Genomic DNA, 57671 nt, shown 5'->3' with positions numbered 1-57671 from the left:
GACCGCGGTGCCGACCGCGTCGGCCAGGGGTACGGGGCCCGCCTCCGCCAGCCGCGGACGGCCGGCGGCGCTGTCCTCCCAGTACGCGCGCTCGTGCAGGAGGAGTTGCTCCTCGACCCGCAGGCCGGTGTCGTCCGGGCGGGTCGCGGGGTGCGTGGCGAGGAGGTCGGTGAGCGCGGTCATGTGCAGGGTGAGGGCGGAGCCGTACTCGGGGGCGCTCACATCGCGCGGGGCGACGAGGGCGACGCGTCCCGTCCAGTCACCCGTGACGTCCCTGAGCACCCGGGGCAGTGCCTCGGGGAGGCGCCGGGCGAGATCGGCGAGTGCGTCACGGTAGTGCGCCTCGCGGTCCGGTAACTCCGTCAGCGGGGGCAGTTCGTGGTGCAGGGCGTCGTAGGTCAGGTTCCTCGTCTCGCGCGTGCGGGTCCTGAGCTGGTCCCACCAGCCGCCCGTGGTCTCGCCCTTCGCCCGCGCCGTGAGCAGCAGCCGTACCGGGGGGCGGCCGTCGGGCCGGCGGTCCAGCACGGTGAGCAGGGCGGTCAGCTGGGCGATCCGCAGCTCGGCGTAGTCGGCGACCAGGATCAGTGGGCGGTCCACCTCGGCGAGCACGTCGAGCTGCTCGGCCGGGCCGCGCTCGTCCAGCCAGCCGGGGACCCAGCCGTGCCGGTCACGCAGTCGGGTGCACAGTTCTCGGGCGAGCCGCGATTTGCCGGCCCCGCCGGGCCCGGTGAGGACGGCGAGCCGTACGCCGTCACCGTCGCACCAGTCGTCGATCAGCTCCGTGAGCAGGTGCTCGCGGCCGTGGAAGCGGACCACCTCCGCGCGCTGGTCCAGCAGGGTCGCCGGGGAGCGGACCCGCCAGTCCGCGGCGGGCGCGACAAGGCTCTGGAGGTCTACCGGCTCCCACACGGGCGCGGCGGCGGTGTGCCGGGTGACCAGGTCCGTGAACCGCGCGTCGGCCAGAAGCGCGTACACCGGTACGGCCTCCCAGCGCGGCAGCCCCCAGCCGCTGACGTCGGTCACGACGACACCGGTCAGCAGCCCGCCGCTGAAGAGGGCCGCGCCGGACTGGCCGCTCCACGGCGAGGGTGCGCGCCGGGCGGGATCGGCGGGCGGCGCGCTGGCGAGTTCCACGGTGTAGCGGTGGGACAGGGCTCCGGTGCCGGGGACGAGGGTGGCACGCGGCTGCTGGAGGTCGAGGCCGCCGTCGGCCCGGCGCCCGGCCTGGGGATAGCCGGCGACGTCGCAGGGCTGGTGCCGGGCGGTGACGAGCCGACCCCAGCGGACCGGTGCGACCTGCTCCTGGACGTCCGTCTCGGCGAGGAGCAGGGCCGCGTCGACGTGAGCGGCGCCGCGCCACAGGACGGTGCAGGGCACGGCGCGGCCGCCGGGCACCTGCACGTCGCAGGTGGTCCGTCCGTCGAGGACGTGGCGAGCCGTCAGTACCAGTCGCCTGCCGAGGAGATAGCCGGTCCCGTTGCCGCCGTATCCCTGCTCCGCACCCGGCAGCAGGACCGCGACAATCCGACTGAGTTCCAACTGTGCCCCCGTTCAGCTTCGTACGCCCGCCGCGGGTCTGCCGCGCACCCCCGGCGAGTTACCGGACCAGCCCGCCCCCGCCGGCCAGACCGCCCGTCGGAGCCGCGCTGTTGCCGATGCGGATGCCCTCGCCGTCCTGGTCCACGGCGCGCAAGGTGAACGCCAGCTTGTGGACGGCGGTCTCGGACCTCGCGGCCCCCAGCTCCCCGGACACGACCCACGCCTTGATCGAACCCTTCCCGCTCCGCTCCCGGCGCAGCTCGACCGTGAACTCCAGGGAGATGTCACCGAGTTCGAAGCGGACACCGGAGTTCGCGGCGCGCTCGCGGGCGGCGGTCAGTTCGGCGCGAAGGTGGTCGATGGCTTCGCCGACGGTGATGTCGTTCATGGGGCCACCGTAGCGACGTACCGGGGCCGCTGTCCCCGCGACGGCGGAAGCGGTCAGTCGGAAGGACCGACCAGCGTGGGAACCAGGTGCCGCTGCACATGACGGACGTACTCCCGCACGCGTTCCCACCCGTCCTCCTCCCCCGGCAGCCGGGTGCGCAGCCCCCAGGCCTCGGGCAGTCCGTGCTCCTTGACCCACAGCATGTAGCGGCACACCGTCTCGCGCCGGTCGCCGACCGCCTCCAGGCGGCGGGCGAGGGCGCCGTCGCGGCGGGCGCGGGCGAGCGCGGCGAACATGTCCACGACGGCGTAGTAGCTGAGCACGGCCTCGGTCGTGCGGTTCATGCAGGCCAGCACCACTTCCGCCTCGTACCGTGCCTGCTCCTCCAGCCTTCGTGTCCGGCCGAACCGGCTCGGCCGCCCGTGGTGGAAGTGGCGCCGGATGTTGTCGAAGTCGGGTACGAAGGGGCCGTCCTCGCCGGCCCCCAGGATCAGCGCGTTCATCGTGTGGACGTACGCCGCGCAGTCCGCCTGGGTCTCCAGGCGCACCTCCCGGGGCAGCCCCGCGGTGAACGGCACCAGGGGCGGCTCGGCGGCCCCGGGGCCGAGCCTGCCCGTGAGGATCGGGGTGAGTTCACGGGCGATGAGGAAGAGCGCGCACGCGTCGAAGACCACGTAGGGGTCGCCGGAGCCGTAGGGCCTCTCGCCCTCCGGCATGGCCATCGGGATGAGCGGCCGGGGCGGGAGCAGCACGGCGGCGCGCGGGGGTCGCCAGGAGCGAAGGTACGAGGCGACGGTGGTGTCGACGTCGGCCCACGTGCGATCGCGGTCGGCCGTGGAGGGGCCGGGGTCGGCAGTGCCGGACGCCGCTGCCCCCGGGCGGGCGAAGAGGGTGGGCAGGGCCCAGGAGAGGTTGGCCATCAACTCACTGGCCTGCGGCGGCAGTCCGATGACGAAGCCCTGCCGGCCGTCGGCGAGGGGGCGGGTCAGCACCCGGGACTGCGGGTCGGTGGACGGCTGGACGAAGACCTCGACGGTGGAGGCTATCCGTCGGACCTCGTCCATGCCGGGTACGCGCAGGTCGCGCACGCGGTGATCGCCGTCGTCGGTACGGGCGAAGGCGTGGGCGAGCAGCAGCAGGTCGAGCAGTCTGCGGGGCCTGCGGGACACGTCGGCCAGCTTCTCCGGGTTGTCGAGCAGTCCGCCGGTGGGGTCGGCGCCGATGACGAAGTCCGGGTCGGTGAAGACACGGGCGAGCCGGGTGGCCTCGGCGGCGAGCTCGGCGCTCTGGTGGCCGCGGAACATGATGCTGGACGGGTAGGGGAAGGGATCCGGGTCCGGTGCTTCTTGGGCGAGCAGGCCGTTGAGGGCGGAGCACAGGGCTCCGGCGTCCCGTACGGGCACGTCGCGGCGCGGTTTGCGGATCACGATCCGCCCCTGCTCGACACGGGGGTCCGACCGCACGACGACATCGGACGGCCCGGCGACGCGTACGGCGATGCCGTACCGGAAGCGGTGACGGAGTGCGGCGACGACGTCCGTGAGGGCGGCGGAGGTCGCGGTACCGGTGAGGACGTCGTCGCCGGGGGCGTGGGCGCCCGGCGGGCGTAATTCCGCGTACGGGACACCGGCCCGGCCGAGCACATCCCTCGCGGCATCCGTCTCCTCGCGGTCCGACGCGGCGAAGAGATGGAAGACCACCCGTACCCCGGTGTCGGCGCCGACGGGCGCCGGTGTCGTCTCCCCCATGCCTCGACAGCATGGCGGCAGACGGAGGGGTGAATCAACCGATCGGAGAAACACGGGGGCGTCGGGGGCGAAATCGGCCGGGTGCCGGGGGGCGCGCCGATCCGTGCGCGCGCCGTGGGCGGGTCAGACACGGAAGAGCGACCCGATGAACTCCGTCAGCATCCGCTCCTTCAGCCGGGACGGCAGGGCGTCCAACAGGGCCAGCACCGGTGCCGTCCGCGACGGCAGGCCCTGTTCGCCGTCCAGCCCGGCAAGGGCGAGGAACCCCGCCACGTCCTCGGGTGTGAGGGTGTCGGGGTCGAGCGTGGCGGCCAGTGCGGTCAGCGCCGGGTCCACGGTCACCGGCTCGCACGCCCGCGCCGCCGCCACCGACTCGGCCAGGTCCGCCAGCAGGGGTCCGACGCGGTCGCTGGTCGCCGGGGTCAGCGTCAGGTGCAGGTTCGGCGGGAGGCCGCCGCAGGACAGCTGCGGCTGGAGGTACCAGCCGCGCTCCCGCATCTCGTCCGCCACGTGCAGCACCAGCCCCGGATCGGGCGTGCCGGCGGGGCCGTGCACGGTGAACGCGACCAGGCTGCCCGCCGGGTCGCCGAGCACCCGGACGCCGTCGAGCGCCCGCAGGCCGGGCAGCAGCCGGTCGGCGGCCAGCGCCACGCGGCGGGCGAGGGCGGTGTACCCGTCGTGGCCGAGGTGGTGCAGCACCGCCCACGCCTGCGCCAGCAGCCCCCCGGACTTGGTGCCCTGCGCCGTGGGGTTGACCACCGGGTAGCCGGGCCAGCCCGCATGCGCGAAGTACTGGTGGCGCCGCAGCTCGGCGTCCCGGTACAGGACGACCGAGGCACCCTTGTCGGCGTAGCCGTACTTGTGCAGGTCCACCGAGATCGAGGTGACGCCCGGAACCGAGAGGCCGAACGGTTCGACCGGGCGGCCCGTCAGGGCGAGGAACGGCAGGAACCAGCCGCCGACGCACGCGTCGACGTGACACAGCACATCCCGCTGCGCGGCGGCCGCGGCGATCTCGGCCACGGGATCCAGCACCCCGTGCGCGTACGACGGGGCCGACGCGACCACCAGGGCGGTCCGGTCGGTGACCGACTCCGCCACGGCCGGCGCGTCGGCCCGGAACGTCAGCGGGTCGACCGGGACCACCACCGTCTCCACGCCCAGGTAGTGGGCCGCCTTGTGGAAGGCCGCGTGTGCCGTCGACGGCAGCACCATCTGCGGCCGGGTCACCCCGCGCACGGCTCGGGCGTGATCCCGGGCGGTCTTGACGGCCAGCAGGATCGACTCGGTGCCGCCGCTGGTGAAACTGCCCTGCGCGCCGGGCACTCCCAGGACCGAGGACACCGCGCCCACCACGTCGTTCTCCAGCCGGGCCACGCTCGGGAAGACCGTCGGGTCCAGGCCGTTGACCGTGGCGAACACGCCGTAGGCGGCGGCGGTCAGCTCGTCCACGCCGGGCAGGCCGGCGTCGTAGACGTAGGCGAAAGTCCGGCCGCCCCGGGTCGGTGCGTCCGCGGCCCGCAGGCCCCGCAGCTCGGCCAGCAGTTGGTCGGCGGGGCGGCCCGCGGGCAGCACGGACGCGGGGCGCCGGGCGGAGGCGGTCGGCTCGGCCGCGGACTCACTTGGCACGGTCAGTTCCTCTCTGTCTCGGTGCACGGTTTCCGTCTCCGCGCACGAAGGGCATCGGGACCGGCGCCGGGGACGGCTGCGCCGGCCTCGGACTCCCGGCGGTGGCGGCGGAGCAACCGGAGGGCGACGCGGGAAAGCAGGGCCGGCAGCAGGCTCGTCCCGGCGGTGATCCCGGCGCGGGCCACCGGCGGCTGCGCCACCTCCTCGCCGGCGTCGGGGGAACGACGGCTGCGGTCCTCGGCGGCGCCCACCAGCGGGTTGATCACCACGTCCCACGCCCTGGGCACGAAGACCGCGGCGCCGGCCACCACCGCCGGAACGGCGAGTACGTCGGTCAGGCAGTACAGCAGGGTCAGCCCCGGAACGGTGCCGAAGGTGCCGGTGGCCGGTGGCCGGTGAGCCCGTAGCCGATCCGTACCGTGCGGGGCAGCCCGGACCCGGCACCTGCCGTGTCCCCGCTTCCGGCGCCGCGCGCCGCTCCCGGGGCGCGGGGGCGGCGCGGTTTCGGGCGGACCCGGGGCGGTGGTCTGATCCATGCGTGTCCCGTGGTGGAAGAGGAGCAGACGGGGAACCGTACGGGTTCGGGGATGGCGTGGAGCATGCGCAGCGTCAGGGTTACCGGCAATTCCCTCTCCGCACAAGGTGACCGGCAGGGTGACGTCCGTCGGCGCGGGCAGTCCGTCCGTGGTGCGCCCGGTCACCGGCTCGCCGGGACGGCAGGCCGCAAAGGGGCGACGGCCGCGCCGCGGTCACTTTCCGCCGAGGTCCCGCGACACCTCCCGGGCCGCCCGCGCGCCGGAGGCGAGGGCGCCTTGGACGGAACCCGTTCCCCGGTGATCCCCGCAGACGTAGTGGCCCGGCCCGGTGCGGGAGGTCCGGGTGAGCGGCCAGGGCGGCGGCATGGCGGGCAGCGCGCCCTCGACGGTGCGCGCGACCAGCAGGTCCCAGGCGGTGGCGTCGGTGGCGTACATCTCGCACAGGGCCGCGACCACGGCCGACCGCTCGGGCTCGGTGTCGTCGCCCAGCACCGAGGTGGCGACGAGGGCACTGCCGCGCGGGGCGTACTCGGGCGCGACATCGCTGAGCACGCAGGTGTTCAGCACGCGGCGGCGGCTGTCGACCAGCAGGACCGGCTGCCCGAGGGGGGAGCGAGGGGCGACGTGGTAGTAGGTGGTGACCGTGCGGTGGGCGGGCACGTCCAGGCCGGGCAGCATCCGTGCGGCGGCACCGGCACCGGTCGCCACCACGACGGCGCGCGCCGGCAGCTCCGTACCGTCCGCCGTGAGCACGCCCCGGTCGGCGAGCCGTGACACCGGTGTGCCGAGCCGGACGGTGCCCTCGGGCAGGGCCGCGGCCAGGGCGCGCGGGACGGACTGCACACCGAAGGCAGGCAGGCACAGGGCACCGCGCAGCATGCTGCGCCACACGAGGTGGAACACCCGGCTGGACGTCTCCAGCGAGTCCTCCAGGAAGACCCCGGAGAGAAACGGCCGGAAGAAGTCCTCCACGAACGCGTCGCAGAAGCCCGCGTCGGCCAGGGCGGCACGGGTGGTGCGCTCGGCCGCGCGCTTGAGGGTCCGGGCCGGGGCGAGCGCGTCGCGGGCGCCGAGCGCGGCCAGCGCCGCCAGGTCGCGCGGCCGGGCGAGCCGGCCGGACAGCGGCGAAGCCACCGCGTCGGGGCGGCGGCGCGGGTCGGCCAGCAGGACGCGCCGGTCACCGGTGTGCACCAGGACGCCCGGCAGGAAGGGGCGCGGGTCGACGAAGCGCGCGGGCAGACGGCGGCGCAGCTGCGGGTAGGCGGGGTTGACGACCTGGAAACCGCAGTCCACCGTGAAGCCGTCCAGGCGGTCGGTCCGCATCCGCCCGCCCACCGCGTCGTCCGCCTCCAGCACCGTGACGCCGAGCCCGGCGACGGCCAGGTCGTGGGCACACGCCAGCCCGGCGACACCGGCGCCCACCACGACGACGTCCGCGACCACGGATCCGTCCGCCACGGCCACCACCTCTCCTCGCTCCTCATCGCGCCTGTCGCGGAGCGGGTCGGCCCCGCCGACCCGCTCCCCCGGTGCCTCCGAGGCGGTGGACGTTCCCGCCGCGAGCACTCGCTCGGGCGCCGGCGCCGCCTTGGCGACGGACACCGGGTGCCCGCACGGGCACCCGACGTCCTCCTCGGGTACTTCCCCGCCGGACGCCGCCGCGGATGCGCGTGCACCAGAACGGGGGACCACCGGCGGCCGCCGCATCCGCCACCGGCCGTCGGGGCGAAACCATCGGAGAGTCACCCCACCGAAAGCGGAAGTGAGCCCCATGCAGACCTCGGTCGTCGTGTTCACCTGCGATCTGCGCCTGTCGGACCATCCACCGCTGCGCGCGGCCCTGCACGGAGGAGGCCGGGTGGTCCCGCTGTTCGTGCGTGACCCGGCCGTGGACGGAGCGGGTTTCGCCGCGCCGAACCGGCTCGCGTTCCTCGCCGACTGCCTGCGGGACCTGGACGCCCGGCTGCGGGAGCGGGGCGGCCGGCTGGTGCTGCGCGAGGGCGACACGGTCGCGCAGGTGTGCCGGGTGGCCGCCGAGGCGGACGCCGACGAGGTGCACATGGCGGGCGATGTGAGCGCCTTCGCGTGCGCGCGCGAACGGCGGTTGCGCCGGGCGCTGGAGGCCGACGGGCGGCGTCTGTACGTCCACGACACGGTGAGCACCGCCGTGGCACCGGGCGCGGTGACGCCGGCCGCCTCCGACCACTTCGCGGTGTTCACGCCGTACTACCGACGCTGGTCCGGGCAGGGCCTGCGGGACGTGCTGGAGGCGCCACGCGCCCTCACCGTGCCGCAGGAGGTGGCGTCCGCCCCACTGCCGGAGCGCGGCGGGGTGAACGGCGTGTCGCCGGGGCTGTGCGCGGGCGGCGAGACGGAGGGGCGGCGCAGGTTCACCGCGTGGCTGCGCTCCGGTGTGGACGCTTACGAGGAGCGGCACGACGACCTGGCGGGCGACGCCACCTCCCGGCTCTCCCCCTGTCTGCACTTCGGCACGCTGTCGCCGGTCGAGGTGGTGCGCCGGGCCCGCGGGGCCGGCGGCGCCGGGGCGGAGGCGTTCGTACGGCAGGTCGCCTGGCGCGACTTCAACCGCCAGGTGCTCGCCGCGCGCCCCGACGCCGCCGTACGCGATTACCGCACGCACGGCGACCGGTGGCGCGACGGGAAGGAGGCGGAGGCGGATGCCGAGGCGTGGCGGGAGGGCCGCACCGGCTACCCGCTGGTGGACGCGGCGATGCGGCAGCTGCGCCACGAGGGCTGGATCCACAACCGGGGCCGGCTGCTGGCGGCGAGCTTCCTCACCAAGACGCTCTACCTCGACTGGCGGGTGGGCGCCCGGCACTTCCTGGAGCTGCTGGTCGACGGCGACGTGGCGAACAACCAGCTCAACTGGCAGTGGATGGCGGGCACGGGCACCGACACCCGGCCCAACCGGGTCCTCAACCCCGTCGCGCAGGGCAGGCGTTACGACCCGGACGGAGCTTACGTGCGGCGCTGGGTGCCGGAACTGGCGGGCGTCGAGGGGGCAGCCGTGCACGAGCCGTGGAGGCTTCCGGCGCGGGAGCGTTCGAGGACCGGCTATCCCGAGCCGGTGGTGTCCCTGGCGGAGGGCCTGGACCGCTTCAGGCGGGCCCGGGGCCGCTCCCGAGGTCCGGCGGGAGACCACCGATGACCACCCCGCACTGGATCTTCGGGGACCAGCTCGGCCCGCACTTCCTCACACCGGCCGGCGACGACGGACCCGGGCGCGGCACTCCCGTGGTGATGATCGAGGCCAGGTCGGTCTTCCGACGACGCCGCTTCCACCGCGCCAAGGCGCACCTGGTGCTCTCCGCGATGCGGCACCGCGCGGCGGAACTGGGCGGGCGGGTGACGTACGTGCGGGCCGAGACCTACCGTGAGGGCCTGCGCCGCGCGGTGGGCGGCGCGCCGGTCACGGTGTGCCATCCGACCTCGTACGCGGCGCTCCGGCTGGTGCGGTCCCTGTCCGGGGTGCGGGTGCTGCCCGCCCGGGGCTTCCTCGTGGCACGCGAGGAGTTCGCCGGCTGGGCCGGGGAACGCGGTGGGCGGCTGCTCCACGAGGACTTCTACCGCTGGGTGCGCAGGGAGCACGACCTGCTGATGGAGGGCGACCACCCGGCGGGCGGCCGGTTCGACCACGACCACGCCAACCGCGAGCCGCCGCCGGGCGGCGCCCGCCGGCTCGACGTACCGGGCCCCTACCGGCCGCGGGAGGACGACATCGACGCGGAGGTGCGCGACGACCTCGACCGGTGGGAACGCGAGGAGGGCGTGCGCTTCGTCGGCCGGGACGGGCCGCGCCGCTTCCCCGCCACCCGGCGGGAGGCGCTGTCGGCCCTGCGGCGTTTCGTGCGGCACCGGCTGGCGTCCTTCGGACCGTACGAGGACGCGGTCCTCGCCGGTGATCCGGTGATGAGCCACAGCCTGCTGTCGTCCTCCCTGAACCTGGGGCTGCTGCACCCGGCGGAGTGCGTGGAGGGAGCCGAGCGGGCCTGGCGGCAGGGCGCGATCCCGGTGAACAGCGCGGAGGGCTTCGTCCGCCAGGTCGCGGGCTGGCGGGAGTACGTCTGGCAGTTGTACTGGCACTTCGGCGAGGACTACCGGCACGTGAACGCGCTCGGGCACACCGAGGAGCTGCCGGACTACTTCGCCGAGCTGGACGCGGACGCGGTCACCGCGCGCTGCCTGGCCACCGTGCTCGCCCAGGTGCGCGACACCGGTTGGACGCATCACATCCCCCGGTTGATGGTGCTGGGCAGCCACGCTCTGCAGCGGGGCTGGGACCCGGTCGCGGTGACCGACTGGTTCCACCGCTGCTTCGTCGACGGCTACGACTGGGTGATGGTGCCGAACGTGGTGGGCATGTCCCAGTACGCGGACGGCGGCAGGATGACCACCAAGCCGTACACGTCGGGCGGCGCCTACCTCCACCGCATGAGCGACCTGTGCGGCGGCTGCGCCTACCGGCCCACCGAGCGCACCGGCCCGCGCGCGTGCCCCTACACCGCCGGGTACTGGGCCTTCCTGCACCGGCACCGGCGGCTGCTGTCCGGCAACGCCCGCATGCGGCGCGCGGTGCAGGGCCTGGACCGGCTGGGCGACCTCGACGAGGTGCTGCGGCAGGAGCGGCGGCGGGCGGGCGAGGTGCCGTGAGGTGGCGGACGCGTGGCCGTCCGGGCGTCACGGGGAGCACGGCAGCGGGAGGGACGGGGACGTGAGTGTCGGCTCACTCCGCGGCGCACAGCGAGCGCAGCGCCTCCACCGCCTGCGCCAGGCCGGCCGGTCTGAGGACACCGGCGGGCCGGGACCGGCTCCAGCCGGGGCCGCCCAGCAGCACCGCCGGACCGCGCCGCGTCCCCTTCATGCCCCAGCGCAGTGCGGCGACGTGCCGGGCCAGGGCCGGGACCGCCCGTGCGCTCTCCTGGGCCCACAGCACGACCGCGACCGGGCCCAGTCGGCGCACCGCCGCGTCCAGCGCCTCGACGGGCACCGCGGCCCCCAGCATGCGGACCGGCAGTCCCTCACGGGCGAGCGCGGCGTGGAGCGCCTCCAGGGGCAGGGTGTGCTGTTCGCCCGGGACGCAGGCCAGCAGGACGCAGCCGACCGCCGGGGCGGCCACGGGGGCGGCGGGCGGCGCGCTGCGGCGCAGCACGGTGGAGACGTGCCAGGCGAGCAGGTGCTCCACCTCCACGTACCGGTCGCCGGAGGAGGCCCAGCGACGGCCTACGGCGTGCAGGGTGGGAACCATCACCTCCTGCCAGGCTCCGACGACGCCGTGGCGCTCGACGGCTGCGGTGAGCTGCTTCTCCAGCGCGGGAGCGTCCAGTCGTACGGCGGCGCGGGCCAGGCCGCGGCACTCCTGACGCACATCACCGAGGGGCAGTGCGCCAGCGGCCCGTGATCGCCCCGCGGGTGGTGGGGGCGCCGGAGCAGCGGCGGCGTCCGCCGCGGCAGGCGGGCCGGCCGCGGCGGTACGGACGGCGCGGGCCGCGTCGGCCGGCGGGACGCCGGTCGCCGTCAGCCGGCACATCTCCTCGACCGCCGCCACGTCCGTCGCCGTCCAGCGACGGTGGCCGCCCTCGGTGCGTGCGATCGGTCCGATGCCGTAGCGGCGGTCCCACGAACGCAGGGTCATGGGCGACACGCCGAGGCGGCGGGCCAGCACGCCCGTGGTCAGACCGGCGTCGCCCGGTACGGCCGGTGGCGTCGGGGACGGCTGCGGGGCGGGGTCCACGGCGGTCAAGTGTCCCCCTCGTCCCGGTCTCCGGCGAGCCGAAGCGGGGCCCCGCCATCCTCGCCGTCTCCGCCCGGTGACCGGCCGTTCCGTCCACCGGACGGGTGCGCGAACCGGCCGGTCAGCGTGTGCGCTCGGCCTCGGCGTCCAGGCTGCGCGCCAGGCGCGACAGGCCGCGCCGGGCGTGGCTCTTGACCGTTCCCAGCGGCCATCCCGTGACGCGGGCGATCTGCGTCTGCGTCAGGTCATCGTAGAAGGCCATGCACAGCACCCGCCGCTGGACCTCGGGAAGGCGGCGCAGTTCGCGGGTGACGTCCACGTGGTCCAGGACGGCGTCCTGTGCGGACAACGGGTCCGGCGGGCGGTTCCAGCCGCGTGCCGCCGCGACCGCGACGTCCGTGCGCCGGGTGCGGGCGGACAACGCGTCGGCGATCTTGCGCCGTGCGATGCCCACGAGCCAGGCGGGCAGCGGCCCACGGGCCGGGCGGTAGCCGTGCCGGCCGCGCCAGGCGGCGAGGAACACCGTCTGGGTGACGTCCTCGGCCTCCGCGCCGTCGCCCAGCGACTGCCGCGCGAGCGACAGGACGAGGGGAGCCCAGCGGCGGTAGACCGCTTCCATACCGTCCTCGTCCCCGGCCGCGAAACGCGAGGCCAGGTCGTTCTCCGGGTCCGCGGTGGGCTCGGGCGGGGCTTCGGTCACAGCGAGTGCGGTCATGTGGCCTGCTCCTTGTCCGGGTGGCTCCTGCGTCACGGCCACGGTCCGTCCGGCGCCTTCGCTGCGGCAACTCGCATCGAGTCTGCATCGGATCGGCACCGCCGTGAGCCCGCCACGCCCGTGCGGACCGCGGCGCTCAGGCGCGGTCCTCCCCCGGCAGGAGCGTCCGGGGTCGCCGCCCCGGTGCCGGCGAGCGGCCGTCCGGCCCTCCTGCGGCCGGCCGGGTGGGCCACCACACGCGGTCCCCGGCGTCCCACACGAGCGCGGGCACCAGCAGGGAGCGCACCACCAGGGTGTCCAGCAGCACGCCGAAGGCGACGATGAAGGCGATCTGCACCAGGAACGCCAGCGGGATCACGCCGAGCGCGGCGAAGGTGGCGGCGAGCACGACCCCCGCGGAGGTGATGACCCCGCCGGTGGTCACGAGCCCGCGCCGGACGCCTTCTCGGGTGCCGTGCCGCAGGGTCTCCTCACGGACCCGGGACATCAGGAAGATGTTGTAGTCGACGCCCAGGGCGACCAGGAAGACGAACCCGTACAGCGGCACCGACGGATCGGTGCCGCTGAAGCCGAACAGGCGGAAGACCAGTGCCGCCACGCCGAGGGTCGCGGTGAAGTCGAGGGCGACGGTCAGCACCAGCAGGACAGCACGGCGAGGACCGCAGCAGCAGCTCGAGGATGGTCAGGATGACGGCGAGCACCACCGGGACGATGACGGTGCGGTCCCGTTCGGCCGCGCGCAGGGTGTCCACCCGGCGCACCCGCCCGGCGCGTTCGAGCCGGTCGATGCAGGCAGGGCACGCAGCCTGGTGGGGGTCATCGGCTCGGGGGCGTCGAGGATGGCGGCCAGCGCCTGGACGTCGGTGGCGTGCAGGTTCTGCCGGGCCGCGTACTGCTGGATGACCCGGCCGACCTCGCCGTGCATGCGGCGCAACTGCACGGCGAAGGCCGGCAGGTCGCCCGGGAAGGCGGGGAGGTCACCGGTGGAGGTCTCCCCGGTGGAGGGACCGGCGGCCGCGGTGCGCGGCGCGGCGGGGGACGCGCCATCGGCGGCTCCTCGACGCCGCCGCGCCGGGTGCCCTCCGCTCGTCTCCGTGTTCACCGGCGCGACCTACCGGGGTACTCGCGGATCACGGCCGGGCCGCATCCGTATCCGGTGCGACGGCCGAACACTCTGCACGGCCGGACATCCTGCCGGAAGGAGGAGCCATGGAGACGACGGCGGACCGGCCCCTGTGCCTGGTGACCGGGGCCAGTGGCTACATCGGCGGGCGGCTCGTACCCGAACTGCTGGCAGCCGGGTACCGGGTGCGCTGCCTGGCCCGCTCCCCCGGGAAACTGCGTGACCACCCCTGGGCCGGGGAGGTGGAGGTGGTCCGCGGGGACGTCACCGACCCCGCCTCGGTCGAGGCCGCGATGCGGGAGGTCTCCGTGGCCTACTACCTCGTGCACGCGCTGGGCACCGGACGCGGCTTCGAGGACGCCGACCGGGAGGGCGCTCGGGTCTTCGGCGCGCAGGCCGCCGCCGCCGGCGTGCGCCGCATCGTCTACCTCGGCGGCCTGACTCCCGCCGGGGTGCCCGAGCACGAGCTGTCCCCGCACCTGCGCTCCCGGTCCGAGGTCGGCCGCATCCTGCTGGCGAGCGGGGTACCGACGACGGTGCTGCGCGCCGCCGTGATCCTCGGCTCGGGCTCGGCGTCCTTCGAGATGCTGCGCTATCTGACCGAGCGGCTGCCGGTGATGGTCACACCGAGCTGGGTGCGCACCCGCATCCAGCCGATCGCCGTCCGGGACGTGCTGCGCCTGCTGGTCGAGAGCGCCCAGATGCCCGCCGACGTGAACCGCGCCTTCGACATCGGCGGGCCCGACGTGCTGACGTACCGGGACATGATGCTGCGCTACGCCGCGGTGGCCGGACTGCCCCGGCGCGTGATCCTGCCGGTGCCGGTGCTCACCCCCCGTCTGTCCAGCCACTGGGTCGGCCTGGTCACCCCGGTCCCCGCATCCATCGCCCGGCCGCTGACGGAGTCGTTGCGGCACGAGGTGGTGTGCCGGGAGAACGACATCACCCGCTACGTCCCCGACCCGCCCGGCCACCCCATCGGCTTCGACGAGTCGGTACGGCTGGCGCTCAAACGCGTCCGGGACGCCGAGGTCGCCACCCGCTGGTCCTCCGCCTCGGTGGCCGGTGCCCCCAGCGACCCTCTGCCCACCGACCCGGCCTGGGCGGGCGGCAGCCTCTACACCGACCTGCGGGAACGCCCGGTCGACGCCCCGCCCGAGGCCCTGTGGCGGGTGATCGAGGGCGTCGGCGGGGAGAACGGCTGGTACTCCCTGCCTCTGGCCTGGTCCGTCCGGGGTGTCGCCGACCGGCTCGTGGGAGGCGTGGGGCTGCGCCGCGGGCGCCGGGACGCGCACCGCCTGCGCGTGGGCGACTCGGTGGATTTCTGGCGGGTGGAGGAGATCGAGCCGGGCCGCCTGCTGCGGCTGCGCGCGGAAATGCGACTGCCCGGACTGGCCTGGCTGGAGATGGGCGTCGACAGCGACGAGACGGGCCGCACCCGCTACCGCCAGCGCGCCCTGTTCCACCCGCGCGGCCTGCTCGGTCACGCCTACTGGTGGAGCATCTCCCCCTTCCACGCCGTCGTCTTCGGCGGCATGGCCCGCAACATCGCCCGCACGGCCGAGCGGTCGTGCGGGCGGCGCCCGGCGAGCGGGTCGGCCTCCCCGGGCCGTACGACCGCGTCGACGGCCCGACCGGCCGGATGAGGTCCGGTCTGCGCCGGGCGTGGATCTCGCGGACACCGCGAGGCGGGCGGTTCTGGACACCTCGTCGTGGAGACGGCCGCCCGTGAGCCGCCCCGAGATTCTCCAGGTGGTGCTCGCGTCCCCCTCACCCGCCCCGGCCGGAAGTCACAAGAGCCGGCGAGTCCGGGCCGGGTTGCGGGGAAGGCGAAGGTGAACGGACCAGGGAGGTGGCTGTGGCCGGCGATGAGGGACTGGGCTTGGACGAGGTGCTGCGGGCGGCGGAGGACGCCGCCCCGGTGGAGTCGGTGGACGTGGTGGCCCGGAACCTGGAGAAGCGGTTCTCGGCGACAGAGGTCTCGTTCCTGTTCGTCGACATCCTCGGCCAGGAAGCCGTTCGGCTGCCCGGAGCCGGCCGGGCGGGGCAGGCGTGCGCCCAGGTGGAGAGAGTGGAGCTGGCGGGCAGCGTCTACGAACGGGTGCTGCGCCGCCAGAGCCTGCACCAGGAGGACGACGGGGAGGGTGGTTGCCGGCTCGTGGCACCGGTGACGAACCGCGGCGACTGCATCGGGGTGCTGGAGATGGCGGTACCGCACGCGGACGACTCGGTACGGGACGCGGTGGTGCAGGCGGCGCACGCGCTCGCGTACATCGTGGTGACCGACCGCCGCTTCACGGACCTCTACCACTGCGGCCGGCGCACCACCACGGTGAGCCTGGCGGCCGAGATCCAGCATCAGTTGCTGCCGTCGGCGCCCTGTTGCGAGGCGGCCCACTTCACTCTGGCGTGCGGCTTGGCGCCGGCCGACGACGTCGGCGGCGACAGCTACGACTACGCCCTCGACCAGAACACCCTGCATCTGTCGATCACGGACGCGATGGGGCACGACACCGCCTCCGCGCTGCTGGCCACACTCACCGTCAACGCCCTGCGCGGGGCCCGTCGTGCCGGCCACGGCCTGCTCGACCAGGCGTACGCCGCCCACCAGGCGATCAGCGGCAACTCCCCCGGCATGACCACCGGACAGTTGCTGCGCGTCGAGCTGGAGACGGGCGCCTGCGAACTGGTCAACGCCGGCCATCCCCGGCCGCTGCTGGTGCGCGGGGACCGCGTGGCAGAGCTGGCCCTCAAGGCCAACCTCCCGTTCGGGGCGCCCGCCCCGGTCACGTACGAGGTCCAGCGGCTCCACCTGCACCCGGGCGACCGGCTGGTGCTGATCACCGACGGTATGCAGGAACGCCGCGCCGCCGCGGTCGACCTCCCGTCCCTGCTGCGCGACACCCGCGACGCGCATCCCCGCGAAGTGGTCCGCGCACTCACCACGGCGGTCCACGAAGCCTGCGGGGACCGCCTGCCGGACGACGCCACCACCCTGGTGCTGAACTGGCACGGCAGCCGCTCGGGACAGCGCCGGACCAACGGCGGCTCCGACACCTGAGGAACGGTCACGCGCTTCCGGCAGGAGCGAGGGGGTGCCGGCCCGCCGTCCATGGACCATGACGAAGAGGTCGTGCCCGCCGTCCCGGGCGAGGAGTTCACCGCGGCGCTCGACCGCGGCCACGAGGCGGACCCGAAGCGCAGCGCGGAGGTCGACCTGACCCGGTGGGTACGCGGGGCAGCGCGTGCACCGCGCCGAGGAAGCCGCTGATCACCCCGATCCGGCGCTTCCCGTGAGCCGGCCGGCGTCGGGGAGCGGGTCCCGTCCATGGACGTGCTCCTCCGCGACGGTGGGACGCGGCGTACCCGGTGTCAGCCGGCCCGGCCGGCGCGGGCGTCGTACTCCTTGCGGGCGGCGAGGACCTCCTCCGTGTGCCGCAACGACCACGCCGTGAGTGCTTTCAGGGGTTCGCGGAGCGTCACGCCCAGCGGAGTCAGTTCGTACTCCACCCGCACCGGTACCTCCGGGTGGACCGTCCGCAGGACCAGGCCGTCGCGTTCGAGCCCGCGCAGCGTCTGGGTGAGCATCTTCTCGCTCACCCCCGACAGCCGCTTGCGCAGATGGGAGAACCGGGACGTCCCGTGCTCGGCGAGTTCGCCGAGCACGAGGATCGACCACTTGTCGCCGATCCGGTCGAGCAGGTCCCGCGATGGACAGCCGCGCTCGTACGGGTCCCATGCCGATGTCGCCCGAGTCACAGTCTTCGCTGTCGCCACAGCCTTCACCTCGTTCCTTCCCGACAGGTGGCAACCTTACCAAAAAGTGGCTCCTTCCTTTTGGAGAGTTACCACGTCAGGGTGGGTAGCGCCCGCCGCGGAAAGCAGCGGCCGAAAGGGGAGACCGCCCATGCCCTCGCCTGCCGCGGCCGAGGAGTGCGGGCACCGGGCTTCCCGAAACGGCGGGTCCGCGAACCCCGGTCCGGACAGCGTCCCGCCGGGTCCGCGCCCACGGCTTCGCCCACCAGGCCGCACGGACACATCACTTCGAGCCGACCGGAAAGGTCCACCACGATGTCCCCCAGCACCACCGCACACCCCACCTGGCGGCGCGCGCTCCTCACGCTCACCGCGACGTCCGCCGCACTGGCCGCCCTCACGGCCTCCGCCACCGCCGCGCCGGCTCGTGACCACCAGGACGGCGGCTCCACGATCACGGTCAACGGCGACGACGCCTTCCCCGAAAGCGTCGCGGCCGACCACCACTACGTCTACACCACCAGCATCGACGACGGCACGGTCTACCGCGGACGCCCCGGGGCGAAGACGCTCGACCCCTTCCTCCCCGGCGGCCGGGACGGCCGCACCCAGGCCACCGGGATCAAGATCGCCGGTAACCGCCTGCTGGTCGCCGGCGCCTTCACCGGACGCTTCTTCGTCTACACCGACACCGGGAAGCCCGTCGCCTCCTACACCGTGCCCGAGACGGGCGAGCCGACCCTCGTCAACGACGCGGCCGTCGCCCCCGACGGCGACGTCTACGTCACCGACTCCCTCCGTGCCGTGGTCTACCGGATACCGGCCGCCGAGGTGAACGCCCCCGCCACCGGCGCCCACCGGACCCTGAAGGCGGCCTACCACCTGCCGGACTACGTGACCGGCCAGTCCAACGGCAACGGCATCGTCGCCACCCCCGACGGCAGGTACCTGATCATCGGCTACTGGTACAGCGGCGCGCTCTACCGGCTCACCCTCGCGACCGGCGAGGTCCGCACGATCGACGCGCCGCCCCTGCCCAGTGCCGACGGCATGGTGCTGCGAGGAAGCACCCTGTACATCGCCCGCTCCGTGAACAACGAGATCGCCACGGTACGGCTCTCCGACGACGGAACCCGGGCCACCGTCGTCTCCGAACGCACCTACCCGGGGGCCGACACACTCACCGGCGTCGCCGTGAGCGGGGACCGGCTGCTGGTGACCAACTCCCAGATGGACACGTATCTGTACGGTGCTCCGCTGACCAGCCCGGTGTTCACCCTGGAAAGCCTGCCACTGCGCTGACTCCCCCACCCGGGCGAGGGCGACGCCCCCCTGCCGCTCGCCGTCGGCGCCGGTCTCCGGACGTTCCCGGAGGGCGCCCGGAGTCACCTACCGCCCGAGCACGGCGGGCCCTGCCGGGAGGGCGTCGCCACGGACGACGATCGGCCCTCCCGGCCCGACGGCCGGCCGGCTCCCGCAGGCTTGGGCAACGCCCTCGACCGTTGTGCTAGTTCACGGCGAGGACGGCTGTGTTGTTCGTCCCGTCCGGGTCGTGGGGGAACTCGCCGAAGGGGGGATGGACGCCGACCTCCCCCGTCGCTCCCGGCACCACCGTGTCGATCCGCAGCTCGAAGGCGAAGGAGCGCTCCGTGTTCTCCAGCACCCAGTACGGAAGCGCGCAGTCGTAGCGCGGGGCGCCCGCGCGGTTCGGGTAGGAGCCGCCGGACAGGGTCCGCGGGGCGCAGTCCGCCGGCGCGCCCGTGACCGTGGTGCCGGGCGGAACGGTCAGCCGGACCACGGCGACCGGGTCCCCGGAGCCCAGGTTGCCGAGCCAGCCGGGGCCGTCGTTCCTGAAGGTGAGCGGCGCGGTGACCGTCTCGCCCGCGGCGCCCGTGACCGCCGCGCCGGTCACCGAGAAGTCGGCGGTGTTGTCGGCACCGATTCCCAGCGCCGCATAGTCGTCGTAGCCCCGAGGTCGGTCGCGCCGAGCGGCTGCGCCGAGATGTCCAACCGCTCCCGGAGCGCCTGCCGGGTCAGCTCGACCTGTAGCGGCTCGGGGAGTCCGAAGGAGGCTCCCGGGGCGAGGTCCCGGTCGAAGGTGCAGGTCGCGTACGACATCGGAGCGTATTCGTCCCCGCTCGACGTCGTGTAGACGCAGGCGTCGTACCGGTTGGCGTACCGCAGCCCGTAGGAGGCCGTCATCGTGACGGTGAAGCCGTGCGCGGTCTCGTTGCCGTGATGGGTGAGCGTGAAGGGGAGCGTCTGCCTGCTGCCCGGCTGGGCGTGTTCGATGTCGCCGCCGGTCGTGAGCCCGAGGTCGGGCCCCGACGCGACCGTGACCGTGGTGTCGAAGCTGTCCTGGGGGGCGGTGAGCGTACCGTCCGGGCCGCCGGTGGCCGTCGCCTCGAAGGTCACCCGGCCCCGCGCCCCGACGACCGCCCCGTCGGCCGCGCGGACCTGGAGATGCACCTCGCCGCCGGTGGTCCCGGTCACCGGCACTTCGGGCACGTCGCACACCGCGGTCGCGCCGCTCGGTGCGCAGTTGTCCGGCCAGGTGATCTCGGCGACGCCGGCGAGACCGGAGGCGTCCACGACGAGCCGGCCGCCGGTGACCGTGAAGTGGGCGTTGTCGTGGTTGAGCCGGACGTCGAGCGTGCGGGTCAGCGGTGTCCCGCCGTCGATGCCGAGCGGCAGGGTCGGCTCGTAGGGGGCGGTGATCCAGAGTTGGTCCGTCTCCTGGGTCCCGGCGAACGCGGGAGCGGTGGTGAGCGCCAGGGTGACGAGTCCGGCGGCGAGCGTCGTACGGGCTCCGAGCCGCAGTGCGCGGCGCACGGAGTCGGCTCTCATGACATCTCCAGGTGAGAAGCGGTCAGGTCGGGTGGCCGGGCGGCCCGCTCATCAGCGGGCCGCCTGATCACAACTCCTCGACGATCAAGGGTGGTTGGTGGTTGTACGACATACCGGCCGGCGCGCGGACGGTCCCGGCCGCGCACCATGCCGCAGCACGTCCCGCGCCGTCGCATCGTGCGTGGCCGGCCCGTCTTTTGTTACGCTGTGGGCGACCTGGACCGTGTGATCGAGGAGTCGCAGACGTGGTGGGTGAAGACGACATCTCCGGGTGAGACCCGGACCTGACGGCCACCGGCCGGCGCTCGGGAGCGCTGCCGACGTGGTCCGTTTCGTCGTACCCCTTTTCCCACGTCTGCCCAAGGCAGAGGTTCGCACGACCCTGCCCTCATTCCCTTCGAGGTCTCCTTGATGTCCGACGCCGCCGTCGTCTGCTCTCATCTCTCCTTCGCCTGGCCGGACGACACGCCGGTCTTTCGCGACCTGTCCTTCACGCTGACCACCGGCCGCACGGGCCTGGTCGCACCCAACGGCTCCGGCAAGAGCACGCTGCTCAAGCTGATCGCCGGTGAACTGAGGCCCGCCACCGGCTCGTTGTCGGTCAGCGGGACGCTGGGGCATCTCCCGCAGAGCCTGCCCCTGACCGCCGGCCTCACCGTCGCCGAGGTGCTCGGCATCGCCGAGGTCGTCCGCGCCCTGGACGCCGTCGAGGCCGGGGACGTGAGCGAGGAGCATTTCACCACCATCGGCGACGACTGGGACATCGAGGAACGCACCCGCGCCCAGCTCGATCGCCTGGGGCTGGCCGATCTGTCCCTGGACCGCCGCCTGAGCACGCTCAGCGGCGGCCAGATCGTCTCCCTCGGCCTCGCCGCCCAGTTGCTCAGGCGCCCCGACGTGCTGCTGCTCGACGAGCCCACCAACAACCTCGATCTGGCGGCCCGCCACAGGCTCTACGACGTGCTCGACGACTTCACCGGCTGTCTGCTGCTGGTCAGCCACGACCGGGCGCTGCTCGACCGTATGGAGCGCATCGCCGAACTCGGCAGCGACGAACTGCGCCTGTACGGCGGCCGCTTCGGCGAGTACGAGGAGGCCGTACGCGCGGAGCGGGAGGCCGCCGAGAAGAACGTCCGCAACGCCGAGCAGGAACTCAAGCGCGAGAAGAGGGAGATGCAGCAGGCCCGTGAACGGGCCGAGCGCCGGGCGAGCAACGCGGCCCGCAACCTCAAGAACGCCGGACTGCCCCGCATCTTCGCCGGCAACATGAAGCGCGGCGCGCAGGAGTCCGCGGGCCGGGCGGGACAGATGCACGCGTCCCGCGTCAGCGAGGCCAAGGCCCGGCTCGACGAGGCCGGACGCGCGCTGCGCGACGAGCAGCGGCTCACCCTGGAACTGCCCGACACCCATGTGCCCGCCGGACGCGACCTCTTCCTCGGCGAAGGAATGCAGGTGCGCCTCGCCGACCGGGCCGTGTTCGCCGACGGAGGCGTCGACATGAGCGTTCGCGGCCCCGAGCGCATCGCGCTGACCGGGCCCAACGGCGCGGGCAAGACGACCCTGTTGCGACTGGTCACGGGCGACCTCACCCCGTGCGGCGGGGAGATCAGGCGCGGCGACGGCCGGATCGCCTACCTCTCGCAGCGCCTGGACCTGCTGGATCTGGACCGCACCGTGGCGGAGAACTTCGCCGCCTTCGCCCCGGAGCGGCCCGAGGCGGAGCGGATGAACCTGCTCGCCCGCTTCCTCTTCCGGGGCGCTCGGGCGCACCTGCCGGCCGGTGCCCTCTCCGGCGGCGAACGGCTGCGGGCCACCCTCGCCTGCGTGCTGTGCGCCGAACCGGCTCCCCACCTGCTCCTGCTCGACGAGCCGACCAACAACCTCGACCTGGTCAGCGTGGGCCAGCTGGAGAGCGCGCTCAACGCCTACCAGGGGGCGTTCATGGTGGTCAGCCACGACGAGCGGTTCCTCGCGGCGATCGGGGTGAACCGCTGGCTGCGGCTGGCCGACGGAACGCTGCGGGAGACGGGAGCCCCCGCGGTGTGAACCCCGGCGTGTGACATGGCCCGCCCGAGGCCCTGTGCCCGGCGGGCCGACCACCGATCACCTGGGACGCACACCCATGCCCAAGACCGCTCTGCTCGCCCACGACATCGTCCGCGTCCTCGGCGGGCGTCGCGTCCTCGACGACGTCCACCTGACCGCCTCCCCCGGCCGGCGCATCGGACTGATCGGGGAGAACGGCACCGGCAAGTCCACCCTGCTGCGGGTGCTCGCCGGCCAGGACAGGCCCGACGCCGGAAGCGTCACCCGCCCGGACGACCTCGGTTTCCTGCCCCAGGAGATGCCCTTCGACGTCGACTCGACGCTCGGCGCGGTGCTCGACGAGGCGCTGCGCGAGGCCCGCGAGGACCTCGCCGGACTCGAACGGCTCGGCGGGGAACTGGCCCGCGCCCCCGAGGACGGCCCCGGCCACCGGGCGCTCCTCGACGCCTACGCCCGGTGCCTGGAGCGCGCCCAGGACCGGGAGTCCTGGGACGCCGACCGCCGCGCGGCCCTCGTGCTGGACGGACTGGGCCTCGGCTCGCTCGGGCACGACCGCACGCTCGGCTCGCTCTCCGGCGGACAGCGCGGCCGGCTCGCTCTGGCGGCGCTGCTCGTCAGGCGGCCGTCGGCGCTCCTGCTCGACGAGCCGACCAACCACCTCGACGACGAGGCCGCCGCCTTCCTCGAGGAGCAGATCCGCGGCCTGCCCGGGTGCGTGGTGCTCGCCAGCCACGACCGGGCCTTCCTCGACGCCGTCTGCACCGATCTGGTCGACCTCGACCCCGCCGTGGGCGGTCCGGTCCGCTACGGCGGCGACTACAGCACCTACCTGGGCGAGCAGCGCGCCGAGCGGGCCCGCTGGGAGCGGCGGTACGCCGAGGAGCAGCGGGAACTGGAGGAGCTGCGGCACGCGGTGGGCGTGACCGCGCACCTGGTCGCGCCGGACCGCGGTCGGCGCGACAACGAGAAGATGGGCTACGGCCACCGGGCGGGCAGGGTGCAGAACCAGATCTCCCGCCGGGTGCGCGACGCCACCCAGCGACTGGAGGAGCTGGAGCGCACCCGCGTCGCCGAGCCGCCGCGCCCGCTGCGGTTCGCGGCCGGGGAACTCGCCGCCCGTGCGGAGGAGGGCCCGCAGCCGCTGGTCCGCCTGCGGGACGTACGGGTGCCCGGCCGGCTCGCCCTGGACGCCCTGGAGGTGTCGGCGGCCGACCGGCTGCTGGTCACCGGCGGCAACGGGGCGGGCAAGTCGACCCTGCTCGCGGTGCTCGCGGGGCACCTGCCCGCCGAGGGCGAGGTGCACAGGCGGCGCCGGCTGACGGTGGGACTGCTCACCCAGGACACGGCGTTCGAGCGGCCGGAGCGTACGGTCCGCGACGTCTACGCGCTGGCTCTGGGCCCGGCGCGGGCCGAGCGGGTGCCGCTGGTCTCGCTCGGCCTGATGCACGAAGCGGACCTGGACAAACCGGTCGGCCGGCTGTCCGTCGGCCAGCGCCGGCGGCTCGCGCTGGCCCTCCTCGTGGCTCGTCCGCCCCAGCTGCTGCTGCTCGACGAGCCCACCAACCACCTGTCCCCGCGACTGTGCGACGAGTTGGAGGAGGCCCTGGGCACCAGTCCGGGCGCGATCGTCCTCGCCGGCCACGACCGCTGGCTGCGGCGCCGGTGGCAGGGCCGGGAGCTGCGGCTGGTCCCGGTATCCGGCCAGGGGGGGACGACGGCGCCCCCGGCCCGTTCCGGCAGCTGAAGGAGGGTGGGGACGGCCAGGGCACGGCCCGGGACGGCCGGGGCCCGGCGGGACGGCCGGGAGTCCCGCCGGTGAAGCGCCTCTGGATCAGCGGACGGCCGCCCACACGCGCCGGCCCCGTACCCGCGCCGCTCCCCCTGGGGAGCGCGCCGGAGCCTGCCGAACCTCCTGTCACTCCTCCGCCTCCGGGTGCTCGCCGTTCGTGTTCCCGCGCGCGGACGGTCGTGAGCACGCGGCCCTCGACGGCCGGGGCGTCCAGCGCGATGATGATCGCCATCGGGCGCCTTCCTGCTCGTGGAACCCGGCCGGCCGGCCGGTCCGCTCGGCACACTCGATCCGGACACGAAGGAGAACAGCGACGTGGAAGACCAGGCGCACCTGGAGCAGGCGAGCCCCGCGGTCCGCAAGCGCGTCCAGGACAGCTTCGACCGGCAGGGCCTGATGGCCCACCTCGGTGCACGGATCACGAGGATCGCCCCGGGCCGGGTGCACATCGTTCTCCCGGCCCGTGCCGAGGTGACCCAGCAGCACGGCTACATCCACGCCGGCGCCACCAGCGCGATCGCGGACAGTGCCGGCGGCTATGCGGCACTCACGCTGTTCCCCGAGGAGTGCGACGTCCTCACCGTCGAATACAAGATCAACCTGCTCGCGCCCGCCCTCGGCGACCACATCGAGGCGATCGGGACCGTCCTGAAGTCCGGCCGGACGCTGACCGTGTGCCAGTTGGAGGTCCACGGCGTCCGGGACGACGGCGAACGCAAGCTCGTGGCCAACGGCCAGCAGACGCTGATCAGCATCGGCGGACCCGCGCGGTGACGCGCCCGCTCGGGGAAAGAGGCGGTACCAGGTGAGTTCCACCCCCACGGCCCTCGGCGAGGAGGCCGGTGAAGTACGACGGTTCTGGCGCGGGCTCGGTCTTCCCGGACTGATCGACGTCCACACCCACTTCATGCCGGAGCGCGTCCTGCACAAGGTCTGGGACTACTTCGACACCAGCGGACCGATGGTCGGCGGGCTGAAGTGGCCGATCACCTACCGCAGGCAGGAGGAGGAGCGGGCGGCCCTTCTCGGGGAGTTCGGGGTGAGGGCCTTCACCGCGATGCTCTATCCCCACAAGCCCGGCATGGCCAGGTGGCTGAACGGATGGGCGTCCGACTTCGCCCGCCGCACCCCCGGCTGCCTGCACACCGCCACCCTCTACACCGAGCCGGACGTCGAGGCGTACGTCCGCGAGGCCCTCGAAGCAGGCGCGCGCGTGTTCAAGGCTCATGTACAGGTCGGAGCGTACGACCCGGCCGACGGGCGGCTCCAGCGCACATGGGGGCTGCTGGCCGAGGCCGGTGTCCCCGTGGTGATCCACTGCGGCTCCGGGCCCGCGCCCGGCAAACACACCGGCCCCGAACCCGTCGCGAGGGTGCTGGCACGCCATCCGGGACTGCGGCTGATCGTCGCGCACATGGGCATGCCGGAGTACGCGGAGTTCCTCGATCTCGCCGAGCGGTACGACCAGGTGCGCCTCGACACGACGATGGCGTTCACCGACTTCACCGAAGGTTTCATGCCGTTCCCGCGCCGGGACCTGCCGCGCCTCGCCGACCTCGGTGACCGCATCCTGCTCGGCTCCGACTTCCCGAACATCCCCTACCCCTACCTGCACCAGCTCCACGCCCTGGAGCGGCTGGAACTGGGCCGCGACTGGCTGCGCGCGGTGTGCCACGACAACGCGGCGCGCCTGTTCGAGCTGTAGCGGCGCCGCGCGGACCGGCGCCGACGCCTCGGCCGGGGGCTGAAGCGCGGCGCTCGGCTCCGGCTCGGGTCGAGGCCGCCCGCGCGGGCCGAACCGGCGCGCTCGACGGCGCGCGGACTCCGACCCGTGCGGGCGGCACCCGATCAGGGGCGCAGGATCAACCGGATCGGGTCGCCGGTCTTGTTCTCCAGCCGCTCCACCGCCTCGGCGGCCTTGGCCAGCGGGAGTTCACCGCTGATCGACGCGGAGAAGTCCAGCCGGCCGCCCTGGATCAGGGACAGCAGTTGCGGCAGCGCGACCGGCATGTCGGAGCCGTAGTGGCCGAGGATCTGCTGCTGGAGGTAGCTGAAGCGGGTGCCGTCCGCGACGGTCAGCGGCTTGTCGGTCAGGCCCACGAGAACCAGCCGGCCCTTGGGCGCGAGCACCGACAGCGCCTGCTCGCGGACGGCCGGCACGCCGGCGAAGTCGAAGGCTGCGGCGAGGCCGGCCCCGCCGGTCGCCTCACGGATCCGCTCGCGCAGCGCCGGGTCGGCGGAGTCGAGGGCCAGATCCGCCCCCGCGGCGAGGGCGCGTTCGCGGGCGGTGGGATTGGGGTCGACCGCGACGACGGGGCACGCGCCGACGGCCCGCAGCAGCTGGACGGCGTGGACGCCGAGACCGCCGACGCCCCAGACGCCGACGGCCTCCGCGGGCTTCACGGCGCCCGTGACGGTGATCGCGCCCCACGGCGTGGAGACCGCGTCCGGAATGATCGCGCCCTGGTCGAAGGGGATGGACGCGGGCAGCTCCGTGAGGGCGCCCTCGGCGGAGAGCGCGTACTCGGCCCAGCCGCCGTCGTAGTCCACGCCGCGGGTGTACGTGACGCCGTCGCGGATCTCGCCGGCGTACAGCACGACCCGCTGACCCGGGGTCCAGCGGGTGACGCCGGGCCCGGTCTCCGCGATGGTGCCGGACACCTCGTGGCCCAGGGTGACCGTGTCGCCGCGCAGCAGCAGCGGCGTGAGGGTGCCGTCGATCAGGTGGACGTCCGACAGGCAGACGCCCGCGGCCTCCACCTTCACCAGCACCTGGCCGGGACCGGGTACGGGCTTCGCCACCTCCTCGATCCGCAGGGTGCGGCTGGGGATGTGCAGCCGGGCGGCGAGCATCTGCTCCATGACATGGCCTCCTTGGGACGGCGGCGACCGGGGGCGAGCCCTGTAACGCAAGTCGCCTTGCAATGAACGTACGCCCGCCCCTCGGGTAAAGCAAGTCACCTTGCGTTAGGGTGGACCATGGCCTCGTCCGACCAGAACGCACCGCCCCTGCGCCGCCGAGGGGCCCGCATGCGCTCCGCCGTCCTCGCGGCCACGGTGGACGTCCTGACGGAACGCGGGCTCGCCGGGACGACCGTCGGTGCCGTCGCCCGCGCCGCCGGCGTCCACGAGACCTCCGTCTACCGGCGGTGGGGGACGCGCGAGAACCTGATCCTGGAAGCACTGACCGAGCAGCTCGACGCGGCGATGCCCGTGCCGGACACCGGACACGTCCACGACGACCTCGCCGCCTACTTCGGCACGCTCGCGCGACTGCTCGCGACGGCCCAGGGCGAGGCGCTGCTCCGGCTGAGCGTCGAACGCGACGACACCCTGCCCGACCGCCGCCTCCCCTACTGGACCGAGCGCCTCGAACGCGGCGCCGTCATGGTCCGCCGGGGCGTCGAGCGCGGCGAACTCGCACCGGACACGGACCCCGGCCTCGTGATCGAGGCCATCAGCGGTGCCCTGTTCACCCGCGCCCTCGTCAGCGGCGCCCCGCTCGACGAGCAGCTCGCCACACGCCTCGTCACCCTCACCCTGACCGGCGCACTCCCCCGGCCCCCGGCCGGCCCCTGACTCGCGCCCCTCTCGGAACGGGGCCCCGCTCGGGCACTGCCCGGCACCGGACACTGCCGCCCTCCCCCATGAGTTCTGCCTGCGTTTCTGCCTGGAGGACGCGGCGGTCCGCTGCTTGGCTTGTCCCTGCGGGCGGGAACCCGGGCCCCGCCGAAGCGGCCCGGTTGCGCTCCGGTGAAGTCGCTGTCCGCATGCCGAGCCCTCCGGACCTGTGGGGGCCCAGGCCACCGCTGCCCTGGGAGGCCGTGGCCGTTCGCCTGTTCCCGCCGGCGGTAACCCGGAGTCACTTCCCCTGAGGGGAGAGAGAGTTGAGCTTGGTGTTGACGACCGCCTCGGTGCTGGACCGGGACAAGGTGGCCTACTGGAACGACGCGGTGAGCAGGACCCTGGTGCCGATGACCGTGACCCCACGCGGCGACGGTCCGTTCGACGGCCGGCTCGCCACCAACCGCCTCGGCTTTCTACAGGTCTCCACCATGGAGGCCGACCCGAACCGGATCAGCCGCACTCCCACGCTGATCGCCGCCTCGTCCACGCCGCTGGTGGCGGTCAGCGTCCAGGTATCCGGTACGGCCACCTGCGTCCAGGACGGCCGACGGGCCGACGTGGACGAGGGCGACCTCGTGGTGTACGACACCAGCCGGCCGTACTCCTTCGACTACCCGGGGCGGTTCGCCACGCACGTCTTCCAACTGCCCCGCCGCATGCTGGGCGTACCGGACGCCGACCTCCGGAAGGTGACGGGCAACGCCATCGGCACCGGGGACGGTTTCGGTGCGGTACTGCTGCCGTTCCTGGCCACACTGGCATCCTCGGCGGACGCCTACCCGCCGGCCGTCGCGGACCGGCTGGCCGGCAATGTGGTCGACCTGTTCGCCACCCTGATCACCGAGCGAACCGACACGGGCGCCACGGAGCCGGAAACCGCCCGCGGCAATCTGCTGCTGCGAGTCCGCGACCACATCAACCGGAACCTGGGCGACCCGGACCTGTCGCCGCAGAGCATCGCCCGGACACACCGGATCTCCCTCCGGTACCTGCACCGGCTCTTCGAGGGCGAGGGGATCACCGTCAGCCGGTTCATCCAGCAGCGCCGCCTGGAGGAGTGCTGCCGAGAGCTGGCCCGCCGCGGCAGGACGGTCCCCACCGTGTCCGCCGTGGCCCAGCGATGGGGCTTCGTCAACCCCGCCCATTTCAGCCGGGTCTTCCGCGCCGCCTATGGCGTCTCCCCGCGCGAGTGGCGCGGCCGGCGGACCGCCCAGGACGACGGCGGAAGCTCCCCGGTGGGCACGTCCGCGCCCGGCACCGGCCCGGTGGCCACCGCCGGTGCACACGGTGCCGGCCTCCCGCCGTACAGCGGGTAGGGTGCCCGCTCAAGGCCGTACAGGCCGGCCGACGCGCGAAGCGGCACTGCCCCGGCCCGGCGCGCGCGGCACCGGGCGCGCTGATCGACCGGGTATCCGGCGCGCCGGACAACCCTTGCATTCAGGCCCCTTGACCCCTCCTGGCAGGAGAGCGCGTGACCGACTTCGCCCCTTCGTCCGTGCGGCAGCCGGTCCTGGACCGACCCACCCGAGCGTTCGTCGCCCAGCACTCCTGCCCGCCGTCGACGCATGACCCGGACCTCGAACGGGCGAGGCGGGACCTTGCCCGACTGCACGGAGGGCACGACCCTCTCGACCACGAGGCCACCTCCACGGAGTGGCTGGCACTGTCGGGCGGGCCGACCGGACACGTACGGGTGCAGGTGGTCAGGCCCGTCGACAGCGTCGGCCCGATGCCCGTCGTGCTGTACCTGCACGGCCTCGGCTGGTCCCTGGGCGACGCCCGCACCCATGAGCACCTGGTGCGCGCATGCGCCCTCGGTACCGACGCGGCCGTGGTGTTCGTCGACTACGAGCGCGCCCCCGAGGCGCGGTACCCCGTCGCCGTCGAGCAGTGCTACGCGGTCGCGAAGTGGATCTGCGAGCAGGGCGGCGAGATCGGCCTGGACGGGAGCCGGATGGCGGCCGTGGGCGACTCGGCGGGCGGCAACCTGGTGGCGGCGCTGACCCTGCTCGCCAAGGAACGCGGAGAAGTACGCCTGGTTCAGCAGGTGCTGCTCTACCCGATCACGGACGCCGACTTCGACACCCCCTCGTACCAGGAGTTCGCCAAGGGTTACTTCCTCGACCGCGAGACCATGCGCTGGTTCTGGGACCAGTACCTCCCCGACGTACGGCGGCGCGGCGAGGCCACCGCGTCCCCGCTGCGGGCATCGCTGGAGCAGCTCGCCGGACTTCCCCCGGCGCTGGTGGTCACCAGCGAGGCCGACGTGGTTCGGGACGAGGGTGAGGCGTACGCGGCGAGGCTCCGCGCGGCCGGCGTCGCGGTGGTCTCGATGCGTTACCACGGGACGGTTCACGGCTTCATGGGGCTCCGTCCGCTGCGGGACTCGGACACCGCCCGCGCCGCGCTGACCCAGGTCCTCGACACCGTGCACGTCGCCCTGCACCGGCGACTCCTCTGATTCCCCCGCTCCGGTGGACCTGCACGAACACAGCGGCGTCTCTCAGCCGGCGGGGAGCGCGTCCAGGAGCTTCCGCGCGGCCAGGCCGATCCGGTGGGACTGGACCCGGGCGCTGCGATGGTGGTCGACAGCCTCCCGCCACCGCCCCAGCGCGGCGCAGTCGAGCCCGATGGCCTGGGTCGCGCGGGCCCGGAAGACGTCGGCCACGTGCCCGCTCACCGGGCACTCGGGCGCGTCGAGGAAGGCGATGATGCGCTTGTGCTGCGTCAGGGCCTCCTCGGCACGGCCGCTCAGACGCCGGGCCAGTCCGTACAGACGCATGGCCCGGGGCCAGACCTCGTAGTTCCCGGTGTCTTCCGACAGGTCGACGGAGGCGAGCGACCTGTCCGCGACCGCCTGGAACTCACCGAGGCGCCAGTGCGCGCTCGCAGCTGTAGCAGTCGAGGTGAAAGGCCCGCAGGTACGGTTCTCCGGGAGCGGCAGCGGACTGACTGGACAAGCGGAAGACCTCTGGCCAGTGCCCCCAGAAAACCCACAGGTCGCAGAACCATTACATGGCACGGGCAACGTCCACGAACCGGGCGTGCTCGCCTCTGTCGGCGGCGCCGCGCAGCGCGGCGAGCCAGGCAGGGGCCTCGTCCTGGAGCCAGGCGCGGGCCTGCTCGGCACTCTCCAACGGGACCGGTCCCTGCCAGGAGGGCGGCGGCGCCCCGTACTCGGGCTTGTACCAGCGACCGGCGGCCACCGCCGTCTCCAGCAGCCAGGTGCGCAGCCTGTCGTCGGCTTCCTCCCGCTCCGCGGGCGTCTCCTCGCGGGAGAGCCGGCCCCGGGCGAAAAGCCGCAGCAGGTCGTACAGCTGGTACTTCTCTTCGGGCACACGCCCAGGCCGGCGGCAGCCGCCCGGGAAGGCCCGGAACGGCCCCTACGGCCAGTGGTCCAGTGCCGGGAGACCGCGAGGACGAACGAGCGTCAGGACGCGCCAGGACTCCCGGGATGACCGGCAGGCACCGGCGGACGGAGGGGAGGCCGCTCGGCGCCGCTTCACGACAGACCGGCCGGCAGGCGGTCGCGCGCAGGAGTCCCACGGGTCGACGGGGGCCGCTCCGCCGGACGTGCTGGTGCCCTTTCCTCTCCGCACACGAACGCCCGCCGTGCCCTCGCGTGACGCGAGGGCACGGCGGGCACGGTTCGGCGGGCCGTCCCCGCGCGCGGGGACGGTCGTCGTGACCGGGGATTTCCCGGCCGCCGGGTCAGCTCGTCGCGCGTACCGCTTCGCGGATGAGGTCGGCGACCTCTCTCGGCCGGGAGACGGCGACCGCGTGCGACGCGCCCTCGGCCTCGACGACGGTCGCCCCCGCCCGCTTCGCGGCGAAACGCTCCACCTCCGGGTTGATCGCGTTGTCCGCGCCGGCCACCAGTGCCCAGGACGGCTTGGTCCGCCACGCGGCGGCGGAGGCCGTCTCCTCGAAGGCCGCGGCGGCGAGCGGCCGCTGCGCCGCCGCGAGGACCTCGGTGACCTCCACGGGCACGTCGGCGGCGAAGACCGACGGGAAGGCGTCCTCGGCGATGGTGACCTCGACGGCGGGGTCACCGCCCGCGACCGGGTACGTCCACTGCTTGAGGTTGCTCACCAGCGGAGACGCGGGGAAGCGGCCCTGCAGCTCGCCGAGGCTCTCTCCTTCCTCCAGGATGTAGGCGGCCACGTAGACGAGCCCGACGACGTTCTCCGTGACACCGGCCACGGTGATCAGCGCGCCGCCGTACGAGTGACCGACCAGCACGACCGGGCCGTCGATCTGGGCGGCCACGGAGGCGACGTACGCGGCGTCGGCCGCCAGGCCACGCAGCGGGTTCGGCGGCGCGATCACGGGGATGCCGTGACTGTGCAGTTCCGTGATGACACCGGACCAGCTGGCCGCGTCGGCGAAAGCGCCGTGGACGAGGACGACCGTGGGCTTGGAAGTGGTCATGTCTGTGCTGTCTCCCGGTCAGGCGGTGTGCAGGGCCGCGTGCAGCGTGCGGACGGCCATCGTGATGGCGGCTTCGGCGGCGTGGGTGCCGCGCAGGGCGTCGAGCATGACGAAGTCGTGGATGATGCCCTGGAAGCGGACGGCGGTGACGGGGACGCCGGCCGCGCGCAGCTTGGTCGCGTAGGCCTCGCCCTCGTCGCGCAGCACGTCGGCCTCGCCGGTGATGACCAGCGCCGGGGGCAGGTCCTTGAGCTGCTCGGTGGTGGCGCGCAGCGGTGAGGCGGTGATCTGGGCGCGCTCGCTCTCGTCGGTCGTGTACTGGTCCCAGAACCACTGCATGCCGTCGCGGCGCAGGAAGTAGCCGGTGGCGAACTGGTGGTAGGACGCCGTGTCGAAGTTCGCGTCGGTGACCGGGTAGAACAGCACCTGCTGGACCAGCGGGACGCCGCCGCGCTCCTTGGCCATGAGCGTGAGCGCGGCCGTCATGTTGCCGCCGACCGAGTCGCCGGCCACGGCCAGCCGCGAGCCGTCCAGGCCCTTCGACGCGCCCTGCTCGACGATCCACTTCGCGACGGCGAAGTTCTGCTCGATGGCGACCGGGTAGCGGGCCTCGGGGGAGAGGTCGTACTCGGGGAAGACGACCGCGGCGCCGGTGCCGACGGCCAGCTCGCGCACCAGGCGGTCGTGGGTGTGCGCGCTGCCGAACACCCAGCCCGCGCCGTGGATGTAGAGGATCACCGGCAGCGTGCCCCCGGCGCCGACGGGCTTGACGACGCGGGCACGGACGCTGCCCGTGGGCCCGCCCGGAACAGTGATCCACTCCTCGTCGACCGCCGGCTTCTCGGTCTCTCCGGACTGCACCTCCTCGACGGCCTTGCGGCCCTCCGCCGGGGGCAGGTCGAAGAGGTAGGGCGGGTTGGCGGTCGCCTCCGCGAACGCGGCTGCCTCGGGTTCGAGCACCGGCTGCACCGGCTCCGGGGAATGAGACACGTGGAACTCCTGAAAACTCGTCGGATACGCCGGTCGTTCCGGCGTCGCCCCGGATCGTTGTGCTGGGCACTCCGGCACCGGTGTCCGTCACCGTAAAGGCGATGTGCGCGCTCCAGTTGTCCGCCAGCGCACCTCTGATGTCCCCGCAGCGTACGAGGGCCGTTCCGGCGTCCCCGGTCCGAGAGCCCGGCCGGCGGGGTGCGCGAAACCGGGGGCCGTCCCCTGCTGCCGGCCAGGCTCCCCCGCACCCGGCACGGCACGGGCCGCCGTACGGTCCGCGGCCCGGAGCGGGCCGTGGGCGACCCCGCTTCTCACGAAGGCGGCATCCAGGTGTCCCGGCCGGTCGATCCCGGCGACGAACCGGCCCTTCTGGGTGGGCAGCCGTGCGTCCTCGCGCCTTGTCCCTCGCGACAACGACCTCTCGTCGGCGCGTTTGCGGGAATCGACCGGCGCCCCGCCGGTGGGATCCGTCTCCGTCGACACCCACCAGGCCGTCGAGCCGGCCGCCGGGTACGGCGGCCGGCTCGAAAGGCGCGGGCGGTCAGCCCCGTTCCGTGTCCAGCCACTGCAGGACCTCGGGGGTCACCGGGTCGGTGATGTCGGTGAACTCCTCGTGCTTCCTGAGGAACTTGGCCACGTAGGGGCAAACGGGCACGATCCGCTTCCCGGAGGCGCGCACGTCGGTGAGCGCCGCCCGGACCAGGACCGCGGCGAGGCCCTGTCCGGCGAAGGCGTCGTCGATCTCCGTGTGGTAGAAGACGCGCTGGTCGCCGCGGTCGCGATAGGCGGTCAGTCCTGCCCGCTTCCCCTCGACCAGGACTTCGTAGCGGTTCTTGCCGTCTATCCGCTCGACGGTGGGCGCGGTGGAGGGCTGGTTCATGGAATGCCTTTCATTCGAAAAGGGTCGCTGACGCTTCTGACGGGTCAGTGGCGCGGTGGATTCCCGCGCGGTGCCATGACGGCGTTCGGCAGGACGGGGGCGGGCAGCCGGTCTCCGGCATACCCTTCGACAGCGCCGAAGCGGTCGGAGGATTCCTCCCATTCCAGCCGGGCCTTCGCGATGTCCTCATGGCTGCGGCCGATGAAATTCCACCACATGACGATTTCCTCCTCGAAGGGAGTTCCGCCGAGCAGGACCGCGCGTGCGGTGATGTCCGACTCGTTCGTCAGTGTCAGGGTGCCGCGGCCCGGCGGGACGTATCCCAACTCGGCGGGGCGCAGGAGGACATCGGCCAGGCGGACGTCGCCCCGGTCGATCAGGAGGCCGTGCTCGAATCCGGGTTCCACGGCGAGCCTCAGGACTCCGCGCGGCGGGAGCACGATCTCGGCGCCGAGCAGGGGCGTGAACGTCGGCACCGGAGAGGTGACGCCGACGAGGGAGCCGAGGAAGACCCTGAGTTCGGCCCCGTCGGTCCGTACGGGCTCCGGTGCGTGGTGCCTGAAGTCCCGTGCGGCGTTCCGGTGTTCTTCGGGCAGCGCCACCCACAGCTGGACGCCGTGCAGCACGGTGGTGCGCGAGGTGGAGACCTCCGAGTGGCAGATGCCGTACCCGCCCGTCATGAGGTTCAGCTCGCCGGGCCGCACGAAGGCGTGGCGGCCCAGGCTGTCGCGGTGCTCGATCTCCCCGCTGAACAGCCAGCTCACCGTCTGCAGGCCCGTGTGGGGATGCGGGGCGACGTCCATGCCGCCCGTCTCGGAGACGTCGTCGGGGCCGTAGTGGTCCACGAAGCACCACGCGCCGATCAGGGTCCGGGTACGCTGCGGCAGCGTGCGGCGCACGGTCATCGCCCGCGGGCCGCCCAGGGGCACGTCGCGTGCGGCCAGTACGTCGACCTGCGGCCTCCCGTCCGGCTGCCCGCCGTCCGCCGATCCGTCGCACCGCGTTTCCCCCGGCCTCGCTTCGGCACCGCTCATCATCGCTTCCTCTCCATCACCTGTATGCCGGTCATCTCCGACAGAGATGACCGATATCCCGAACGATCGTGACGGGAGGGGAAGCGACGGGGGCGTTCCAGCGCTTGTCCCATCAGGCATCCTCCCGAGCCGGACCGACCGGCTCCCCGTCCCGAAGAAGGTTCCTCGTGTCCCAGTCATCCGACCTGCGGCCCTCGACCCAGGGCGCGCTCCGCGCCGAAACCGAGCCGGGTGTGCCGGGCCGGCTGATCGCGCTGCTGGCCGTGGCCTCCGGTATGACGGTCGCCAACCTCTACTACGCCCAGCCGCTGCTCTCCTCGCTGCGCGAGGTCTTCCACACGAGTACGGCGGCGGCCGGCTGGCTGATCACCCTCACCCAGGTCGGGTATGTGATCGGCATGCTCTTCCTGGTCCCGCTCGGCGACCGACTGGAGAAGCGCGGCCTGGTCGGCGCACTGCTCGCGGTCACCGCGGTCGCCCTGGTGACGGCCGGCCTCGCCCCGAACTTCCCCGTGCTGCTGATCGCCTCCCTGGTCAGCGGCGCCACGTCGGTCGTCGCCCAGATCCTGGTGCCCTTCGCGGCGAGCCTCGCCCCCGACCATGCCCGCGGCCGGACCGTCGGCCGGGTGATGAGCGGTCTGCTCACCGGCATCCTGCTCTCCCGCACCCTCAGCAGCCTGGTCTCCGACGTCGCCGGCTGGCGCGTGGTCTACCTCGGTTCGGCGGTGCTGATGGCCGTACTCGCTCTGGCCCTGCGCGCGGCCCTGCCCCAGCACGCGCCCACCACGACCGTCCCCTACGTCCACGTGCTGCGCTCCACCGTCCAGCTGGTCCGCACCCATCCCGCGCTCCTGCGTCGCGGCCTCTACCAGGCGGCGATGTTCGGCGCGTTCAGCGCCTTCTGGACCACCGTCTCGTACGTCCTCACCGGTCCGGGCTTCCGCTACTCCCCCGTCGGGGTCGGCGTGTTCGCCCTGGTGGGAGCGGCCGGCGCGGCCGTGGCCCCGCTGGCCGGACACTGGGCGGACCGCGGGCTGACCCGGCCCATGACCGGCGCCGCGTTCGTCCTCGCCGCGCTGGCCTTCGCGCTCGCCGGAGCCGGCCGGCACCACATCGTCCTGATCGCGCTCGCCGCCGTCCTGATCGACATGGCCGTCCAGACCACCCTGATCCTCGGCCAGCACACCATCTACCAGCTCGATCCCCATGCCCGTGCCCGCCTCAACAGCGCCTTCATCGCGACCTTCTTCCTCGGTGGCGCTCTCGGCTCCCAGCTCGGCTCGCTCACCTACCACGCGGGCGGCTGGCCGGCGCTGACGGTCCTCGGCGCGGCCCTGCCGGTCGTGGCGCTCCTGTACTGGCTCACCGAACGCCGCAAGGCGGACCGGGCCCCCGCCCTCGACGCCGCATGACAGGGCACGCCGACGGCTGTCGCGGGACACGGCGCGTCGGGCGGCCGCGCAGTTCTTCTCCGGACAATGCCTCGTGCGCTCCTCGGCAATCCGCGCCCCCGGGCCCACCGTACGGTCGTCAGCGCCCCGGACCGTCGGCGTCCGGGCCGGCGAACACAGCCGTACGAGACCATCGCAGACAGGGGGCGGCATGAGACACCCTTCTTCCGGTGCCGCGGACAAGAGTTCGATCGTCGTCAGGACGACGATCCTGGTCACCGTGGCCGCCGAACGGCCGGTGCCGCTCCCTGCCGAACTCCGGTACACCGTGACGGATCCTTACGCCGTATGCCTGTCGCTGGGTGCCCCCTCGGCCCCCTCCGTCGACTGGGTCTTCGCTCGGTCGCTCCTCGCGGACGGACTGCGCGGGCTCGCGGGGGCCGGGGACGTGGTCGTGTTCCCGCGGCGCCGGTGCCGTCCGGCCACGGTCCGCGTCCTCCTCATGCCCCGGAAGGGCACGGCGGTCCTCGATGTCGCGACCGCCGCCGTCACGGACTTTCTGCGCCGGGCGGACGCGCTGGTGCCGCCGGGCACCGAGAACCACCACATCGATCTCGACCGCGTCGCCGAACAGCTCACGGCCGGTCGCGAATGACACGCCGCCCCCGCGCCGCCGCCCCTCCGCCCGCGAGGCGTGCGCGAGGCGGCCGCCGTGGCGACCCGGTCGGTGCGGTGGCGGCGTCGTGGCGAGACCGGCCACGAGGGCCCCGGCCCGCCGCCGGTGGCCGGTACCACACCGCGGCGGTCGGCCAGGGTGCGCCGGGCCGTCGGTGACCCGGCCGACGAGGGCGGCATCCGTCCGCTCGCGCATGCTCGTGTCCCTCTTCTCGTCACCGTCTTGCGGCGCACCCCTGCCACGGCCTTCCGACCGACCGCCGGGCAGCGAGGCTAGGGCAGTGACACGGCACCGTCTGCCTGTGCGTGCACGGGGGCCGTCCCCAGAGCGCACGCCGGTCGACCGGCAGGACGCACGGTGCGCTGACGGGCGCCTGCGCGTGCGCTCCCGGGCAACTCGTCCCCTGCCCAGCCCCTAGCGTCGATCGCGTACACACAGCACGGCATCGCAGGAGGCGCGCCATGACCACCAGTTCCACGCCCACGAGCAGCCAGCCATGGCTGCATCAGAAGGGCGCGGTCATCCAGGAGTTCGGAACCGTCAAGCAGTTCCCCATCGCGTTGTCCTACGAGGCGCGCATGTACTCCTGCCAGCGTCTGAACAAGGTCCTGGCGGACACCCAGATGCTCTACGGCCTCTACAAGAAGCACCACTGGATCATGCGTGGCGCGACCTTCTACCAGCTCCACCTGCTTCTGGACAAGCACGCGGGAGAACAACTGGAACTCGTCGACACCCTCGCCGAACGCGTGCAGACGCTGGGCGGCGTCGCCGTGGGCGATCCCCGGCACGCAGCCGAGATCACGTCGGTTCCGCGCCCGCCGGACGGTGTGGAGGAGGTCCCGGCCATGCTCTCGCGGCTGCTGGAGGCCCACGAGACGATCCTCACCGACGCCCATGACGCAGCCGCCCGAACCGCCGAGCTCGGTGACGACGGCACCAACGACCTGCTGGTCTCACAGGTCGTCCGCACCGGCGAACTGCAGTCCTGGTTCCTGGCCGAGCACCTGGTCGACACACCGCTGGTCCGCGCCTAGCACGGCGAGGGCCGCCGACGCCGGAACGGGAGGGGCCGACGCGGCGCAGCCGGTCGCGCCGCCGGCCCGTCCTCACCGATGGCCGGCGTCGGCCCGCGCCCGTCCGCATATCATGCGGCGAAGATCGCCGCCCTGATCGGAGGGGCGCCGCGTCACCGGGAGCGGATGATGGATCTCCGGCAGATGGAAGTCGTCCTCGCGGTGGCGGACGCGGGCGGGTTCACGGCGGCGGCGAGACGTCTGCACGTGGTCCAGTCCGCCGTCTCCGGGACGGTCCGCTCCCTGGAGCGCGAGTTGGGCACCCCCCTGTTCGTCCGGACGACGCACCGCGTGGCGCTCACTCCCGCCGGGGAGGCGTTCGTACCCGCCGCACGAGCCGCACTGCGCGCCGCCGAACTGGCCCGCGAGGCGGTCGACGCCGCCCGCGGGGAACTGCGCGGCAGGGTGACGGTCGGCACGATGCAGGGTGTCTGGGCGGGGCTGCACCACGCGCTGGCGGCGCTGCGGGCGCAGCACCCGAACGTGGTGGTCCACCTGCGCCAGGCGGCGGTCGCCGACATCCGGCAGGCCCTGCGCGAGGGAACGGTGGACCTGGCCGTGGTGGCGCTCGACCGCCAACAGCAGCGCGGGCTGACGACCCGGCTGCTGTCCCGCGAGGAGATGGTCCTGGTGGCCTCACCCGAGCGGGACCTCGGCGCGCGCTCCCCCGAGGGCACCATCGACCCCGAAGAGATCGCCCGGCTGCCTCTGGTCGACTTCACCCCCGGCTGGGCGATCCGCGACGCGGTCGACCGGGCCTTTCGCGCCGCCGGCGTCGACCGCACCACGACCTTCGAGGTCAACGACATCGTGGCCGCCTCCGAACTGGTCCGCAACGACCTGGGCGTCTGCGTCATGCCCCTCTCCATCGCCGACCGCTTCCCCGATCTGACGACGTACCGGTTCGCCCGGCACGCACCGACGTGGAAGGTCATGGTGGTACACCCTCCCGGCAGGCCGCCGGCAGCGGTCGCGGCGCTCCTGCGGCACATCGGCTGAGCCCACCGGGCACGGCCGACGCCGTGGTGCGGCGGATCGCCGTCCGGGCGCCGGGGTGGCCGCCCGGCTGACGCGCCCCGCACCAGGACGGGCCGAAGGTGTGCAGCGGCGGGCAAGTACACGGGCGCTCGCAGACAATTCCCGCCTGCCGGTGGCCGTCTAGCGTGTCGGTGCGCCGTGCGCCGACCGCGTCCGGCCGGCTCGGCTGCCGCGCCCTGTCCGCTCACGCGGTAGGCCCCCGCCTCCGGCGAGGCCCCAGGGGCCCGGCACGCCCCGTCAACCGCCGCTCCCCGGGAGTACCCATGGCTTCGCCCACCGTCGTCGAACTGTCCCGGTGGCAGTTCGCGATCACCGCGATCTTCCATATGACCTTTCCCGCGCTCACCGTCGGGCTCTCCGTGCTCCTGGCCGTCGCGTACACGGTCCACGTACGCACGGGAGATCCCCTGTATCTGCAGATCTTCCGCTTCTGGAAGAAGATCTTCGCCGTCGGCTTCGGGCTCGGCGTGGTCGCCGGCACGGTGATGACCTTCGAGTTCGGCCTCAACTGGGGCACGTACGCCCACGCGGTCGGGCCGGTCATCGGGGTCACCATCGGCATGGAAGTGATCACCGCCTTCTTCCTGGAGGCGGGCTTCATCGGCCTGATGCTCTACGGGGACGGGCGGATCCGTCCGCGCACCATGGCCCTGGCCAGCTGGATGGTCGCCTTCGGAACCCTGCTGTCCACCACCTGGATCCTGTCCGCCAACAGCTGGATGCAGGACCCGGTCGGCTACCGGAAGGTCGACGGTCAGTTCCACGCCGCGGACTGGACCCGCATCCTGCTCAACCCCGCCTTCGCCCACCGCTTCCCGCACATGCTGCTGGCCGTGCTGATCAGCGCCGCCTGGTTCGTCGGCGGCATCTCCGCCTGGTACCTCGTCAAGAACCGCGTCCAGGCGCAGCCGATGGCCCGCCGCTGCCTGTCCCTCGCCCTCGGGGTCCTCGGTGTTCTGATGCCGGTACAGCTGTACGTGGGCGACGGCACCGCGGGCTTCATGGGTGAGCACCAGCTCCCCAAACTCGAGGCGTTCGAAGGTAACTGGACGAGCGACAACAACGGCTACAACCTGCTCGTCATCCCCGACACGGGCAAGGGCGAGAACCGCTTCCACGTCGAGATTCCCCGTCTCGGTTCGGTCATCGCCCAGGACCTCGGCGGCACGAGGACGACACCCGGACTGCTGCAGACCCCACCCGCCGAACGCCCCAACATGTGGACCACCTTCTACGGCTTCCGCGCGATGTACTTCACGGCACTGCTCATGTTCGGAACGGCCTTCGCGGGCGTGGTCCTGCGGGTCCGACGGCGCCTGTTCCACTCCCCGCGCTTCCTGAAGTGGATGGTGTGGATGACCCCGGCCGGGATCATCGCCATCACCGGCGGATGGATCGTCGCCGAGACCGGCCGCCAGCCCTGGGTGGTGTACGGCCAACTGCGCACCGCCGACGCCGCCTCCGGTCTGACCGCCCCCGAAGTCGCCGCGAGCCTGGCCGGTTTCGTCCTGCTCTACGTCACCCTGCTGGCCATCTGGGCCCGCTACATCGTCCGTACGGTCAAGGCCGGACCCGAGGCTCTGCCCACCGGCCCCGCCTCGCCCGACGCATCGGAGGCCCTCGTTGCTTGAGTACGCCGGCTATGCCCTGGTTCTCTTCTCGCTCGGTATGTACGTCGTCCTCGACGGTTACGACCTCGGGGTGGGCATGCTCAGTCTGGCGGCCCGGCCGGAACGCCGAAGGGAGTACGGCGAGATCGTCGCCACCGCCTGGGACGCCAACGAGAGCTGGATCATCCTGGTCGGTGTCGTGCTCTGGGCCGGTCTGCCCGGCGTCTACGCCGTGGTGGTGCCCGGGGCCTATCTGCCGCTGATCGTCATGCTCTTCTCCGTCATCCTGCGCGGCCTGGGCCTTGAGATGCAGAGCGCGGCCGGCGGCTACCGACGCGGCTGGGCGCTGCTGTTCGGCGGGGCGTCCCTCGCCACCACCGTGTGCCAGGGACTGGTCCTCGGCGCCGTACTGACCGGCCCGCACCAGCGGAACGGAACCTTCCACGGTGCGGCCCTCGACTGGTTCAGCCCCTACAGCGTGCTGTGCGCCCTCGGTCTGGTCGCCGTCTACCTGCTGGCCGGGGCCGCCTGGCTCCAGGACAAGACCGAAGGCCGGGCGCGGACGGGTGTGCGTCGCACCGGACGGTCCCTGCTGCTGGTCACCGCGGTCATGGCCGTCGTCCTGGGGCTGGGGCTGCCGAGCGCCGACCCGCAGCAGCTGCACCTCGGCCAGCCGGTTCGGGCCGTGCTGTTCTGGCTCGCCGTCGCCGCCGCCGTCGCCGCGGGTGCCGTCGCCTGGTCCGGTTTCGGTCGCCGTCCCGACTGGCGCCCGTTCGCCGCCGTGGCCACGATGACCGGCTGCGGGCTCGCCGGGTTGGCGGTCCTCACCCTGCCGGTCGTGGTGCCACCCGGCCTGAGCGTCCATCAGGCCGCCGCCCCGCACTCCTCGCAGCTCTTCCTGGTCCTCGGCGTCGGCCTGTGCATGCCGTTCGTGCTGGCCTACAACATCTACGCCTGGCGGAGTTTCCGGGGCAAGTACGCCGATCCGGTGGAGAGCCCCCTGCCGCCGCTGCCCACCCGGGCCCAGTCCCCCATGGCCGCGCCCTCGTCCACCGGCCCTCTGCGGACGGTGGCGCGACGCGTCCTGCTGGTGATGCTCGGCATCGTGGCCACCGCCCTCTCCCAGGACGTGTTCGGCGGCGTCTCCCCGGTGATCGGCCCGATCGGCGTCACGGTGCTGGGCTGCGCGGCACTGGCCGCCTGGATCACCGGCGACCGCCGCGACCGCCGCGCCGGGTACTTCGACGCGGACACCGAAGCGGAGACCGTCTCGTGAGGACCACCGCCGTACTCCTGGACGAACTGGCGGCGGACCGGGCCGATGACCCGGTCCCCGCCAGGCTGAAGTCCTGGGCGGCCGTCGCCGGGCCCGAGCTGCGCCGCGCGGGGGTCCTGCGCGGCGCGGCTCAGCTGGGCACCGTCCTGTGGGCGGGCGGGCTCTCCTGGGGCGCCCAGCGCGGCCTGTCCACGCTGAATAACAACCCGCGGCCGTGGACCGTCCTCCTCCTTCCCGCCCTCCTCGTGACGGCCGGCGTCGCCCTTCGCTCCGGACTGCTGGCGGCGGGCGACACGGCGGCCGCACGTGGCGCCCGTACCGTGCGCGAGACCCTGCGCCGTCGGCTCGTCGGGACGGCGCTGCCCTGCCACGGACCGGCTCGCACCGGCCTGGACGACGCACAGCTCGTCCAGGCCGTCGACGGCGAGGTGGACGAGCTGACCGGCTGGCTCACCGGCTATGTGCCCGCGCGGACGACCATGCTGCTCGGCAGCGGCATCATCCTGGTGGCGATCGTGTGCCGCAGCTGGTTCACCGCTCTGCTCGTGCTGGCGGCCACCCCGCTGTTGCCGGCCAACCTGAAGGTCATCGGCCTGGGCACGCGGACCGCCGTCGCCGCCCAACTGGCCGCGATCCGGTCCCACCAGTCACGGCTGCTGGACCACCTGCGGGGACTGCCCACCCTGGTCGGACTCGGCGCACACGAGGAGGCGGCCGCCTCGGTGGCCCAGGACGACCGCGAGGTCGCCCGTCGTACCGAGAAGGTGCTCCGGATCGCCTTCCTGTCGACCGCGTGGGTCGAGCTGCTCATCACCGGCACCCTCGCGGTCGTGGCCACCTACTGCGGCCTGGTCCTGCTCGCCTACCTGCGGCTGCCGGTCGTGCCGGACCACATGAGCCTGTCCGCCGCGTTGTTCGTGCTCGTCCTGGTACCCGCCTACTTCGCTCCGGCCCGGGACCTCGCCGCGGGCTATCACGCCCGCGCCCGTGCGAGTGCCGCCGTGGAACTGCTGGCGGCGATCCTGGACGCGGCCGACGCGGCCGACGCGTACGCGCCGCCCCCCGCCCACCCGGTCCGGCCGGCACGACGGACCCCGGCGCCGCCCGGTGTGTTCCTGAAGGCCGTCACGATCCGTCACGCGGGACGGGAGGAACCTTCCCTGGACCGCGTGAGCGTGCGGGTCGCACCGGGCCGGTGCCTGGCCGTCACCGGACCGAGCGGGGCGGGCAAGTCCACGCTGCTGGCCGTCGCGGCGGGGCTGGCCGCCCCGGACGACGGGCGCGCGCTCCACCTGCTGGACGCACGGGCCGTCCCCGCCGATCCCAGCCGAGTCTCCTGGGTGGGCCAGCCGGCCCACCTGCTGCCCGGCACCCTGCGCGAGAACCTCCTCCTGGCCCGGCCCACCGCAAGCGACCACGACCTGCTGGACGCCGTCGCCTCCCTCGGCTTCGGAGACCTCCTGACTTCGCTGCCGCGGGGACTGGACACCCCCCTCGGCGAACGCGGCACCGGCCTGTCCTCCGGTCAGTCCCAGCAACTGGCCCTCGTCCGGGCGTTGCTGCGGGACGCCCCCCTGCTGTGTCTTGACGAACCCACCGCACACCTCGACCCGCAAGCGGAACACCGGGTCCTGTCGGCGCTGCGGACACTGACCCGGGACCGTACGGTCCTGCTCGCCACCCACAGCGCGGCACTGCTGCCGCTGGCGCAGGACATCATCACGCTGGACCACGGGAGAGCCCGATGAGCCGGACCGGCACCTGGCGCCTGCTGCGTACGGCGGCTCCGCGCCGCGCCCTGGTGACCGGCGTGCTGCTGGCCATCGCCGGCGAAGTCGGCGGCGCCGCGCTGCTCGGTGTGTCCGGGTGGTTCCTGACGACCTGTGCCGTGGTCACCCTCCGGGCCGACACCACCTGGTCCTGGATGTATCCGTCGGGTGCCGTGCGGACACTGGCCCTGGCCCGCACCGGGCTGCGCTACCTCGAACGCCTCGTCAACCACCGGACGCTGCTGACCGCCTCCGTGGAGCTGCGCTCTCGGCTGTCCCGTGGCGCCGCCCGCCTTCCCACCCGTGAGCTGCGCGGCCTACGCGACGGTGCACTGCTCGCCAGGCTCACCACCGATGTCGAGACCGTCGCGGGCCTGCCCCCCAACGTCCTCGCACCCCTCGCGGCAGCGGTCACCACCGCGTGTCTGGTGGAGATCCTGCTGCTGTGGGCGATGCCGCTCCTGGGGGTGGCCGAACTGGCCGTCTGGGCGGCCGGCCTCGCCTGCGCCCGGCGGTCCCACCGTCTGGCGCGAGCTCGTCTGGCCACGGCCACCGAGGCCAGGACCGCTCTGCGTACCGTGCTGCTCGGCAGCCGGGCCGCCTTCGAGGAACTGCGGTGCCTGGAGGCCGTTCCGCAGGCGCAACGGGCGGCGATCACCGCCATGACGGCTGTCGAGTCCGCCGAATGGGCCGCTGCCCGAGCCGAGCGGCTCGGCCGTCTGGCGCTGCGTCTTCTCGGCGCCCTGGGCCAGGCGACGGTGCTGGGCACGGCCCTGAGCGCCGCTCCCGCGCAGCCGATCGCCGTCGTGGTGGGCGAGGTGCTCCTGGTGGCCGCCGGGTGGGAGCTACTGGACAGCATGCCCCGGTTGCTGCGGCATCTGGCCGAGGCCGGCGACGCGGCCGGACGCCTCGCGCCGCTCGCCGCCGAGGAACGGCCCGCGGGCCCGCGACGGCCGGCCGCCCGCTCCGTGGAGACGAGAGGTCTCCCACTCCCGGGATCGTCCACCTGCCTCTCCCTGACCCTGAAAGGCCCCGGTCTGGTCCTGGTCACCGGCCCGAACGGCAGCGGGAAATCGACGCTGCTCGGTCAACTCGCCGGTCGTCTGCCGGCCCCCGCGGGCACGGTCCTCCTCGACGGCACGCCGGTGCGGGACCTGTCGGCCCGGACCGTCGCCGAGACCGTCACCCTGGTCGAGGCCGACGACTGGCTGGCCGACGCGACGGTGGCGGCCAATCTGCGTCAGGCGGCGCCGTCGGCCGACACCGCCGCCCTCCGGAGGGCACTGGAGGTGGTCGCCCTCCCGGCCCTGCCGCTCGACACCCCGGTGGGCCCCGGCGGGCGTCTGCTGTCCCAGGGGCAGCGAAGGCGCCTCGCCACCGCGCGCGCCGTGCTGAGGCGCCCTGCGGTCCTGCTGCTCGACGAACCGACCGCCGGTCTGGACCGTCCCACCGCCGAGGCGCTGCTGGCCGCACTGCCCCGGGCGCTGCCCGACACCGCGGTGGTGATCGCCCTCCAGGAGCAGCACCGCGACCTGCTGGACCGGACTCCGACCGCGGTCGTCCCCCTCGGCCTCGCCGCCGCCGTTCACCGGGCCCCGCACCCCTGATCTCATGGATTCACGCGATGCGGCGGCCGGTTGCGCACTGACACGGTGTGTCCGGAAAGCGCACCGGCTGAAAGGCGGAGATCATGTCGCCGAATTCATCTCTGTTGGAGCCTCGGCTCTCGGACACCCTCTACGCGACCGACGCGGTGCCCGCGCACCGCCGACGGGCGTACTGGCGTGAGTCACTGTGCCGGACGTTCGGTTCCGTGGACATGGCCGTCCCCGACGAGGTCGACCGCGGCACGATCCGCACGTCATCGCTGGGGCCGATGCAGGTCGTCACGGTGGACGGCGACCCACTGCGGGCCCTGCGCACCCGGCGGCTCATCGCGGGCAGCGACAACGACGCCTACGTGGTCGTGAAGCTGCTGAACAGAGGCGTCGCCCGGGTCGAGCAGGACGACCGTGACGCGTACGTTCGGCCGGGACAGCTCTTCGTCTACGACATGGCGCGGCCCATCCGGATGACCCTGCCCGAGCGCTTCCAGACGAAGTCTCTCGTCCTGCCTCGTGACGTGCTGGGTCTGAGCGAGTCGGAACTGCGGCAGATCACGGCCTCCCCGCTCGGCTCCGAGACACCGCTCGGCCGATTGCTGTCGCCGTTCCTGTTCCGGCTCGTGGACACCGGGGCAACGTACCCGCAGCACACGGCCGACCTGATCGCCCACAACGTCGTGGACCTGCTGCAGACGCTGGCCGACGAACGGCTGGGCAGGGCCGGTGCGGAGACGCCGAGCGGTGCCCGGGTGTCGCTGCTGCGGATTCGGGCCCACATCGACGCGAACCTCGCCGACCCGGATCTGACGCCGGAAGCGATCGCGCGGGCCCACCACATCTCCGTGCGCTACCTGCACAAGCTGTTCCAGTTCGAGGACATCACCGTCAGCCGGTGGATCCTGCAGCGCCGTCTGGAGCGGTGCCGGCGTGAGCTGACCCGCCGGAACGCGGCAGGGACGACCATCGCCGCGGTGGCCCACCGCTGGGGTTTCGCCAGTGCCTCCCATTTCAGCCGGGTGTTCCGGGCCACGTACGGAGTCTCCCCCGTCGAGTACCGGAACTCCGCCCACGCATGACCTCGGTCACTCCCCGGGCTCCATACCACGTGTGCGCTGAGCTGCGGTTCTTGCCATAGTGGACCCGGATCCGCCGGTGTCGCCGGCGAGTGCGGACAGGGAGGGCCCAAGTGGCGGGGTCGGGCAGATCGCTGTCCCGAAGCGGTCTGCGTGGCCGGGAGGACGAGCTGCGACAGGTGCAGGCACTGATCGCTTCCGTCGCCCGCACCGGAAGCGGCGCACTGGGCCTGATCCGCGGGGAACCGGGAATCGGCAAGACCACACTGCTGACCGAGGCCGTCGCCACGGCCCGGAGCGCCGGCTTCTCGGTCGGCCTCGGCAAGGCCGACGAGCTGCATCACGTCGTGCCCCTCTCGTCCCTGGCGACCTGCGTCCTGCACGGCGAGGAGCCGTTCCTGTCCGGCGATGTCCTGGTCGATCTCGCACGCCGGCACGACCAGCGGATCTGGCTGGTGGAACGCCTGGCGGAGGCGATCGAGGCAAGAGCCGCCCGCGTGCCGGTGCTGATCGCTCTGGACGACGCGCAGTGGGCCGACTCACTGAGTCGGTTCGCCCTGAAGCAGCTTCCGAGACGCTTGCGGACCTCGCCGGTCCTGTGGCTGCTGACCGGCCGCCAGGGCATCGGTGGGCCCGCGGAGGAGATCGTCGCGGCCGTGGCGGACGAACTCCCGGCGGTGACGGTGCCGTTGGGCCCGCTGTCCGGCGCGGCCATCGGCCAACTGGCCGGTGACACCCTGGGGACGGCCGTCGACGAGCAGGTGCGCGGCCTGCTCGAAGGAGCCGGCGGGAACCCGTTCCTCGCCGTCGAGATGCTCACGGGGCTGCGGACCGCCGCCGCCTCGGGTGAACCGGTGCCCCCCGGGCTCGTGGTGGGGGTGCGGGGCAGGCTCAGATCCCTGCAGCCCGACACCCTGCGCTTCCTCCAGATGGGAGCGGTGCTGGGACGCGGTTTCGGCTTCCACGACGCCGCCGCGCTGTGCGACCGAGCGCCCGCCACGTTGATCCCGGCACTCGAAGAGGCGCTGCACGCGGGTCTCCTGGACGACGACGGCACCCATCTGGTCTTCCGTCACGATCTGCTGCGCCAGGCCGTGTACGTGGGCATCCCGCCCTCGGCCCGAAAGGCCCTGCACCGAGCGGCGGCCCACCGCCTCGTCTCGGCGGGCCATCAGCCGATCGACGCCGTGTCGCACGTCCTGAGGGGCGCCCTGCCCGGGGACGAGGAGGCGGTGGCGCTGCTCGGGCGCGCCGCCGACGACGTACTGCCGTTCACACCGGGCCTCGCCGCCGACCTGGTGACGCGTGCCCTGGAACTGGTCCCGGCCGCCCGACCGTCGTGGTTCGTGGTGGGTGAGCAGGCGGTCGTCTGCCTGACCCGGGCCGGCCGGAACCGGGAGGCGCTGTCGACCGGCGACCGGCTCCTGGCGTGCCGGCCCCCCGTGGAGACACTCGGCCGACTGCAGGCCGCCCTCGGCCTGACGCTGTGGAACATGGATCTCGCCGACGAGTTGCGCCGCCGGACCGAAACGGCCCTCGCGCTCGACGGTGCCGCACCGGAGGTCGGGGCGCGGCTGGCCGCTCTGCGCGCACTGGCCCTCTCCCGGGCACATGATCTCGGCCCGGCGCGTGAGGCCGGCGAGGACGCGCTCCGTGCCGCCCTCGACGTCGGTGACGACCAGGCTCGTGGTCAGGCCCTGTTCGCGCTCGGCGAGATCGCGCTCAACGCGGGTGAGAACGCCGTCGCGCTGGAACGCTTCACCGCGCTCAGCGCTGTCGATTCCGCCTTCCTTCCCGAAGAGATCGTCGCGTACCAGCACATGGACGACTTCGAGACCAGCGAGCGGCTGCTCCTGAAGGCGGTGGACGATGCCCGGGGGCTGCGCGAGGCGATGTTCCTGTGGGCACAGGGCCAGCAGCACCTCGGGCTGGGCAGGCTCGACGACGCCGACGCCGACTTCGTGACGATGGAGCGCCTGGAGGACGATGTGCGGGTACCCGTCCAGCAGGTGAACGGCCGCGTGATCCGGTCGCGGATCGCCCTGCTGCGCGGCGACCGGGAAGCCGCGCGGCAGCACCTGGCCGCCGCGCGGGACAGGCTGGCGGCCAAACCGAACCCGGGCAACACGGCCGCGGTGCGCTTCCTCGAAGCGGTCCACGCCGACGCCGACGGGGACATCGGACTCGCCGTCGACAGGATGCGCCGGGTGCAGGAGCAGGGCCCCTTCCTGCGCTGGCGGCTGCTGCGCACCTGGGTCGGCTCCGCCGTACGCATGGCCCTGCGGGGCGCGGACCGGCGGCTCGCCGAGGACTTGGCGGCACAGGCCGCGGCCCACGCCGAACGCAATCCGTCCGTGCCCACCGCCCTGGGTGTCGCGGCGCAGGCCCTCGGACTCGTGCGCGGCGATCCCGCCCTGCTGGAACGCTCGGTCGCGCTGCTCGAAGCGAGCCCTCGGCCGCTGGTCCGGGCCGCGGCACGTGCCGACCTCGGACAGGCCCTCCTGGCAGCGCACCGCACGCCCGAGGCGGTGGCCGCCCTGACCGAGGCCCACGCCGCGTTCACGGCGTCGGGGGCGCACGCCGCGGCGGCACGGGTCAAGCTCGATCTGACGGCTGCGGGGGCGGGCGGCCGCCGGGCGACGAGCAGACGGCTTCCCGTCCAGGGGTGGGGGGCCCTGACGGCCTCGGAGAAGAAGGTCGCGCGCCTCGTGGCCGAGGGCCACACCAACCGTGCGACCGCGGACCTGCTCGTCGTCTCCCCGCACACCGTCAACACCCACCTGACGTCCGCCTTCCGCAAGCTGTCGGTCAACTCCCGGGTCCAGCTCGCCAACCTGGTCAGGGCCTTGCCCGAGGACTGAGGCGATGTTGGTACGTTCACGCGATGCCGGCCGGTCCCGGATGCGCTGGGCTGGAACCCCACACCCGGTCGGAGGTCGCCCACGTGCACGGAACCGCTCCCGTACCGCTGGCCGTCGTGCTCGTGCACGGGGCGTTCGCCGGCGCCTCGTCCTGGGCGAAGGTCATCGGGCTCCTTCACGCCGCCGGGCTGGCGGTGCTCGCCCCGGCGAACCCGCTGCGCGGCCTGGCGCACGACGCCGCCTACATCAGGAGCGTGCTGCGCCAGATCGACGTCCCGGTCGTACTGGTCGGCCACGGTTACGGCGGAGCGGTCGTCACCGAGGCCGCCGCCGACGCCGAGAACGTCGTGGCGTTGTGTTACGTCGCGGCGTTCGGCCTCGACGCCGGGGAGTGCCCCAGGGACGTCATCGACCGCTTCGCTCCCATGCCGGCGATGGACTCGGCCTTCACCGCCGCGGTCTCCCCGCGGTTCTCCGGTGGTCCGGGCAGCGAGTTGTACATCCGCGGGGACCGGTTCCCTCAGACGTATGCCGCCGACCTGCCGCTCCGCGTCGCCCGTGGGCTGTCCGTGACCCAACGCCCGGTCGCCCAGGACGCGTTGACCGGCAGATCGGGCCCGCCCGCATGGGCTTCCCGACCGTCCTGGTACGCGATCGCCGCCGCCGACCGGATGCTCAATCCCGCGGCCCAGCGCTTCATGGCGCAGCGCATGGCGGCCACCGAGCACGTGCTTCCCGGTTCACACGCCGTCGTTCTCTCCCACCCCGAGGCCGTGGCGGTGATGATCAAGGAAGCCGCAGGACAGAGCGGTGATCGCGGTGGCGGCTATGGTCTCCAGGGGCCCTTTGAGCAGACGATCTTCCGAACGGAGGAATGAGGTAGCATCCCCGTTCGGACCGGAAGGTGCCGGTATGAGCTGTCTCGCCGTCGCACTCCCACACCGGCGTTCCGGCAGCAGACATCACTCGGGAAGGCACCGCCATGACCCCAGCGGCCAGGCCGGCGGCGCGACGGATCACCGCGCTCGTCGGATCCGTTGCCCTCGTGCTCGCCGCCGCCGGCTGCGGCGGCGGAGAAGGCTCCGCGTCCGCCACCGGCAAGGTGACCTCCATCACCGCTCTGGACTACTACACCGACGCCCGCGAACACGCCCAGTGGAGCGAGCGGCTCACCGCCTGCGGCAGGACGGCCGGCGTAACGGTCGAGCACCGGAGCGTCCCCGGGGCGTCGCTCGTCCCGAAGGTGCTCCAGCAGGCGTCCTCACGAACGCTTCCCGACCTGCTGATGCTGGACAACCCCGACGTGCAGCAGATCGCCCAGACCGGCGCGCTGACCCCGCTGGACCGGTACGGCATCGACACCAGCGGCTTCGACAAGGGCGTCCTGTCGGCGGGTACCTACAAGGGGAAGGTGTACGGACTGGCGCCCACGGTCAGCACGATCGCCCTCTTCTACAACAAGGACATGCTCTCCGAGGCCGGCGTCACCGTGCCGAGGACCTGGGACGAACTGGAGCGGGCCGCGGCCAGGCTGACTCGCCCCGGCCGCTACGGCATGGCCGTGGACGCGAACGCCACGTTCGAGGGCACCTGGCAGTTCCTGCCCTTCCTGTGGTCCAACGGCGGGGACGAGGGACGGCTGGACACGCCGCAGGCCGCGCAGGCGCTCCAGCTCTGGGTCGACCTGGTCAAGAGCGGATCCATGTCGAAGTCGGTGCTGAACTGGACGCAGGCGGACGTCCACGACCAGTTCGTCGCCGGCAAGACGGCCATGATGCTCAACGGCCCCTGGCGGATATCCGAGATGGCCGAGTCCCGGAACCTGCACTGGGGTGTGGCCCCCATCCCCGTCCGCAGCCAGGGGCAGACCCTTGTCACACCGCTCGGCGGTGAGGTGTGGACGGTACCGCGGAACCCTTCGGAGGCCCGGCGGGAAAAGGCCGCCCGGGTACTCGCCTGCCTGAACGACCCCACCCACATGCTCGCCGTGGCGAAGCAGTACTTCACCGTGCCCTCCCGCACCGCGGTGGCGTCCCGGTACACCGAGCAGGTTCCGGCGATGCGCGCCTTCGTCAAGAGCGTCGCGCAGGCCCGAGCCCGTACCGGCGAACTCGGCGTCGGGTGGCCGCGGGCGGCGACCGGCATCTACACCGCCGTCCAGGCCGCGCTGACGGGCGAGCAGACACCGCAGGAGGCGCTCAGGCACGCGCAGCAGATCGCGACCGGTTCCTGACCGGTGAAGGACGGGGCCGAAGACAAGGCCGCGCCGGGCAGGGGCCGGGCCGCCGTCCGGGCACGGCTGTGGGAGCCGATCGCCCGGTGGATGTTCCTCGCGCCCGCCGTGGCCTACCTGCTGCTGTTCTTCGGCTACCCGATCGTCGAGAACATCGTGATGAGCTTCCAGCAGTACACGACCACGACGTTCTACACCGGTGCCGCGCCGTTCGTGGGGCTGCGGAACTACACCGGGATCCTGTCGTCGGACCTGTTCGCGAGGGCTTTGCCGACCACGGTCCTGTTCACCGCCGGTTCCCTCGCCGGGCAGTTCGTACTCGGCCTGGCCCTCGCCCTGTTCTTCCACCGCAGGTTCCCGCTCGGCCGCGTTCTGCGCTCGCTCCTCCTGCTGCCGTGGCTGCTGCCGCTGGTCGTCTCCGCGACGACGTGGAGGTGGATGCTCGACACCGACACGGGAGTCGTCAATCACACTCTGCGCGGCCTCCACCTCCTGTCGTCCGGCGTTCCCTGGCTGACCGGCACCTCCCAGGCGCTCGCCTCGGTGACCGTCGTCAACATCTGGGTGGGAATACCGTTCAACACCGCGATCCTGTACGGCGGTCTGCAGGACATCCCGGCACATCTGTACGAGGCGGCGAAGCTGGACGGCGCCGGTCCGCTGACGTCGTTCCGCCGCATCACGTGGCCCCTGCTGCGGCCCGTGGCCGGCGTCGTGCTGGTGCTGGGCGTGGTCTACACCCTCAAGGTGCTGGACATCATCCTCATCGTGACGGGCGGGGGGCCGGCCGACGCCACGGAGACCATCGCCACACGGTCCTACGAACTGTCCTTCCAGCAGTTCGAGTTCGGGCGCGGCGCCGCGCTGGGCAACGTACTCGTCGTCATCTCGCTCCTCTTCGCCGTCGTCCACCTGCGCGCCAACCGCCGCGCCCTGGAAGCCGGAAGCACGGGCCCGTGAAGCGCACACCCACACGTGGCCGGCCGTACACGATCGCGGGGATCGTCCTCCTCGCGCTGATGCTGTTTCCGGTGTACTGGATGGTGAACGCCTCCCTGCAACCGGCGGGCGACGTCCTTCGGGGAGCCTGGTTTCCCCTCCACCCGGACTTCAGCGGCTACGCCACCGCGGTGCACGACCAGGGACGGGCTCTCGCCACCAGCCTCGTCGTGGCCCTCGGCAGCACGGTGCTGAGCCTCGCACTCGCCGCGCCGGCGGCCTACGCACTGGCGCTGCTCCGCCCCAGGGGAGCCACCCCCGTGCTGTTCGGCATCCTGGTCACGCAGATGGTGCCGGGCATCGTGGTGGCCAACGCGCTCTACGGCGCCTACAACGACCTGGGACTCCTGAACTCCCACCTCGGACTGGTGCTCGCCGACTCGACCGCCGGAGTGCCGTTCTCGACCATCATTCTGCGCTCGTCCATGCAGGGCGTTCCAAGAGAGATCATCGAGGCCGCGCGAGTGGACGGCGCCGGAAGGCTGCGCGTCTTCCGCTCCGTCGTGCTCCCGCTGAGCACCAACGCGTTGGTCACGGCCGGCCTTTTCAGCTTCCTGTTCGCCTGGAGCGACTTCCTCTTCGCCCTCACGCTGAACACCACCGAGACGGTACGGCCGATCACCCTGGGCATCTACGACTACGTCGGCGCTCACTCGAACCAGTGGAACGCCATCATGGCGACCGCCGTTCTGGCGGCCCTCCCGGCAGCCGCTCTGCTCGTCGTCGCTCAGCGCCACGTCAGGGCCGGGATCACCAGCGGAGCCGTCGACTGACAGGCCGGGTCCCACGGTCCGCCGCCGACCCGCTGCGCGAACAGGCCGGACTCGGTGTTCTCACGGCTGCCTCGTCCGGCCCGACCAGGCGTCCGGCACGCCCGTCGCCGACCTCGTCGTCGAGGGGCTCACCGGCCGTGCCAGGTGTCGCCGATACCGTCTCCTTCCGGGACTCCGATGTCGGGCAGCTCCGCCAAGAGGCGCTCGCCGAGGCTCTCGTCCCGCTGCCGCTCCGACGCCGTGACGCCGGTGTGCTCCACTCCCCAGGGCTTCTGCGGGGGCGACCAGCCCTCGGCCAGGACATCGTCGCCGCCCCGGTGGTCCAGGGTGCCGGCCGCGTCGAGGAGGCCGGCGCCGTCCGGCACACCTCCGACCTGTCCGGCTGGTAGACCTCGTCACCCGTCGTCTCGTCGGTCAACTGCGCTCCAAGGGCGTTCGGGGGTCTCGAAGTCGGCACCGCGCGTTCCCGGGCCGCGGGCACGCACGGGCGGAACACCCGTCGGGCGGGCGCGGCAGACGTACCGCGGAGCAGCCACGAGCCGCGGTGTTCCGCGCTGTCACCGCCGACGGATCAGCCGTCGTCGCCCTCGCCCTGGTGCAGTTCGGCCACGTAGCCGCCGGGGAACCGCACCATGGCGTCGGAGCGGCCCTCGGAGGCGTGCGGCCCCCACAGCACCTTCGCGCCGGCCCCCTCGGCCCTGTGCAGCGCCGCCGTGAGATCCTCCACCGCGTAGCCGGTGGTCTCCCGTCCGAACGGGTAGGGCAGGTGGCCGTCGTTGACGCTGACGACCGTGTTGCCGAACCGCGAGCGGATGGCGATGCGGCGGTACGTCTCGTCGGGCAGACCGATGTCACCGCCGTCCGCCGCCCGGTCGTCGGAGACGATCCGGCCCCCGGTGAACCGCACGTAGGAGCGGAGGAATCCGTCCACCGAGTCGGGGGTCAGGTAGACGCGGTTGTCCGGCACGGTCTTCAAGGGCGCGTACGACGGCGCCTTGGTGTGCCAGTACAACTGCGCGTTGACGCCGCCCGGGAACTGCACGATCGCGTCCCGCCCGATCGGGTCGTCGAAGGGCGCGACGACGAGGTGTGCCCCGCTCCGCCGGGCGAGGCGGACGCCCTTGTCGAAGTCGCTCATGAGCCAGCCCGTCCGTTCGGCGCCGAACGGGTAGGGGGCGGGCGTCCGGAAGTCGAAGACGGACAGGGTGCCCACGGGCGAGAGGACCAGCTCCGACTCCGTCTCGCTGGGCGTCGGCGTGACGTCCGTGACGACCTTCGCCGTGTGGGTTCCGCCGAACGTCGCCCCCCAACTGGCGACGAACGCGTCCACGGAGCCGGGAGTGACATAGACATGAGTGGTGTCGTACTGGGGACCGACCGCCGTCGTCGAGGCCGTCGCAGCGGCTGCCTCGTCGTGGGCGGAGGACGGGGCCCCGGACCCCACCACACTCAGCGCCACCAGTAAGGCGGTCAGCGTCCATGCCGTCGTCCTGCGCTTCATCCCGGTCCTTCTCTCTCGAATTCCCTCGAAACCGTCCGAGTCGAAAGGTAGGTACGCGGCGCGCGGCCCATCATGCCGACAGCGTCCCAGGTGTTGCCTCTCGGCGAACAACGCGAGAGTGGCGGACGCCCGTCACCCTCCCGTCCGCGAGGCGTACGACGTCACCGGCGGGGATTTCGGGATTGCGCCCTGCCGGCCCCGGGAGTTCGGGGACACTTGGGGTCGCCGGGGGCGTCCGCCGGACGAACGGGGACGGCCGGCCGGGAAGAAGGCGGAGGAGTCGGGGTGCGGAGCGATGAGAACGACGACGGGCGCGGTGGTGGACGGGCGGGGTCGTCCGGCGCGTCCAGCCCGTCCTTTTCGCTCTCGTCGTGCTGTCGGCCGGAACGCGCGTCCGGGAGCGCGCTCACGGCGGGGGTCCGAACGCGATCGCGTTCGGTCCGACGGCCGTGTCGGCACTCGCCATCGGCGTTCTGGAGCGCCGGCGAGCGAGCCTGGCCGAGGACTCACGGTGACCGGTGGCGAGCGCGCGGAAGCAGCGTGCCGGTGAGACGTGTGGGGGGTCAGGGGTGAGGTACGGGGTCGCCCTCGCGGGTCTCTTCCTCGTGCCGGCGGTGTGGGGCGCGGCGGACCTCGTGGGTTCGCTGACGGCCGCGGCAGAGGTCGTCTGTCCCGGTGAGAACGTGGGCGCGGACGGCGAGGAACGGCCGGGCCCGATGCGTCCCGGGGACACCCGGTGCTCGGTGCTGGACGGGTCCCGCGCGGTGGCGACACGGGACTACGCGCAGCAGCGGCAGGCACAGTCCCTGGAACGGCGCCGCGATGCCGGAAACGGGGTCCTGCTCCTGGCATACGGCGCAACCGGCGCGCTCCTGACATGGCGAGCGTCGCGCTCGGCCGCGGCACCCGCCGTGCGGCCGGACCCTCACCGGTGACGGTGGTCCGGCCGGCGCGGCGATGCCGGGACTGCCACGGCGCCTTCCGCTCCCCTCGGGCGATCCGGCCGAACCGGTCGACTCAGTCGACTCGTATGCCCACGATGCAGGTGTCGTCGTCGGTGTCCGACCTGCTGTAGGTGAGCAGCCGGTCCAGTTGCTGGTCCAGGGTCCGGGGTCCCGAGCGCGCCGTCTCCAGGAGGTGGGACAGCGACTCCTCCACCGAGCGGTCCCTGCGTTCGATCAGTCCGTCGGTGTACATCAGAAGGGTGTCGCCCGCGGCCAGTCGCAGCTCGGTCTCCTCGTACTCCGCCTCCGGCAGCGCGCCCAGCAGCAGGCCCTTGAGCGTGGGCAGCGCAGTGGCCTCCTCCTCGCGCACCAGGACCGGCGGCAGATGGCCGGCCCGCGCCCAGCGCAGCGTGCGACGCTCACCGTCGTACAGACCGCACACGGCGGTCGCGGTGACGGCGCCCGTCAGATGGTGGGCGACGATGTTCAGCCAGGACAGCAGCTGCGCGGGGCCGGCGCCGGTGACGGCGAGGCCGCGCAGCGCGTTGCGCAGCACGACCATGCTGGTGGCCGCCTCGATCCCGTGTCCGGCGACGTCGCCGACGCACAGCAGGACCAGTCCCGAGGGCAGCACCACGGCGTCGTACCAGTCGCCGCCGACCAGATGCTCCGTCTCGGCAGGCCGATAGCGCACCGCCACCTGGAGGCTGGGCACCCGCAGCGGCGCCTGGGCGGGGGGCATGATCGCGTGCTGGAGCTGGAGGGCGAGCCGGTTGCGCTCGGCGGCCTGCTGCTCGGTGTGGGCGAGCTGGTCGCGGGTGGCGGCGAGGGCGACCTCGGTCCAGTGCTGGGCGGAGATGTCCTGGTAGGCCCCGCGCACGCCCAACAGCTGGCCGTCGGTGTCGAGGACCGGCTCGGCGACCACGCGCATGTGCCGGGAGACTCCGTCCGGCCGCTGGAGGCGGAAGGCCGCCGACGCCGGGCGGCGGCGGTGCAGCAGGGTGCGCAGGAACCGGCCGATCTGGACGGCGTCGTCCGGGTGGGCGTAGGCGGGCAGCTCCTCCAGGGCCACCGGGGGACTCGTGGGCGGGCGGCCGTAGAGGCCGAACAGCTGGCCGTTCCAGGTGATCTCGCCGGTCAGCAGGTTCTCCTCGAAGCCGCCGATCCGGCCGAGCCGCTGGGCGTGCTGGAGCAGGCTGGCCAGGCGCGCAGTCTCGTCCTCGATGCGCCAGATGAGCAGGAGACCGCAGCCGTGGCGGCTGATGCTGATGTCGGCGACCGCGGACAGCGGAACCTGGTCGACCAGCGCGGTGAGTCGCACGCGCTGGGCACGGAACGGCTCGCCGGTGGCATAGACCCGCTCCGCGCGCTGGAACAGTTCGCTGGTGCCGGCGGCCATCGGATAGGTCTCCAGCAGCAGGGCGCCGCCGATGACGGCCCGCGGTCGGCCCGCCGGGTCGAGGAAGCGGTTGTTGACGTGCTGGATGCGGAAGTCGACGAGTCGACCGGCGGCGTCGAGGTGCGGCACGAGCACCAGGGCCGGGTCGTGCAGACCGTCCGCCAGGTCGGTCAGTTCCGTCACGTCCGGCACCGTCCCGGCTCCCCACCCGGGCGCGGCGGAGGGCACGAAGTCGTCCAGGGTGTGCGCACACAGTTCGGCGAGTGCCTCCACCTGACGCAGTACCGGACGCGGCGGCGGCCCCTCGGGCTTGGGCCAGGCGATCTCCAGGACGCCGTGGATCCGGCCGCCCGCGCCGGCGGGTACGGCGATCCGGGCGCCGTCGCCGTACTCGCGCCGGCCGATGGTGGGAAGCCCGGACTCGGCGAGCGAGGGCACCCACTGCCCGTCGGGCTCGGTCAGGCCGCGTCGGGCCACGGTGGCCACGTCCGGCGGGACGTAGCGCCAGCGGGCCGCCTCGGCGGGGGCGAAGCCCGCGCTGCCGGCGAGGGTCAGCGAGCCGTCCGAGCCGGCCGACCAGATGGCCACGGCGACGGCGCCGAGCGGGCGCAGGGCGTG

General features: G+C 73.3%; 49 protein-coding genes and 2 pseudogenes (2 of these 51 running past the window's edge). 28 read left to right on the top strand and 23 right to left on the bottom strand.

What is annotated here, in order from left to right:
• The 6 genes from QSK45_RS11835 to QSK45_RS11810 form a co-directional block, all read right to left on the bottom strand.
• On the bottom strand, positions 1-1539 hold the 5' portion of the coding sequence (locus tag QSK45_RS11835; protein ID WP_285555913.1) for a P-loop NTPase. The gene continues 2514 nt to the left of window position 1, outside the view; the window shows 1539 of its 4053 coding nt (coding positions 1-1539); it begins with the start codon at positions 1537-1539; its stop codon lies off the left edge, out of view.
• A gap of 58 nt (positions 1540-1597) precedes the next feature.
• Positions 1598-1927, bottom strand: coding sequence for a trypco2 family protein (locus tag QSK45_RS11830; RefSeq protein ID WP_285555911.1), 330 nt, complete (start codon positions 1925-1927; stop codon positions 1598-1600).
• A 53-nt stretch (positions 1928-1980) separates the two neighbouring features.
• Positions 1981-3675, bottom strand: a complete 1695-nt coding sequence (locus tag QSK45_RS11825; RefSeq protein ID WP_285555910.1) for a hypothetical protein — start codon at positions 3673-3675, stop codon at positions 1981-1983.
• Positions 3676-3798: 123 nt separating this feature from the next.
• The gene (locus QSK45_RS11820) at positions 3799-5250 is read right to left on the bottom strand and encodes a pyridoxal phosphate-dependent decarboxylase family protein (RefSeq protein WP_285556319.1); all 1452 of its coding nucleotides are present in this window, start codon (positions 5248-5250) and stop codon (positions 3799-3801) included.
• 56 nt (positions 5251-5306) lie between these two features.
• Positions 5307-5840 carry an MFS transporter gene (locus QSK45_RS38465; protein WP_490993550.1) on the bottom strand — a complete coding sequence of 178 codons (534 nt, stop codon included), beginning with the start codon at positions 5838-5840 and terminating at the stop codon, positions 5307-5309.
• A 213-nt stretch (positions 5841-6053) separates the two neighbouring features.
• Positions 6054-7304 carry an NAD(P)/FAD-dependent oxidoreductase gene (locus QSK45_RS11810; RefSeq protein WP_285555907.1) on the bottom strand — a complete coding sequence of 417 codons (1251 nt, stop codon included), beginning with the start codon at positions 7302-7304 and terminating at the stop codon, positions 6054-6056.
• 307 nt (positions 7305-7611) lie between these two features.
• On the opposite strand from QSK45_RS11810, the gene QSK45_RS11805 reads away from it, so the two are divergent.
• The gene (locus QSK45_RS11805; protein WP_285555905.1) at positions 7612-9009 is read left to right on the top strand and encodes a cryptochrome/photolyase family protein; all 1398 of its coding nucleotides are present in this window, start codon (positions 7612-7614) and stop codon (positions 9007-9009) included.
• A complete protein-coding gene (locus QSK45_RS11800) occupies positions 9006-10511 on the top strand; it encodes a cryptochrome/photolyase family protein (RefSeq protein ID WP_285555903.1) in 1506 nt (501 codons plus the stop codon). Before QSK45_RS11805 ends, QSK45_RS11800 begins: the two co-directional genes overlap by 4 nt.
• A 73-nt stretch (positions 10512-10584) precedes the next feature.
• Here the strand turns inward: QSK45_RS11800 and QSK45_RS11795 are convergent, their stop codons facing one another.
• The 4 genes and pseudogenes from QSK45_RS11795 to QSK45_RS11780 form a co-directional block, all read right to left on the bottom strand.
• Entirely contained in the window at positions 10585-11592 is a 1008-nt protein-coding gene (locus QSK45_RS11795; protein ID WP_285556317.1) for a cobalamin B12-binding domain-containing protein, read from the bottom strand.
• 121 nt (positions 11593-11713) lie between these two features.
• Positions 11714-12307 carry an RNA polymerase sigma factor gene (locus QSK45_RS11790; RefSeq protein WP_285555902.1) on the bottom strand — a complete coding sequence of 198 codons (594 nt, stop codon included), beginning with the start codon at positions 12305-12307 and terminating at the stop codon, positions 11714-11716.
• 136 nt (positions 12308-12443) lie between these two features.
• A pseudogene (locus QSK45_RS11785) lies at positions 12444-13062 on the bottom strand (MMPL family transporter); the annotation flags it as partial.
• Positions 13057-13262: pseudogene (locus QSK45_RS11780) on the bottom strand (MarR family transcriptional regulator); the annotation flags it as partial. The pseudogenes QSK45_RS11785 and QSK45_RS11780, both read right to left, overlap by 6 nt.
• Positions 13263-13516: 254 nt before the next feature.
• On the opposite strand from QSK45_RS11780, the gene QSK45_RS11775 reads away from it, so the two are divergent.
• The 3 genes from QSK45_RS11775 (at position 13517) to QSK45_RS11765 (ending at position 16701) form a co-directional block, all read left to right on the top strand.
• On the top strand, positions 13517-15076 hold the full coding sequence (locus tag QSK45_RS11775; protein WP_285555900.1) for an SDR family oxidoreductase: 1560 nt from the start codon (positions 13517-13519) through the stop codon (positions 15074-15076).
• Positions 15077-15282: 206 nt separating this feature from the next.
• Positions 15283-16491, top strand: coding sequence for a PP2C family protein-serine/threonine phosphatase (locus tag QSK45_RS11770; RefSeq protein WP_285555899.1), 1209 nt, complete (start codon positions 15283-15285; stop codon positions 16489-16491).
• 51 nt (positions 16492-16542) lie between these two features.
• Positions 16543-16701, top strand: a complete 159-nt coding sequence (locus QSK45_RS11765) for a hypothetical protein (protein WP_285555897.1) — start codon at positions 16543-16545, stop codon at positions 16699-16701.
• Between the two features lie 101 nt (positions 16702-16802).
• Here QSK45_RS11765 and QSK45_RS11760 read toward each other — a convergent pair whose 3' ends face one another.
• Complete coding sequence (locus tag QSK45_RS11760; protein ID WP_285555895.1) at positions 16803-17189, bottom strand: winged helix-turn-helix transcriptional regulator; 387 nt, start codon at positions 17187-17189, stop codon at positions 16803-16805.
• Positions 17190-17501: 312 nt separating this feature from the next.
• On the opposite strand from QSK45_RS11760, the gene QSK45_RS11755 reads away from it, so the two are divergent.
• The gene (locus QSK45_RS11755; protein WP_285555893.1) at positions 17502-18488 is read left to right on the top strand and encodes an SMP-30/gluconolactonase/LRE family protein; all 987 of its coding nucleotides are present in this window, start codon (positions 17502-17504) and stop codon (positions 18486-18488) included.
• Between the two features lie 205 nt (positions 18489-18693).
• Here QSK45_RS11755 and QSK45_RS11750 read toward each other — a convergent pair whose 3' ends face one another.
• Positions 18694-19098, bottom strand: a complete 405-nt coding sequence (locus QSK45_RS11750; protein WP_285555891.1) for a hypothetical protein — start codon at positions 19096-19098, stop codon at positions 18694-18696.
• A complete protein-coding gene (locus QSK45_RS11745; RefSeq protein WP_285555889.1) occupies positions 19095-20033 on the bottom strand; it encodes a hypothetical protein in 939 nt (312 codons plus the stop codon). Before QSK45_RS11745 ends, QSK45_RS11750 begins: the two co-directional genes overlap by 4 nt.
• Before the next feature lie 411 nt (positions 20034-20444).
• Between QSK45_RS11745 and QSK45_RS11740 the strand changes: the two genes are divergently transcribed.
• From QSK45_RS11740 to QSK45_RS11725, 4 genes are all read left to right on the top strand, one after another.
• Positions 20445-22079 (top strand): ABC-F family ATP-binding cassette domain-containing protein, encoded by a 1635-nt coding sequence (locus QSK45_RS11740; RefSeq protein WP_285555887.1) that lies wholly within the window; start codon positions 20445-20447, stop codon positions 22077-22079.
• A gap of 76 nt (positions 22080-22155) precedes the next feature.
• Positions 22156-23823: an ABC-F family ATP-binding cassette domain-containing protein gene (locus tag QSK45_RS11735; protein WP_285555885.1), complete on the top strand. Its 1668-nt coding sequence runs from the start codon at positions 22156-22158 to the stop codon at positions 23821-23823.
• 360 nt (positions 23824-24183) lie between these two features.
• Positions 24184-24642, top strand: a complete 459-nt coding sequence (locus QSK45_RS11730; RefSeq protein WP_285555883.1) for a PaaI family thioesterase — start codon at positions 24184-24186, stop codon at positions 24640-24642.
• A gap of 31 nt (positions 24643-24673) precedes the next feature.
• A complete protein-coding gene (locus tag QSK45_RS11725; protein WP_285555881.1) occupies positions 24674-25573 on the top strand; it encodes an amidohydrolase family protein in 900 nt (299 codons plus the stop codon).
• Between the two features lie 143 nt (positions 25574-25716).
• On the opposite strand, the gene QSK45_RS11720 is transcribed toward QSK45_RS11725, so the two are convergent.
• On the bottom strand, positions 25717-26730 hold the full coding sequence (locus QSK45_RS11720; protein WP_285555879.1) for a zinc-binding dehydrogenase: 1014 nt from the start codon (positions 26728-26730) through the stop codon (positions 25717-25719).
• Positions 26731-26898: 168 nt separating this feature from the next.
• Between QSK45_RS11720 and QSK45_RS11715 the strand changes: the two genes are divergently transcribed.
• The 3 genes from QSK45_RS11715 to QSK45_RS11705 all read left to right on the top strand — a co-directional run bounded on the left by QSK45_RS11715 (position 26899) and on the right by QSK45_RS11705 (position 29956).
• The gene (locus QSK45_RS11715) at positions 26899-27447 is read left to right on the top strand and encodes a TetR/AcrR family transcriptional regulator (protein WP_285555876.1); all 549 of its coding nucleotides are present in this window, start codon (positions 26899-26901) and stop codon (positions 27445-27447) included.
• A gap of 308 nt (positions 27448-27755) precedes the next feature.
• Entirely contained in the window at positions 27756-28811 is a 1056-nt protein-coding gene (locus QSK45_RS11710; protein WP_490993549.1) for an AraC-like ligand-binding domain-containing protein, read from the top strand.
• A 155-nt stretch (positions 28812-28966) separates the two neighbouring features.
• Positions 28967-29956, top strand: a complete 990-nt coding sequence (locus QSK45_RS11705) for an alpha/beta hydrolase (protein WP_285555875.1) — start codon at positions 28967-28969, stop codon at positions 29954-29956.
• A 42-nt stretch (positions 29957-29998) separates the two neighbouring features.
• Here QSK45_RS11705 and QSK45_RS11700 read toward each other — a convergent pair whose 3' ends face one another.
• The 6 genes from QSK45_RS11700 to QSK45_RS11675 form a co-directional block, all read right to left on the bottom strand.
• Positions 29999-30277: a hypothetical protein gene (locus tag QSK45_RS11700; RefSeq protein WP_285555873.1), complete on the bottom strand. Its 279-nt coding sequence runs from the start codon at positions 30275-30277 to the stop codon at positions 29999-30001.
• Between the two features lie 229 nt (positions 30278-30506).
• On the bottom strand, positions 30507-30833 hold the full coding sequence (locus QSK45_RS11695) for a hypothetical protein (RefSeq protein ID WP_285555871.1): 327 nt from the start codon (positions 30831-30833) through the stop codon (positions 30507-30509).
• Between the two features lie 373 nt (positions 30834-31206).
• Positions 31207-31926, bottom strand: a complete 720-nt coding sequence (locus QSK45_RS11690) for an alpha/beta fold hydrolase (protein WP_285555869.1) — start codon at positions 31924-31926, stop codon at positions 31207-31209.
• 18 nt (positions 31927-31944) lie between these two features.
• Positions 31945-32916, bottom strand: coding sequence for an alpha/beta hydrolase (locus QSK45_RS11685; protein WP_285555867.1), 972 nt, complete (start codon positions 32914-32916; stop codon positions 31945-31947).
• Positions 32917-33457: 541 nt separating this feature from the next.
• Positions 33458-33796 carry a GNAT family N-acetyltransferase gene (locus tag QSK45_RS11680; RefSeq protein ID WP_285555865.1) on the bottom strand — a complete coding sequence of 113 codons (339 nt, stop codon included), beginning with the start codon at positions 33794-33796 and terminating at the stop codon, positions 33458-33460.
• Between the two features lie 44 nt (positions 33797-33840).
• The gene (locus QSK45_RS11675) at positions 33841-34830 is read right to left on the bottom strand and encodes a pirin family protein (RefSeq protein ID WP_285555863.1); all 990 of its coding nucleotides are present in this window, start codon (positions 34828-34830) and stop codon (positions 33841-33843) included.
• 167 nt (positions 34831-34997) lie between these two features.
• Between QSK45_RS11675 and QSK45_RS11670 the strand changes: the two genes are divergently transcribed.
• The 14 genes from QSK45_RS11670 to QSK45_RS11605 all read left to right on the top strand — a co-directional run bounded on the left by QSK45_RS11670 (position 34998) and on the right by QSK45_RS11605 (position 53209).
• Positions 34998-36242, top strand: a complete 1245-nt coding sequence (locus tag QSK45_RS11670) for an MFS transporter (RefSeq protein ID WP_285555862.1) — start codon at positions 34998-35000, stop codon at positions 36240-36242.
• A 190-nt stretch (positions 36243-36432) separates the two neighbouring features.
• Positions 36433-36876, top strand: coding sequence for an SsgA family sporulation/cell division regulator (locus QSK45_RS11665; RefSeq protein WP_285555860.1), 444 nt, complete (start codon positions 36433-36435; stop codon positions 36874-36876).
• Between the two features lie 482 nt (positions 36877-37358).
• Positions 37359-37934, top strand: coding sequence for a Dps family protein (locus tag QSK45_RS11660; RefSeq protein WP_285555857.1), 576 nt, complete (start codon positions 37359-37361; stop codon positions 37932-37934).
• A gap of 168 nt (positions 37935-38102) precedes the next feature.
• Positions 38103-38972, top strand: coding sequence for a LysR family transcriptional regulator (locus QSK45_RS11655; RefSeq protein WP_285555855.1), 870 nt, complete (start codon positions 38103-38105; stop codon positions 38970-38972).
• 302 nt (positions 38973-39274) lie between these two features.
• Positions 39275-40642: a cytochrome ubiquinol oxidase subunit I gene (locus QSK45_RS11650; RefSeq protein WP_285555853.1), complete on the top strand. Its 1368-nt coding sequence runs from the start codon at positions 39275-39277 to the stop codon at positions 40640-40642.
• Entirely contained in the window at positions 40635-41897 is a 1263-nt protein-coding gene (locus QSK45_RS11645; protein ID WP_285555851.1) for a cytochrome d ubiquinol oxidase subunit II, read from the top strand. Before QSK45_RS11650 ends, QSK45_RS11645 begins: the two co-directional genes overlap by 8 nt.
• Positions 41894-43645: an ABC transporter ATP-binding protein/permease gene (locus QSK45_RS11640; RefSeq protein WP_285555849.1), complete on the top strand. Its 1752-nt coding sequence runs from the start codon at positions 41894-41896 to the stop codon at positions 43643-43645. Before QSK45_RS11645 ends, QSK45_RS11640 begins: the two co-directional genes overlap by 4 nt.
• Positions 43642-45273, top strand: coding sequence for an ATP-binding cassette domain-containing protein (locus QSK45_RS11635; protein ID WP_285555848.1), 1632 nt, complete (start codon positions 43642-43644; stop codon positions 45271-45273). The genes QSK45_RS11640 and QSK45_RS11635 overlap by 4 nt, the downstream gene beginning before the upstream one ends.
• 104 nt (positions 45274-45377) lie before the next feature.
• Positions 45378-46346: a helix-turn-helix domain-containing protein gene (locus tag QSK45_RS11630; RefSeq protein ID WP_285555845.1), complete on the top strand. Its 969-nt coding sequence runs from the start codon at positions 45378-45380 to the stop codon at positions 46344-46346.
• A gap of 89 nt (positions 46347-46435) precedes the next feature.
• Positions 46436-49204, top strand: a complete 2769-nt coding sequence (locus tag QSK45_RS11625) for an ATP-binding protein (protein WP_490993548.1) — start codon at positions 46436-46438, stop codon at positions 49202-49204.
• Between the two features lie 83 nt (positions 49205-49287).
• Entirely contained in the window at positions 49288-50082 is a 795-nt protein-coding gene (locus QSK45_RS11620) for an alpha/beta hydrolase (protein ID WP_285555842.1), read from the top strand.
• A gap of 104 nt (positions 50083-50186) precedes the next feature.
• On the top strand, positions 50187-51437 hold the full coding sequence (locus tag QSK45_RS11615) for a sugar ABC transporter substrate-binding protein (RefSeq protein WP_285555839.1): 1251 nt from the start codon (positions 50187-50189) through the stop codon (positions 51435-51437).
• 90 nt (positions 51438-51527) lie between these two features.
• On the top strand, positions 51528-52397 hold the full coding sequence (locus QSK45_RS11610; RefSeq protein WP_490993556.1) for a carbohydrate ABC transporter permease: 870 nt from the start codon (positions 51528-51530) through the stop codon (positions 52395-52397).
• Complete coding sequence (locus QSK45_RS11605) at positions 52394-53209, top strand: carbohydrate ABC transporter permease (RefSeq protein WP_285555835.1); 816 nt, start codon at positions 52394-52396, stop codon at positions 53207-53209. The genes QSK45_RS11610 and QSK45_RS11605 overlap by 4 nt, the downstream gene beginning before the upstream one ends.
• A 128-nt stretch (positions 53210-53337) precedes the next feature.
• On the opposite strand, the gene QSK45_RS38460 is transcribed toward QSK45_RS11605, so the two are convergent.
• A complete protein-coding gene (locus QSK45_RS38460) occupies positions 53338-53574 on the bottom strand; it encodes a hypothetical protein (RefSeq protein ID WP_395481819.1) in 237 nt (78 codons plus the stop codon).
• 206 nt (positions 53575-53780) lie between these two features.
• The gene (locus QSK45_RS11595; RefSeq protein ID WP_285555833.1) at positions 53781-54710 is read right to left on the bottom strand and encodes a glyoxalase; all 930 of its coding nucleotides are present in this window, start codon (positions 54708-54710) and stop codon (positions 53781-53783) included.
• A 569-nt stretch (positions 54711-55279) separates the two neighbouring features.
• Between QSK45_RS11595 and QSK45_RS11590 the strand changes: the two genes are divergently transcribed.
• Positions 55280-55645: a hypothetical protein gene (locus QSK45_RS11590; RefSeq protein WP_285555832.1), complete on the top strand. Its 366-nt coding sequence runs from the start codon at positions 55280-55282 to the stop codon at positions 55643-55645.
• Positions 55646-55727: 82 nt separating this feature from the next.
• On the opposite strand, the gene QSK45_RS11585 is transcribed toward QSK45_RS11590, so the two are convergent.
• Positions 55728-57671, bottom strand: partial view of a SpoIIE family protein phosphatase gene (locus QSK45_RS11585; protein ID WP_285555829.1) — the 3' portion only. Its footprint extends 579 nt past the window's final position; only the last 1944 of its 2523 coding nucleotides appear in the window; the start codon falls outside the window, past its right edge; its stop codon occupies positions 55728-55730.

This window comes from Streptomyces hygroscopicus subsp. hygroscopicus, from assembly GCF_030269125.1.
GTDB lineage: Bacteria > Actinomycetota > Actinomycetes > Streptomycetales > Streptomycetaceae > Streptomyces > Streptomyces hygroscopicus_C.
The sequence above is the reverse complement of the archived record's forward strand: the minus strand, read 5'-3'. Positions and strand labels throughout refer to the sequence as shown.

What these genes read in the sequence shown, in the direction of transcription:
- QSK45_RS11675 (WP_285555863.1), bottom strand. Translation starts at nt 34,830, where the DNA reads ATGAGCGGTGCCGAAGCGAGGCCGGGGGAAACGCGGTGCGACGGATCG.
- QSK45_RS11775 (WP_285555900.1), top strand. Translation starts at nt 13,517, where the DNA reads ATGGAGACGACGGCGGACCGGCCCCTGTGCCTGGTGACCGGGGCCAGT.
- QSK45_RS11635 (WP_285555848.1), top strand. Translation starts at nt 43,642, where the DNA reads ATGAGCCGGACCGGCACCTGGCGCCTGCTGCGTACGGCGGCTCCGCGC.
- QSK45_RS11715 (WP_285555876.1), top strand. Translation starts at nt 26,899, where the DNA reads ATGCGCTCCGCCGTCCTCGCGGCCACGGTGGACGTCCTGACGGAACGC.
- QSK45_RS11655 (WP_285555855.1), top strand. Translation starts at nt 38,103, where the DNA reads ATGGATCTCCGGCAGATGGAAGTCGTCCTCGCGGTGGCGGACGCGGGC.
- QSK45_RS11700 (WP_285555873.1), bottom strand. Translation starts at nt 30,277, where the DNA reads ATGCGTCTGTACGGACTGGCCCGGCGTCTGAGCGGCCGTGCCGAGGAG.
- QSK45_RS11610 (WP_490993556.1), top strand. Translation starts at nt 51,528, where the DNA reads ATGTTCCTCGCGCCCGCCGTGGCCTACCTGCTGCTGTTCTTCGGCTAC.
- QSK45_RS11615 (WP_285555839.1), top strand. Translation starts at nt 50,187, where the DNA reads ATGACCCCAGCGGCCAGGCCGGCGGCGCGACGGATCACCGCGCTCGTC.
- QSK45_RS11660 (WP_285555857.1), top strand. Translation starts at nt 37,359, where the DNA reads ATGACCACCAGTTCCACGCCCACGAGCAGCCAGCCATGGCTGCATCAG.
- QSK45_RS11755 (WP_285555893.1), top strand. Translation starts at nt 17,502, where the DNA reads ATGTCCCCCAGCACCACCGCACACCCCACCTGGCGGCGCGCGCTCCTC.
- QSK45_RS11830 (WP_285555911.1), bottom strand. Translation starts at nt 1,927, where the DNA reads ATGAACGACATCACCGTCGGCGAAGCCATCGACCACCTTCGCGCCGAA.
- QSK45_RS11825 (WP_285555910.1), bottom strand. Translation starts at nt 3,675, where the DNA reads ATGGGGGAGACGACACCGGCGCCCGTCGGCGCCGACACCGGGGTACGG.
- QSK45_RS11740 (WP_285555887.1), top strand. Translation starts at nt 20,445, where the DNA reads ATGTCCGACGCCGCCGTCGTCTGCTCTCATCTCTCCTTCGCCTGGCCG.
- QSK45_RS11765 (WP_285555897.1), top strand. Translation starts at nt 16,543, where the DNA reads ATGGACCATGACGAAGAGGTCGTGCCCGCCGTCCCGGGCGAGGAGTTC.
- QSK45_RS38465 (WP_490993550.1), bottom strand. Translation starts at nt 5,840, where the DNA reads ATGGATCAGACCACCGCCCCGGGTCCGCCCGAAACCGCGCCGCCCCCG.
- QSK45_RS11745 (WP_285555889.1), bottom strand. Translation starts at nt 20,033, where the DNA reads ATGAGAGCCGACTCCGTGCGCCGCGCACTGCGGCTCGGAGCCCGTACG.
- QSK45_RS11800 (WP_285555903.1), top strand. Translation starts at nt 9,006, where the DNA reads ATGACCACCCCGCACTGGATCTTCGGGGACCAGCTCGGCCCGCACTTC.
- QSK45_RS11680 (WP_285555865.1), bottom strand. Translation starts at nt 33,796, where the DNA reads ATGAACCAGCCCTCCACCGCGCCCACCGTCGAGCGGATAGACGGCAAG.
- QSK45_RS11790 (WP_285555902.1), bottom strand. Translation starts at nt 12,307, where the DNA reads ATGACCGCACTCGCTGTGACCGAAGCCCCGCCCGAGCCCACCGCGGAC.
- QSK45_RS11735 (WP_285555885.1), top strand. Translation starts at nt 22,156, where the DNA reads ATGCCCAAGACCGCTCTGCTCGCCCACGACATCGTCCGCGTCCTCGGC.
- QSK45_RS11805 (WP_285555905.1), top strand. Translation starts at nt 7,612, where the DNA reads ATGCAGACCTCGGTCGTCGTGTTCACCTGCGATCTGCGCCTGTCGGAC.
- QSK45_RS11690 (WP_285555869.1), bottom strand. Translation starts at nt 31,926, where the DNA reads ATGACCACTTCCAAGCCCACGGTCGTCCTCGTCCACGGCGCTTTCGCC.
- QSK45_RS11665 (WP_285555860.1), top strand. Translation starts at nt 36,433, where the DNA reads ATGAGACACCCTTCTTCCGGTGCCGCGGACAAGAGTTCGATCGTCGTC.
- QSK45_RS11650 (WP_285555853.1), top strand. Translation starts at nt 39,275, where the DNA reads ATGGCTTCGCCCACCGTCGTCGAACTGTCCCGGTGGCAGTTCGCGATC.
- QSK45_RS11720 (WP_285555879.1), bottom strand. Translation starts at nt 26,730, where the DNA reads ATGGAGCAGATGCTCGCCGCCCGGCTGCACATCCCCAGCCGCACCCTG.
- QSK45_RS11595 (WP_285555833.1), bottom strand. Translation starts at nt 54,710, where the DNA reads ATGAAGCGCAGGACGACGGCATGGACGCTGACCGCCTTACTGGTGGCG.